Below are 56597 nucleotides of genomic sequence, written 5' to 3'. Positions count from 1 at the left end.
GCGGCAGCTTGGCATCCCACACATCGGCGACGGAGTAGGTGAGCAGTCCGTCCACCTGGCCGGTGGCGTTCCGGTACACCGCGTGGAACGGCTCGGTCCAGGAGTTCCAGGGCAGCAGCGCCTCCCCGGTGTACTGCTTCCAGAAGCCGTCGGTGCGGTTGATCGCGCCGGGTGTCAACCGCCGCGTCCGCTCGTGGAGTTCCGGACCGACCTTGCGGATCTCGGCGCCGTCGACCAGGTCGACGCGGGCGCCGTCGGGCAGTTGGGGGAGGCCGAGGCGGGCGCGGGGGATCTCCACCGTCCAGTCGGTGACCCAGGTGGCCGGGCCGTAGCCGAAGCGGCCGTATATCGGGTACTCGGCGGCGATCAGGATGGAGACCGCGTCACCGCGCTCCTTCGCCGCCGCCAAGCCGTTGGCCATCATCGCGCTGAGGAGTCCGCGCCGCCGGTGGGTCGCGGTCACCGAGACATTGGTGACCGCGTCGGCCGGTACCGTGCCGCCGCCGGGCACGGTCAGCTCGCGCGGCATCGTACGGAAGGTCGCCACGCACCGTCCGTCGTCGAACGCGCCCTGGGTGCGCGCCGGTTCGATCTCCAGGATCGCCGGCGCCTCGGTGGCGTCCCGCTCCGTGCACAACGGCGGGCGCATGAAGCCCTTGCGCAGCGCCAGCATCCAGTCGGCGTAGTCGGACTCCTCGATGTACCGGACCTCGATCGCACGGCTCATTCCCGCAGGCTAAGCCGCCCCGGCGGCAGGGCGCACCCGATTTGGCCCCGGCCGCCCCGCGAAAGGACCCCGTGCCCGCGCCTCAGAAGGTCGCGCGGATCTCGCCGACCTTCTCCGGGCCGCCCATCAGCGGAGCGTCTCCGATGCGGTCCACCACCGGTGCGTCCACGCCCATCATCCGCAGGGCGCGGGCCAGTACCGGTCCGAGGGCCCGCCCGGCGCCATCGTCGATCTTGAAGGCGAGGGCCCGGCCGTCCGCCAGCGCCACGGCCTGCACCGCCTCGGCGCCCATCTTGGACAGTGTCCCCGGAACCTCGCGCATCAGCCAGGTGTCGGGGCGCCGGGTGCCCGCCACGTACTGCGGGTGGGCGCGCATCGCGTCGGCGACCTGGCGCCGGGCGGTACCCGGCTCGGCCAGTACACAGGAGCGGAAGGCGCGGGCCAGGCCGGTCAGGCTCAGCGCCATCAGCGGCGCACCGCAGCCGTCGATACCGATGTGGTCGACGCCCTCGCCGCTCGCGTCCCGGACCACCTCCAGGACGAGCTGCTGCAGCGGGTGGGAGAGGTCGAGGTAGCTCTCCAGCGGCCAGCCGTTGCGCACACAGACGGCGAGCATCGCGGCGTGCTTGCCGGAGCAGTTCATCAGCAGCGGGTCCCGGGTGCCGCCGCCGCGCAGCCAGTGCTCCGCCTCGGTCGGGTCGAGCGGCAGGTCGGGCGGGGTCTGCAGGGCGCCCTCGTCCAGGTTGGCGCTGGCCAGGATCTTCCGTACGCCATCGAGGTGGAACGTTTCTCCGGAGTGGCTGGCAGCGGCCAGCGCCAGCAGTTCCCCGTCCAGGTCCAGCCCGGCCCGCAGCAGCGCCTCCGCCTGCATCGGCTTGTTCGCCGATCGAGGGAAGACCGGCGCGGCCACCTCACCCAGCGCGACGTCCACCGCACCGTCGGCGTCCAGCAGCACCAGTGAGCCCCGATGATGCCCCTCGACGAAGCCGGAGCGTATGACCTCGGCGAGAACGGGCAGCTCAGTGGTGTTACGGGACGTCATCGTCGGCCTTCCGGGGGTGGGACGGCCCGCTCCCGCCAGCGGGCCGGTGGCGAGTTCTCCCGAACGCGGTCTAGCCGTCGGAGAGCAGGTCGTCTACTCGTGCTTCGCCCTCACGGTACCTGCGGGCGATCTCGGCGCTGCAACCGTCCACCGTCACCTGGAGCTGTCGGCGGCGGCGGGACACCTGCTGCTCCCGCCCGACGAGCTTGGCCATCGCGGCGTCCAGCTCCTGGTCCGTGCGGGCGGCGAGGTCGGACAGCTCGACGTCGGCGAGCATCTCCTCGGCCAGCCGCCGGTACTCCTCGCTGTGCGGGGTGCCCAGCGTCACGTGCCGGGCGGAGCGCCCCCGCGACGGGCCGTCGGCGAGGATCTCCGGCAGCCGGTCCAGCAGCGGCCGCACCAGGAGCGTGCGGCCCGGCTTGGGGTCCTTCGGGTCCCTGGCCTCCCCCGGCGCCGTGCGCCGCCCCAGTTCGGCCCGCAGGATGTCGATCCTGCCCTGGAGCAGCCGCCGCAGGTACGACAGGTCGGCCTCCTCCTGCTGGGCGTCTCGGCGCAGCGTCCGTAGTTCGGGGAGGCGGTAGGTGGCCAGGGGGGGCATGGCGGCCTCCGAGGTGTTCTCGGCAGCCTCCCGCGAGCGGGGTGTGTCCGGCCGCGGAGTGCGGGAATTGACGGCGTCGGCCTGCAACATGCGGGCTTCCTCGTTACGGGTGGTACCGGCGGTACGGGCAGGACTGGTGTGGGTGTGGCGATCGGTGTCGTGCGTGACTGCTGTGAGTGCGACGTCGGAAGTCTGTCCGGTATTGGTGATGGATATGCGCATATGCCCCCTTCATCGGGTACGTCCCTCCATTGGGCGGTGCGCACCGGCATCGCCTCGGATCAGATCGTGCCACCGCGCACCGACAACTCGCAGCGCCTGTGCACCCGAACGGCCCCGGCGCCCTTGGCAGACGCGCCTACTGGCAGGCGTACGCCCCGGGGCGTTGAGATGACGAATTCACCCCTGAGAGTGGCACTGCGCCCGACGCGCCACAATGGGGCCATGCGTGCCGTAGTCCAGCGAGTGACCGAAGCAGCCGTCTCCGTCGACGGCGAGACCGTCGGCAAGATCACCGGCCCCGGACTGTGCGTCCTGGTCGGGGTCACCCATGACGACACCCCGCAGCAGGCCGCCCAACTCGCCCGCAAACTGTGGACGCTACGCGTACTGCCCGAGGAGCGGTCCTGCTCGGACATCGGGGCGCCGCTACTGGTCGTCAGCCAGTTCACGCTCTACGGCGACGCCCGCAAGGGGCGCCGACCCACCTGGAACGCGGCGGCACCCGGTCCTGTGGCCGAGCCGCTGGTCGACGAGGTGGTGGCCCGGCTGCGGGAGTTGGGGGCGCATGTGGAGACGGGGCGCTTCGGGGCCGCCATGCAGGTCTCGCTGGTCAACGACGGCCCGTTCACGGTGCTGTTGGAGATTTGACGTACGGCCGGTCATGGGCGGGGACGGGCTTTCCTTCCCCACCCGCCCACCCCTTGGCAACTACGGCTCGACGACGACCTCTTGGTTGGCCGGAACCGTGTCCGCGAGCAGGACCGCGTCCACGGGGACGTTGCGCTTGACCAACGCCAGGGCGATGGGGCCGAGTTCGTGGTGCCGCGCGGAGGACGTGACGAAGCCCAGCTGGCGGCCGTCCGGGCCGTCGTCGGCCAGCCGCACCGGTGCGCCGTGCCCGGGCAGCTTGACCTCGCTGCCGTCCAGGTGCAGGAAGACCAGACGGCGCGGCGGACGGCCGAGGTTGTGCACCCGGGCCACCGTCTCCTGGCCGCGGTAGCAGCCCTTGTTCAGGTGGACGGCGGACTCCAGCCACCCCACCTCGTGCGGGATCGTACGGTGGTCGGTCTCAAGGCCGAGCCGCGGGCGGTGCGCCTCGATCCGCAGCGCCTCTAGCGCCAGCACGCCGATCGCCGGACCGGCCTGCTCGGCGAACGACTCCAACTCGCCGCGCGGCACGAAGACATCACGCCCGTACGCGGTCTCCCGTACCGCCCAGCCGTCCGGCACCTCGACGATGGAACCGGCGGGCAGATGGACGACGGCGTAGTCGTCCGTCAGATCCGCGGTCTCCACCTGGTAGAAGAACTTCATGCTCTCCAGGTAGGCGAGCAACTCGCCCTGGGTGCCCGGCTCGACATGGATCCAGGTCGTCGTGCCGTCGTCCACCAGGTACAGCGCGTGCTCGACGTGGCCGTGCGCGGAGAGGATCAGCGCCTCGACGGCCTGCTGCGGCGGCAGTTCGCTGACGTGCTGGGTGACCAGCAGGTGCAGCCAGCTCAGCCGGTCGGCACCGCTGACGGTGACGACACCGCGGTGCGAGAGGTCAACGAAACCGGTCCCGGCGGCGAGTGCGCGCTGCTCGCGGAACAGGTCTCCGTAGTGGGCGGCGACGCCCTCGTCCGGCGCCTCCGCGGGGACCGCGCCGGGCAGCGAGAGCAGGGGACTCTTCGTCATGCGCACCAGCCTACGACCCGCTGGGAAGCGCCTCGGGGGCAGCGGCGGCGCGGGAGCAGTTCGCACAGCGCCCGAAGATCGCGAAGTGCTTCATATCGGTGTCGAAGCCGAACGACCGGTGCAGCTCGGCGATGAGCGGCGCCGCCACCGAGACGTCCGCCTCGATGACCTCGTCGCAGTCCCGGCAGACCAGGTGCATGTGGTGGTGCCGGTCGGCGAGGTGGTACGTGGGCGAGCCGTGCCCCAGGTGGGCATGGCTGACCAGGCCCAGCTCCTCCAGCAGCTCCAGCGTCCGGTAGACGGTGGAGATGTTGACGCCGCTGGCGGTGCGCCGGACCTCCGAGAGGATGTCGTCCGGGGTGGCGTGTTCCAGGTGGTCGACAGCCTCCAGGACGAGCTGGCGCTGCGGCGTCAGCCGGTAACCGCGCTCGCGCAGGTCCTTCTTCCAGTCGGTGCTCACCACGCCACCGATTCTAGGGAAGAAGGCGGCGAAGGATTACTTGAAGAACGCGATGCCGTCGTCCGGCAGGTCCTTCAGGTCCTTGGCCCACTCGCGCGGGTCCACGACCTTCTTCAGATGCGCCGACATGTACGGGCGCAGCGGCACGTCGGGGGTCGACTTCTCGCCCACCCACATCAGGTCGCCCTTTACGTAGCCGTACAGCCGCTTGCCGCCGGAGTACGGGCTGGCCGAGGCCAGTCGGGCCACCGCGTCGGTCACCAGGTCGATCTGCGGCTTCTGGTCGGCCAGCTCGCCGTACCAGATCTCGACGACGCCCTCGTCGCGCGACATCACGGCCTCGACCTTGCGGTCGGCGTCGACCCGCCAGAAACCGCTCTCGCTCTCAAGCGGACGGACCTTGTTTCCTTCGGCGTCCAGCACCCAGGTGTGCGAGGTGTACTCCAGGAAGGGGCGGCCGTCGTGGGAGAACGTGACCTCCTGCCCGAAGTTGCACTTCTCGGCACCGGGGAAGTCGCAGACGCCCGCGCCCTGCCAGTTGCCGAGGAGGAAGGCGAGCGGGACGAGGTCCGGGTGGAGGTCGGACGGAATCTCGATCATGGCGTGTGGCTCAGGCGATCTGTGAGAGGTCGGTCAGGTACGCGGGGTCAGCGCTGGCCCTGGAACAGCTTCTTCACGGACAGGCCCGTGAAGGCGATGACGGCCACAACGACCAGGGCGAGAAGGGCTTCGAAAAAGACCTCAAGCACGGTTGGTGCTCCTCGGGCAGGCTGCTGACACTTACGGACCAGGCCGAGTCTAGTCGGGGCGGCGGACCGCTGGCGCGGCGGGCGTAGGGTGAGCTGCGTGACCAAGCGGTTGGTGATCAAGGTGACGGCGGGCGCCGACGCGCCCGAGCGGTGCTCGCAGGCGTTCACGGTGGCGGCGGTGGCCGCGGCCAGTGGCGTGGCGGTCTCGCTCTGGCTGACCGGGGAGTCCTCGTGGTTCGCGCTGCCGGGCCGGGCGGCCGAGTTCGAGCTGCCGCACGCCGCGCCGCTGCCGGACCTGATCGACGGCATCCTGGCGGGCGGGCGGATCACCCTGTGCACCCAGTGCGCCGCCCGCCGTGACATCACCGAGGCGGACGTCATCGACGGCGTGCGCATCGCCGGGGCCCAGGTCTTCGTCCAGGAGGCGATGGCGGACGGCGTTCAGGCGCTCGTCTACTAGCCGCCGGCTCTCCCCGTCCCACCGGCTGTCCGATGGCCCATACGGACGTACCGTTGAGGTATGTACGCGCGGCGTAGGCACTGGTACTTCGCCATGATGGGCACGTGTATCGGCCTGTTCGTCCTGGCCTGGGCGGTCGTGCGGCTGTGGTCGGTCCCGGCGGCGGTCGCCATGTGCGTGGTGGCGATGGTCATCCCGCCGGTCGCGGCGATGGTGGCGAACCGGCGCGGTCCCGACGACGGGTGGTGGGACGTGCCCGACGACACCTGGCTCCAGGACGATCCGAAGGACGACACCTGGCGCGAGAGCGAGAAGGCCGCCAAGGAGCGCCTCGACCGGCTGGACCGCGGCGACTCCGGCCAGTAGACCGCCGCACGACGGCCCTCACCACGGCCCGCCCCCCGACGAGCGCGACGGAGGGCCGCACCCCGCCAGGCGTCCAACCCTGGGGTGCGGCCCTCCGGCCGTGGTACCGCCCTTGAGAAGCCGCCTCAGAGGGCGATGGCGACCTCCGCCAGACCGCCCCGCTGGGCGACCACGGTACGGTCCGCCTGCCCGCCCGGCACCAGCGCGCGCACGGTCCAGGTGCCCTCCGCGGCGTAGAAGCGGAACTGCCCGGTCGCCGACGTCGGCACCTCGGCGGTGAACTCGCCGGTGCTGTCCAGCAGCCGGACGTATCCGGTGACGGGCTGGCCGCCGCGGGTCACCGAGCCCTGGATCGTGGTCTCACCGGCCTTGACGGTCGACGCGTCCGGGCCGCCTGCCTTGGCTCCACACATGTATGAACTTCCTTACCTAGGGGGTCAGTTGGCGCCGAGCTCGATCGGCACGCCCACCAGCGAGCCGTACTCGGTCCAGGAGCCGTCGTAGTTCTTGACGTTCTGCTGGCCCAGCAGCTCGTGCAGTACGAACCAGGTGTGCGCGGAGCGCTCGCCGATCCGGCAGTACGCGATGGTGTCCTTGCCCAGGTCCACGCCCGCGCCCTCGTACAGCTCCTTCAGCTCCTCGTCGGACTTGAAGGTGCCGTCGTCGTTGGCCGACTTCGACCACGGGATGTTGCGCGCGGTGGGGATGTGGCCGGGGCGCTGCGACTGCTCCTGCGGGAGGTGCGCCGGGGCGAGCAGCTTGCCGCTGAACTCGTCGGGGGAACGCACGTCGACCAGGTTGAGCTGACCGATCGCCTTGACGGCGTCGTCGCGGAAGGCGCGGATCGAAAGATCCTGCTCCTTGGCCTTGTACTCGGTCTGCGGCCGGGACGGCACGTCCACGACCAGGTCGCGGGAGTCCAGCTCCCACTTCTTGCGGCCGCCGTCCAGCAGCCGGACGTCCTGGTGGCCGTAGAGCTTGAAGTACCAGTAGGCGTACGCCGCGAACCAGTTGTTGTTGCCGCCGTAGAGCACGACGGTGTCGTCGTTGGCGATGCCCCGCTCCGACAGGAGCTTCTCGAAGCCCGCCTGGTCCACGAAGTCGCGGCGCACCGGGTCCTGGAGGTCTTTCTTCCAGTCGATCCGGATGGCGTTCTTGATGTGGTTCTTCTCGTACGCCGAGGTGTCCTCGTCAACTTCGACGATGACGACCTTGGGGTCGTCGAGGTGGCTCTCGACCCACTCGGCGTCGACGAGGACGTCGCTGCGGCTCATGCTGTTCTCCTCCGGGGCAGTTGCGGCGGGGCGTTTGCGGTGCGGGTGGCCCCCGTACGCGGGCGCTGCACGGCGCGCGAGGGCGCGGCGGGGTGCGGTGCGGGAAGAAGGGCGGATACGCCGGGCGGGGAGGCCTCGGGGCGGTGGGCCCTTCAGCGGACGCGACAGAGCATGGCGGCGACGCGGCACAGGTCGACTGCCCGCCGCTTCGTGAGATCCGCCTGTCGCTTCATGGCCCCGATCGTAGGGAAGCGTGCGGCGGGTGTCACCGGTGTGTCGACATTCGAGACGAGATCGTCCGAATGGCGGAACAAAACCGGCCTGGATGGGCCTGCGCGGCCGGTCGGGGGCAGCCGGGCGGCCGTCGGAGGACTGAGGGGCGGACGCCCTGTCTCAGCAATCGGACCGTACGGTCCCGGGTCAGCCCAGCTTGACGTTGGACCCGGACAGCGACACCTGGAGTCCGTCGGGAGTCGCCTCGGCGCTGTCCAGCTTTATGCCACTGGGCAGCCCGGACAGCTGACCGCCGAAGTCGGTCTGCTGGCGCACCAGTTGCTCCGCGCTGACCGGCAGCGAAATCCCCATGATCGAAGGCATGCCGTCGGCGTGCAACTGCACGGCGTCGCCGTTCTTGATGACCACATGGCTCATCACGCTGACCTGCTGGGTGCCCACCAGCGGCAGGTCGACGCTGCCGGTGACCTTCAGCCGCCCCTTGCCGTTGGCGTCCTGGCCGCCGTACGAGACGGTGATGCCGTTCGACGCGCTCCTGGAAAGGTCGGCGTACGAGATGAGCGCGGTGCCGGTGGCGGTGTCCGCGACCGCGCTGGTGACCTGGCCGCTCATCAGGTCGCCGCCGAGGTGCACGCCGTGCCCGTCGGCGGTCAGCTTGGCGACCCGCAGCGAACCGGAGTCGGAGGTGGCCTGCAGTCCGGTGAAGGTCACCGCGACCTCGTCCAGCTTCTTGTCCATGACCTGGGTCAGGAACGGGAAGCCCTTGATGGACACGTCGGGCTTGTCCGCCAGCCCCTGCGACCGCTGTATCTTCTCCGCCGCCTTGGACTGCGCGTACGAGAGCGCAACGCGGTCGGCGGCCACGAACAGGCCGCCGAGCACCACGACGAGTATCAGCAACATGCGTATCCCGCGCCCGCGCATCTCTCCTCTTCCCCCACTCCCCGGCGTCTCCAGGCGTGGTTACTCGGCGTCGCGACCATACCTGGCGGACCTGTCCGCCTCCCCGGGCTGGGCACCAGGGGCCGGCGGCCGGTGTCACAGATCACTACGTCCGGCGGGTGCGGGCGGTTCCCCGGGGGCCTCCCCGGCCGACGGACGCGGTCCGTGCGCTACGAGCCCAGCGCGCGCCCGAGGGCGTAGACGACCGGCGCGGCGACCGTCAGCGGCAGCGCCACACCCGCGGTGAAGTGCACGAAGCGGGACGGGAAGTCATAGCTGGCCACCCGCAGGCCGATCAGCGCGCAGACCCCGGCGGCCACCGCGATCAGCACCGCGGACGTGGTGCCCATGCCGGTCAGCCGGTCGGTGGCGACCCCGCTGCCCGCCGCCGCCAGCACGGCGACCGCCACCGAGACAACCGAAGGCAGCGGCAGCGCCCGCGCCACCGCCGCCACCGCGACCGCCACCGCGCCCACCACCACGGGATGGCCGCCCACCTTGCCGTCGACCGCCAGGTACCCGGCGGCCAGCACGGTCAGCGCGGTCGAGGCGGCGGTCGCGGTCAGGCTCGCCAGCCGCTCGTCGGCGCTGCCCCGGTGCCGCATCTGCTGCACGAGGATCAGCAGGACCCACACCCCGAGGGTGCCGAGGATGACGGCCGGGGCCTGGTCGGCCGGGGCGGCCAGCAGCCCGACGTCAGCGGCCAGGCCGGCCAGGAAGGCCAGCGCGATGCCCTGGCGGGCGGGCCACATGCCGTTCAGCCGGAACCATCCGGCGGCCGTCACGGCCTGCAGCAGCACGGCCGCCACCGCCAGCGCCGGACTGCCCAGAGCCGCGCCCGCGGCGGTGAGCGCGGCGAGCACGGCGGTCAGCAGCGCGGGCTGGATGCCGGGCGGGATGATCGGCGATCCGGTCCGGACGGCAGGGGGAGCGGGAGCGGGTTCCGGCTCCGCCACGGGCAGGGGTTCCGGCTCCGGCTGGTACGCGTCGTAGCCGTACGGCGGCGGGGACGGCGGCGAGTAGGCCGTCGCCGTCTGCTCCGGCATCTGCTCGTGCGCGTAGTAGTTGTACGCGGGGTCGTACTGGCCGCCGTAGCCGCCGTGACCGTTGTCGTTCCACTGTGGTGTCGTCATCGCGTCGCTCATCCTCCCGCGAACGGCGGGAGCACCTCGACGGTGCCGCCCTGGGCAAGCCGGATCGTGGCGTGGTCACGGGTGCCCACCGGCGCCCCGTCGACGAGGAACGAGGACCTGGCCAGGACACGGGCGAACTCGGGCTGGTGCGCGTGCCGGTCGCCCGCGGCGCGCAGCGCCTCGGCGAGGGTCACCGCTTCGTACGGCTCCTCCGGGGTGCCGGCGGCGGCCTTCGCGGCCGCCCAGTAGCGGATCGTGCCGGTCGCGGGCGCGGTTTCCGCGCCCGCGTGGTTCGGGGCGCCCATGGCGGCTCCTCGGCGGTACGTCGTGGGTTTTGGGGTTCAGGGTAATTGGCGGGGCCGCTCGCGCCGGCGTTCCGGGGCTCTCCCCGTTTCCCGTCAGCTCTTACGTGCCGCCGCGCTCCGCCGTCTTCGCGGGGACATCCGCGGCGCGGCGGACAGCGGACCGCCTCCCGTGCGCGACGGCGGGCGCAGGCCGACGGCAGACGGGTGGGCGGTTGCTAGGTCTCAACCACCGGGCACCGGTCCGACACCCACTCCCCGATCCGCCGCAGAAGCCCCGCGGACGCGGAGTTCTCCGCGTGGCCGAAGCCCGGCTCGATCCAGAGTTCCGCGGCACCGGCGGCAGCCGCCGCCAGCGACCGGGGATGGTCCAACGGAAAGTACGCGTCACGGTCCCCGTGCACGATCAGCAACGGCGTGGGCGCGATGAGCCCCACCGCCTCGACCGGGGAGACCGGAACGGGATCCCACCCCTCCGGGTGGATCCGGGTCTTCAGGCCGTACCGGGACACCGTGCGGCCGACCGGACGCGTCACCACCCAGTGCAACCGCCGCATCGGCGCCGTCCCCCGGTAGTACCAGCGCGCGGGCGCGCTCACCGACACCACCGCGTCGACCGGGGCCTCCCGCACCGCCGCCTGCCGCAGCACCACGGACCCGCCCATGGAGAAGCCGACGGTGGCGACCCGCCGGTACCCGAGCCGACGCGCCCAGCCCACCGCCGCGTCCACGTCCAGCACCTCCCGGTCGCCGACCGTGGAGCGTCCGCCGGACCCGCCGTGCCCCCGGAAGGAGAACGTGACCACCCCGCCGAATCCGCGGAACGCCTGCGCCGCGCGCCGCACCGCGGGCCGGTCGAGCGAGCCGGTGAAGCCGTGCGCCAGCACCACCGCGAGGTCGTCGGAACCGTCCAGCGCGCCCTGGTGCCCGGCCTCGATCCGCACTCCGTCCCGTGTCAACAAGATGTGACGAGAGGGTCTCTTTCGGGTGTATTGCCGACTACGTGAAGTGATCGAGGAAACACCGAACCGTGCCAACTCGTTCTCACCCGTGGCGTCCATGTCGGCTATTCTCCTGAGGCAAGAGGATCCGGGCAGCGCCGCCCCCGGGTCCTTTCGTGCTTTCGGGCACTCCAAAAGCCGCAGGGCGCCACGTCCTCGCAGGGACCGAGGAGGGTTCGCGAATGAGCAAACCGGGCAGTACACGTACTTCAGACGGTGCGTATACGACGCCGTATACAGCCGACGGCCCGGCCGGGCCACGCCGGCTGGGTGGGCACAGCGCGTCCGGCGTGCCGTGCCCCTGCCTTGACCGGACGACGGAGGGGAGCCTCCGGTGAGTTCACTGCTCCTGCTGACCAACGCCCTGCAGCCGTCCACCGAGGTGCTGCCCGCGCTCGGCCTGCTGCTGCACAGCGTGCGCGTCGCCCCCGCGGAGGGTCCCGCGCTCGTCGACACGCCCGGCGCCGACGTGATCCTCATCGACGGCCGCCGCGATCTGCCGCAGATCCGCAGCCTGTGCCAGCTGCTGCGGTCGACCGGTCCCGGCTGCCCGCTGATCCTGGTCGTCACCGAGGGCGGTCTGGCCGCGGTCACCGCCGACTGGGGCGTGGACGACGTACTGCTGGACACCGCGGGTCCGGCCGAGGTCGAGGCACGGCTACGGCTGGCCACCGGCCGCCAGCAGATCACCGCGGACGACAGCCCGCTGGAGATCCGCACCGGCGACCTGTCGGTGGACGAGGCCACGTACAGCGCCAAGCTCAAGGGCCGGGTCCTGGACCTGACGTTCAAGGAGTTCGAGCTGCTGAAGTACCTCGCCCAGCATCCGGGCCGGGTCTTCACCCGCGCCCAGCTCCTCCAGGAGGTCTGGGGGTACGACTACTTCGGCGGCACCCGCACGGTCGACGTCCACGTACGGCGGCTGCGCGCCAAGCTCGGCCCCGAGCACGAGGCGCTGATCGGCACCGTCCGCAACGTTGGCTACCGCTTCGTCGTACCGGAGAAGGTCGAGCGCGCCACCGAGGAGGCCAAGGCCGCCCAGGCCAAGCAGACCGGACGGGCCACGCCGGAACGGAACAACGCGGCGCGGGAGGAGGCCGCTGCGGGCGCCGGGTCGACCGCCCGCACGACCGGTGAAGACGGCCGGTAAAGTCGGCGGTTCACCCGCGTAGACTACGCCCGTGCCCAAGGTGACGCGCGACGACGTGGCCAGGCTTGCGGGGACCTCGACCGCAGTCGTCAGCTACGTCATCAACAACGGACCGAGGCCGGTCGCACCGGCCACCCGCGAACGCGTGCTCGCGGCGATCAAACAGCTCGGCTATCGCCCGGACCGGGTGGCCCAGGCGATGGCCAGCCGCCGCACCGACCTGATAGGGCTGATCGTCCCTGACGCCCGCCAGCCGTTCTTCGCGGAGATGGCGCACGCCGTGGAACGGGCCGCCGCCGAGCGCGGAAAGATGGTGCTGGCCGGGAACTCCGACTACCTCGACGAGCGCGAGGTGCACTATCTGCGCGCCTTCCTCGGCATGCGGGTGGCGGGCGTGATCCTGATCAGCCAGGGCCCGAGCGAGAACGCGGCCGCCGAGATCGAGGCCTGGGACGCCCGGGTGGTACTGCTGCACGAGCGGCCCGCGGCGATCGACGACGTCGCCGTGGTGACCGACGACATCGGCGGCGCGCAGCTGGCCACCCGGCACCTGCTGGAACACGGCCACGAGTACGTGGCCTGCCTCGGCGGCATAGAGGGCACCCCCACGGTGGGCGACCCGGTCACCGACCACGTCGAGGGTTGGAGACGCGCGATGCAGGAGGCCGGGCGGTCCACGCAGGGCCGCCTCATCAACGCCCCCTACAACCGCTACGACGCCTACCGGATCGGCCTTGACCTGCTGTCCCGCCCGGACCGGCCGACCGCCGTGTTCTGCTCGACCGACGACCAGGCGATCGGCCTGCTGCGGGCGGCCCGGGAGCTGCGCATCGACGTTCCGCGCGAGCTGGCCGTCGCGGGCTTCGACGACGTGAAGGAAGCGGCACTGACCGATCCCGGGCTGACCACGGTGGCCTCGGACCGCGAGGCGATGGCCCGCTCGGCCGTGGACCTGGTGCTGGACGACGGGCTGCGGTTCGCCGGATCGCGCAGGGAGCGGCTCAAGCAGTTCCCGTCGCGCCTGGTGATCCGCCGCTCCTGCGGCTGCGCGACGTAGGCAACAGGTAGGCCGCGGCCTTTATTTCGGGCATAACTACTTCTGTCGGGCTTCTCAGCTGGCGCTCAGACGGCTCTCATGATCAGCGCCGAAAGTCATTGCCATGACGGACAGCACCCACTTCAGCAGCGGCTCGCAGCACAGCGCCGAAAGCCTCTCCGGCGGCGCGTACCCTCCCCCGCCGCCCTACCACCCGTCGCAGCCGCTGCCCGAGGCCGGCGGCCCCACGCCCCGGCGCTCACGCCGGTCCGTCGCACTGGTCGCCGCGGTCGCCCTGGCCTCCGGTCTGATCGGCGGCGGCGCCGCGGTGCTGATAGGCAACGCGACCCGCACCGACACCGTCTCGTCGTCCGTCGTGGGGTCCCCGACCTCCGCCAAGTCCCTCGGCAGCGTGAGCGCCGTGGCCTCCGCGGTCAGCCCGAGCATCGTGGAGATCACCGCCAACACCGGCTCCGGCCAGTCGATCGGCTCCGGGGTGGTCCTCGGCTCCGACGGCACGATCCTCACCAACAACCACGTCATCGCGGGCGCGGACACCGTGAAGGTGAACTTCACCAACGGCAAGAGCGCCTCCGCCAAGGTCATCGCGACCGACGCCTCCAAGGACCTCGCGGTGATCAGGGCACAGGGCGTCAGCGGGCTGCCGACCGCCACGCTCGGCAACTCCGACTCGCTCGCCGTCGGTGACCAGGTGGTCGCCATCGGCTCCCCCGAGGGCCTGTCCAACACCGTCACCAGCGGTGTGGTCTCCGCGCTCAACCGCGATGTGACCGTACCCGTCGAAGGCGGCGACTCCAGCGGCGGCGACTCCGGCAACGGCAACGGTTTCGGCGGCTGGGGCCGCGGTGGCGGGCAGCAGTGGCCGTTCGAGTTCGGCGGCGGCCAGTACAACGGCCAGGTCGGCGGGAACACCACCACCTACAAGGCGATACAGACCGACGCCCCGCTCAACCCCGGCAACTCCGGTGGCGCGCTGATCAATCTGAGCGGCCAGGTCGTCGCCATCAACTCCGCGATGTACTCGCCGAGTTCCGGCAGCGGCAGCTCGTCCAGCGACGCGGGCAGCATCGGCCTGGGCTTCGCCATCCCGATCAACACCGTCAAGTCGTTCCTCAACAGCAACCACATCAGCTACAACAGCTGAGGAGCCGTTCATGGCCCGCCTCACCGTCGGCGCCTACCGCGCCCGCCACGCCCTGGCCGCCGCCGTAACCTGGTGCTCGGGCGGTGACCGCGCGACCGTCCCGGTCCACCGTGCCGTGCACCCCGGGCTCAGCGCGGGCCCGGCCGATCTCGACCTGGCGATCGCGCTGGCAGGCTCGGTACCCGCCACCCGCGCCGCGGAGATCGCCGCCACCGCGCCACGGCGCGGACGTACGACCAAGCACGCCACCGCGCGCCGACGCACCGCCCCCGCATCCGTGCGAGGCTGAAGCGAAAGCCGCGCAGGCCGTGAGCTGGACCCCACACCCGTTACGAGCGACAGCGAGGTACGCAGACGATGAGCCCCGCCGAGAGCGGCGAACAGCCGTCCCGGATCCTGGTCGTGGACGACGAGCCCGCGGTACGCGAGGCAATCCGTCGCAGCCTCGCGTTCGAGGGGTACGACACGGAACTGGCCGCCGACGGCTTCGCCGCGCTCGAACAGGTCGAGGCGTACCGCCCGGACGCCATCATCCTCGACGTGCTCATGCCGCGCATGGACGGTCTCACCACCGCCCGCCGACTGCGCCACAACGGCGTCACCACGCCCATCCTGATGCTCACCGCGCGGGACACCGTCGGCGACCGGGTCACCGGGCTCGACGCCGGTGCGGACGACTACCTGGTCAAGCCCTTCGAGCTGGACGAGCTGCTGGCCCGGCTGCGCGCCCTGCTGCGCCGCACCTCGTACGCGGCCGCGGCGGCCGCCAGCGCCGCCGACACCCCCCAGGACGCCGCGCTGGTCTTCGCCGACCTGCGGATGGACCCGGCCACCCGCGAGGTCACCCGCGCGGGCCGCCCGGTGGAACTGACCCGCACCGAGTACACGCTGCTCGAACTGTTCATGAGCCACCCGCGCCAGGTGCTCACCCGCGAACAGATCCTCAAGGCGGTCTGGGGCTTCGACTTCGAACCCAGCTCCAACTCCCTCGATGTGTACGTGATGTACCTGCGCCGCAAGACCGAGGCGGGTGGCCAGCCGCGACTGGTGCACACGGTGCGCGGTGTCGGCTACGTCCTGCGCTCCGCCGAGGCCAGGCCATGAGCCGTCTGCGCCTGCTCAGACGCTGGCGCTTCAAGGCCCTCCCGCTGCGCTCCCGGTTGGCACTGCTGGTCGCGGCGGCGGTGGGGTTCGCGGTCGCCGCCGTGGCGGTCGCGGCGTGGTTCACCGCGCAGCGGCAGTTGCTTAACCAGTTCGACAAGTCGCTGGCGAGCACCAACCCCCGGCTCACCACTGAGCGGTCGTTGTGCACCCCCAACTCCAAACCCGGCCCAGGACCGGTGGTGGGTCCCGAGACGTACGTACAGGTCGTGCAACCGGCCGGGCCGGCCTGCGTGGTGGAGGGCAAGGCCGTCGAAGTGACGCGGTGGGACCTGGCCGTCGCCAACACGGTCGCCCTCGGCACGTGGGAGGCCGGGTCGCGGCCCGTCTTCCACGACGCCAAGACCACCGACGGCAAAGAGGTCGTACGGGTCTACACCCGGGTGATGCCGGTGTTCCAGCCGGGTATCGGCAGGCAACCCGCCGCCGTCTCCGTGTCACGTCCACTGAAGGACATCACCAAACCCCTCGACCATCTCGCCGTCATCCTCGTCGTCGTCGCCGGAATAGGAGTCATCGGCGCCACCAGCGCCGGTCTGGGCATCGCCCGCGCGGGCCTGCGCCCGGTGGACCGACTCACCGACGCCGTCGAACACATCGCCCGCACCGAGGACTTGGCGGTCCGCATCCCCGTCGAGGGGGAGGACGAGATCGCCCGGTTGTCCACGGCGTTCAACTCGATGACCGCGCAACTGGCCTCCTCCCGTGAGCGCCAGCAGCAGCTGATCGCCGACGCGGGCCATGAACTGCGCACCCCGCTGACCTCGCTGCGCACCAACATCGAGCTGCTCGCCCGCAGCGAGGAGACCGGTCGGCCGCTGCCGCCCGAGGACCGCAAGGCGCTGCTCATCTCGGTCAAGGCGCAGATGAGTGAACTCGCCCTGCTCATCGGCGACCTACAGGAGCTGTCCCGTCCGGACGCGGTGCCCGGCAGCGCCCCGTTCCAGACCGTGGGCCTGCACGAGGTGGCCGAGCATGCCCTCGAACGCGCCCGGCTGCGCGGCCCCGACCTCACCATCAAGGCGCACCTCACGCCCTGGTACGTACGCGCCGAGCCGTCGTCCCTGGAGCGGGCGGTGGTCAACCTGCTCGACAACGCGGTGAAGTTCAGCCCGTCCGCCGGCACCATCGAAGTGATCCTGGTCAACGGCCAGTTGAGCGTACGGGACCAGGGACCTGGCATCCCCCCGGAGGACCTCCCGCACGTCTTCGAGCGCTTCTGGCGCTCCCCGTCCGCCCGCGCCCTGCCCGGATCGGGCCTGGGCCTGTCCATCGTCGCCCGCACCGTCCAACAGGCGGGCGGCGAGGTTGCGCTCCAATCCGCGCCCGGCGGCGGCACGGTGGCGGTCGTCCGCCTACCGGGCACGTCGGTGGCGCCGCCTGAGTGACCTGAGACGGTCGGCGCAACCGGGTTGACCGAGGGGGAACCGAACCGCTGGGATGGACGTGGTGATGGGAGAATGGAACTGGCCTGAAAGGCCGGGGCCGAAAAGCATCGGGGGCTGATGTGAAGTTCGACATGGGGAACACCACCCTGTCCACGTTGATCAAGCAGACCCAGGGATCGAGTGAGGATCTGGGGTCGTTGATCAAGCAGTTGATCGCCGCGGCGCAGCCGTTGGAGGGGAAGTTCAACGGTGCGGGGAAGGCGGCGTTTGACGCGTTCAAGGCACAGTCGGACCGGATCACGGCGGATCTGAACAGTTCTCTGGGTTCGATCCTGGGCGGTCAGTCGGGCATGAACAAGTCGTTCACCACGGGTGACACGCAGATGTCGGATGACGCGCGGTCGGCGATGGGTTCGGCGAACTTCGACGCGGCCCGGTTCTCCGGCCGCTGAGACACAGGGGGATTGGGCTCATGGGTAACGCTGACCGTCGTAGCTACGACACGGGTGCGTCCGCCGAGGCGCAGACGAATCTGGCGGGTGTGATCTCGCAGTTGGAGACGGTGATCAACGCGCGGGACCAGCAGGTGAAGGCGGCGATGGCCGACTTCCAGGCCGACGGTGTCTCGGACGAGTACCACGGCAAGGAACAGCGGTGGAACCGCGCGGCCAACGAGGTGCGGCAGATCATCCACCTGGTGCGCTCCACGCTGGAGAAGAACGACGGCACGGCGCAGCAGACTCTGTCGCACGCGAAGTCGGCAGTGGACGGTATCGGCTGACGGCCTGAGGCCTTGCGGCGCGTTGTAGCGCCGGTTGCGAGTTCACGGGGATTTCACGGGGAGGGGCGGCAGCGGTATGTCGCATCCAGCGGGTAGGTGGAACATCGATCCTGCCGGTGTGAGCACGGTGGTGGGTAAGACCGGTGACATCGCCAAGGGCCTTCAGGGCCAGGTCACCGCATACGGCACCCATCTGCAAAGTGCGGCCAAGGACGCGGGCACGATCAGCAAGGGCGGCTCAGGCGACTACGGCGGCAAGGACGGCATGGGCCTGGTCGCACTCGCGCTGTCCAACTTCGCCGAAGCCACCAAGGGCCAGTTGGAGTTCATGGCCGAGCGCAGCGGCAAGTCGCTGACCGGCGCGGTGGATGCCACCAAGGACTACCTCAACGGTGATCTGGAGATGGCCGCCCAGGCGCAGAGCAACGCGCTGAAGGACACCACACCGCCTCCCGTCGCCCTGCCGCCCGCTGGGGGCAAGAAGTGAGCGGCGAGCTGATAAAGCCCGAGGAGATACCCCAGTTCACCGGCAACGTCGACCAACTCGAATCCGACGTCACCGACCTGCGCAACGACGCGGGGGCGATCGCCGGGACGGGTTCGGATGTCCACTCCACCTTCCAGGGGCTGTCCGCGTTCTACGAAGCCCCCGAGGCCGAGCAGCTGTTCGCCACCACCAAACCGGTCGCGGACGCGGGCAAGACCTTCGGTGACGACCTGAAGACGGTCGCCGGGGCGCTGTCCACATACGCCAGCGAGGTCAAGCCGATCGCGGCCAAGCTCAAGCAACTGCGCTCGGACGCCGAGGCGTTCGTCGCGGACGCCAAGAAGGACCACGACTGGCAGTACGACAGCCACAAGGTCGACCGCAACAACGATCTGCGCAAGCAGGTCGACACCGCCGTCGCCGCGTTCTGGGACGCCGAGATCCGCTGCGCCAACGCGATCGACGCGATCTTCGGCGGCACGCGGTACGTGCACAACGACGGCAGCAACAAGTCGAACATGTACGGCTACACCGCCGACCAGCTCGACGGCGCCAAGGGCCTGCCGTGGGGTGACGCGGTCGATCTGAAGTACCACTGGTACCGCATCGACCACTGGGCCAAGTCCTTCGTGTGGGACGGCCTGATCGTCGACGGCATCTGGGGCACCCTCAAGGGCCTGGGCGGACTGGTCGGCCTGGAAGGCTGGGACACCTTCGTCAACTCCTGGAAGGGACTGGGCGAGTTGGCTGTCGGCCTGGCCAGCTACTCCGTCCCGTTCGGCTACCTCGTCCCCGACTCCGCACTGCCCGGCTGGGTACAGGAGAGCCGCAAGACCACCCGCGCGTTCGGCAAGAGCCTGGTCGCCTGGGACGAATGGGGCAAGGACCCCGCCCGCGCCGCGGGCGGCGTCGTCTTCAACGCCCTGACCCTGCTGGCGGGCGGCGAAGGCGTGGCCGCCAAGGCCGGGACGGTCGGCAAGGTCGTCGGCGTGCTGGGCAAGGCGGGCAAGTTCATCGACCCCATGACCTACGTCGCCAAGGGCGCAGGCGTCGCGTTGAAGGGCATCGGCGACCTCCCCAAGGTAGCCGCCGCCATGGACGCGTTGAAGGGCCTGAAGGACCAGGCCGTCTTCAACGTCAAGGGCCTGATCAACGTAGACGCACTCAAGGCCCGCTTCGGCTCCCTGCCAGACGGCACCGTCCCGTTGCCCGACGGCGGCCACATCGACGCCAACCTCAACTACCACGCACCGGACGGGACCGTCCACGAGCCGGTACACGAGCCGTCCGCGACGGACCGCGCCACGGCATCGGCGCCTGACGTCCATGTCGAGGCCCCCGCAGAACGCCAACTGGTCACGGTGGGTGGCGGCAACCACGACCTGGCCCCCACTCTCGGCCACGACGGCGGAAACGTTCCGTCCGACATGAGCCACGGCGGCGGCAACCACGAGCCACCCAACGCGATGGCCCACACGGACCACCAGGTACACAACAGCACTGGTGGGGGCCGTGAGCCACAGAATGGTTTCACCCAAACAAGTCACGACGCGCACAACTCGGCCGGCGGAGGTCACGGCACAACCACCACTGACCACGGCCCCGGTCACTCTGGCAGCAACGTTTCATCGGGTACCGAAGGGCACCACGTGCCCTCAGGGCCGACCCACGGCCCTGATGTCCCAGGCGACCACTCAGTGCCGGGCGAGCATGACCACGGTGGTTCCGGTGGCCACCACGGCCACCGCCCGTACGACCAACTCACACAAGACGAGCAGCGCGAAGTCGTTCGGCAGCAAGTCCAAAAGGCCAACCACGATCCCGAGTGGTTCAAGAAGCATTACAACGTCGACGGCCATCGGCACAGGATTGAGAACACTGACGAGAACGGCTACCCGCTGGCGAAGCTGAAGAAGGTCACACCCGACGCACAGCATCCCAAGGGGTGGATCGCAGCAGACGATGCCCCGCCGCCGATCCCGCCGAAGTACAAGCACGTCAATCCCATAGTCGGAGACAGGGCGACGGTGTCGCCTGAACATCTCGGCCAGCTCGATGAACAAGCCGCCCGACGAGACCACGCAGTCGCAGCAGATCAGGCCGCGGAGCACCACTTGGACGCGGCCAAACAGGCACACGAGGCCGCCAAACACACGCAAGACGCCAACGCCATAGAGGCAGCGCACAACCACCTGGAGCAGGCAAAGGAATCTCACAGCCCCCTGCATTCCGCGATGAACAAGGCGAGCGAGGAATTCGGGGACAACTCAGCCGAATACCACGCAATACCGCACCACTATCCGGATGCCGTCCGGGTCGACAACCGGGCGACGGGAAACAACCGCTTCGACCAGATATGGCAGCGGCACGACGGACACTACGTGGTCGTCGAGGCCAAGGGTTCACCTAAGGCCGAACTCGGACATCGCCAAGGCCTCACCGGCCGCAGCGTCAAGCAAGGGACGCGGGAATACTTCGAGACCATCCTTAAGGAAATGCGCAAGCGGGCCGCTACCGATCCGCAGGAAGCAGCACTTGAGCGGCAGCTACGCAAGGCCCTCAAACAGGGCAAGGTCGATTACGTACTGGTCAAGGCGGTGCCCAACGGAAGCGAGTATGCTGGTTACTTGATGAAGCACTTCGACATCGGCTAGAGGAGCAATACAAGTGGCTGTTATCGTGCCACGCCACGAATTCCCCACCGCCAATGCGGCACGGGGCGTAGAGGTGCTCAGCGAGGGCACGAAGGAAGAAATCGCCGACCTGGAAGAGTCGCCCGACTTCGACAGTGCACTGGACGCCGCCCTCACCGAGGCCCAGACGCGCTGTGTCCTCGACCCCACGGCGAACGAACTTGAGACGTGGGAAGCCTATGTCGCGGCCATGCAGATCGGTTCCGCGATGTTCGCGTCAGCGACCGCAACAGAGGACACGGTGCAGTGCCGGGTCGCGCACAAAACGAGGACGATCCCAGCCACCGGCGTCCAGTACTACACGGATGCCGGAAACTGGATCACCTCATTCTGGCTTGCCATCATCTGCCGCGAACAAGCTCGCATGACCCAGCTGTGCAACGTCCCTATCGCCGTACTGCGCGAATCCGGTGCGGTGTTCGACGAGTACATCTACTCATGGGTGGACACGCTCCAGGCGTACTGGCTCGAACGGCCCGAACTGGGCGACAAGCTGGTCGCTGCCATGGAGGGAACCGACCCCGAGGTGCTGCAGGTCGCCGACCGTGAACTGATCCTGAAGATCCTGTATCCGCCGATCAACCTCTTCTACCGCTTCCTGCGCCAGGACCACGAGCAGTTCAACTCCGAGCTGGCCAAGGCCCTGCAGTGGCACAAGGAGTACTGGACCAAGGACGAGGAGCGGGCAACCAGCAGCGAGGGCCTGGTCGCGCTCGGCCCGCTGGCCATTGCATGCCTCGCCTACGACGCCGGTGTGCCCATCGAGGTCGAGTCCGAATACCTGCCCAAGCATCTGCTACGGCGCAGTTGGCTGGGCGAGTTCGAAACCTGAGATCTCAACGTGGCGGAAAAGTAACTGCGGTTGGCGTCGAATCCGTCACCCAAGAGATCAACGCAAAGCGCTGAATCGTAGCGCTTAGACCGGGAATCGAAAGTGAGGGGCTGGATGGGTACGGGGCTTTCGGGCAGAGCCAGGAGCCGCCCCGGCCAGCTCGACGCTCGTGGACATCGACGACCCGGACGTGGACATGATGGCGGGTGGTTGGTGTGGTCGGGGGCCGAGCGGCTCGTCGCCTCGATTGATCGGCACCGGGGAACTGTGCGTATCGCTGCGCCAGTTGATCTGACCGGCAACGATGACCACCGCGCTGTCTGGCAGAGGGACTTCCTGCTGGTGACCAGTTCGCACGTTGCCGTGCTTGCTTTCAGCATCGACGACTGAGGCCCTGGCCCCCCTAGCCCCGCTGTCGGATGACCGCCGTCTGTACGGCCTTGTCGTGTAGGCACTGGTAGTACGGGCGGTCCCAGAGGAGCCACAGCGCGTTGAGTAGGCCCAGGAACGGGATGAACGTCATCACCAGGTGGAGGAGCCAGCGGCCCAAGGCCTGGCCGAAGCCGAGGCGTTCGGTCGGGCTGGTCAGCGGGACGGCGCGAGTTCCCGCGCAGCGCTTGCCCAGTGTGCGGCCCCACAGGACGGTCTGCACCGGGTCGTACAGGACGACCCACGCGAGCATCACCACGAGGTGGCACACCAGCAGCGCGCCGCTCTCCGGCGCGCTCCCCGGGCGGCCCGTCACCCGGCCGATGAGCAGGAACACGATGCCCACGAGCACGGCGCCCAGGAAGACGAACAGGAAGTCGAGGGCGTGACCGCCCAGCCGCTGGCCGGGGTTGGCCAGCACCGGCGGGTTACGCGGATCCTGCTGCACGGCGGGCCACGCCTCCGGCGGTAGGTAGCCCATGGGCGGTGGCGGATACGCCCCGTACGGGGTTCCGCCCATGGGCGGGTACGGAGCCTGGCCCGGGTAGGGCGGAGTTGGGTAGCGGGGCGGTTCGGCGTTGTATGGGCTGCTCATCGCACACCATTCAAACAGGCCTGCCCGCTGCGGCGGTCACGCCGCCATGTCGAACGCGTCGCGCCTCAGGATCTCGAACCACAGCAACTTGCCGTGCCTGCTGCCGAGTTCCTCGCCCATCTCGTATCCGCCGTAGTTGTCCGCCCAACGCCGTACGAGCATCAGACCGCGGCCCTGCTCGCTGTCCGGTTCCGGCACCGGAAGCGTGCCGTTCGCGAACGGTGGCGGGATGGTGGGATTGGTGTCCCATACGCCGACGCGCAGCCGGTTCGCCATGCTGCGGACGCGGAGCAGGGACGGGCCGCTGGAGTGGCGGTAGGCGTTGGTGACCAGTTCGCTGGTCAGCAGCTCTGTCGGGTCCAGGAGTTCGCCCAGGCCGTGAGTGGTCAGTACGGTACGGAGTGTGATGCGTGCGATACGTACTGCGCGTGCGTCGTGCGGGAGTTGGAGCGTGTACGTCCAGAGGTCCATGGGGGCTCCCGTGGAGGATGGAGTGGATTGCGTCACACCATATGGCGGCGACTGTAAGGTCTGACAGTTGCTGGATGTAATCCCTTACAACACCATCCGTGTGGGTGACGGGAGGAGATGAAGCTACGTTGCAGCCGACCACCGTTCCGACGATGCGCCAGCAGCGCCTTGGCTCCGAGCTGCGGAAGCTCCGCGAGCGTGCGGGACTCTCGTCAACAGAAGCTGCTGGCCTCCTCGGAGGTCCCCAATCGCAGATGAGCAACATCGAGGCGGGCCGATACGCCGTCAGCGCCGACCGCGTGCGGACCTTGGCGCGCAACTACACCTGCTCTGACGAGGCTCTGATCGAAGCCCTCGCCGGGATGACCGGCGGGCGGACGCGGGGCTGGTGGGAGGACTACCGCGAACTGCTCCCCAGCGGTCTCCTCGACTTGGCGGAGATGGAACACCACGCCCGAAAGCTGCGTGTCGCCTCCGTGATCCACGTTCCGGGACTCCTACAAACAACGGATCACGCTCGCGCGAGCTTCAACGAGACCGTACCGACGCTGACGCCGTTCGAGGTGGAACACCGGGTCTCATACCGGATCAAGCGCCAGGCGATCCTGCACGGGAACACGCCCGTCCCGTACACGGCCATCGTCCACGAAGCCGCCTTGCGCATGAGCCTTGGCGGCCCCGAAGTCGCGCGCAAGCAGCTTGAACACCTCATCGCGGTAAGCGATTCCGACAACATCACCGTGCTCGCGATCCCGTTTGGCGAGCCATCCTTCGTGTCCTCCGGCCAACCGATCACCTACGCGTACGGACCGGTGCCGCAGCTCGACACCGTCGAGCTGGATACGGCGCATGGTTGTGAGTTCCTGGACGCCGAGGCGCAATTGGCGAAGTACCGGTCGGTACTGGACCGCATGGAGGAATCGGCTCTCAAGCCGGGCAAGACGCGGGACTTGATCAGAAGCATCGCAAAGGGATTGTGAAGGAGTCATACGTGTCCAGGCTCACCTGGCAGAAGTCCTCCTACAGCGAGGAAGGCGCCAACTGCGTCAACGTCGCCATATCCTCCGGCAGAACACCGCGGATCCACCTCCGCGAAAGCGACCGCCCGGAGGCCATCGTCACCACCACCTCCGCCCACCTCGCCAGCCTGCTGCAAAAGATCAAGGCAGGCGAGCTCGACCAGCCGTAGTTGCCGCGCCCCGGGAGGGCTACCCTCGTCACCCCACACACCCAGCGGAGCGGAAAGCGATGGCACGCGACTTCGACAGTCAGCTTCTTGAGTCCGTGGCCGTGCGGCGGAGGCGGTTGCGGGACGCGTTGCTGCACGGGGCGATGCGGACTCGGCGGAGCACCGACGAGAACCTGCGCAAGGCGTTCGCCGGGGTGGCGTTGGCGGCGGTGATGTGTGCGGGGTGTGTGGGGTGGTCGTTCGTCTCGCATCGGCTGGCGCACCAGACGCAGCCCGGGCTGGTGCCGGTCACCTCGTCCCCGAGCCCCGCCAGCGGCTCACCGCGATGATAGGTTCGGCGAAATGGTGAGTACGGGGGCCAAGCGTGCTACGCGGTTGAGTCGGGTCACCCTGGTGGGTGAGCGGCGACGCGTGGATCTCGTGCTGCCCTCAGAGGAGCCGATCGGACGGCTGCTCCCCGAAGTCCTGGTGCTGTTGGACGACGCGGTGAGTTCGCCGCCGGTCCCCCGCCACCTGGTCACCGCGCACGGAACCGTGCTGCCGCAGGACAGTTCGCTGGCCTCCGCCGGAGTGGCGGACGGTGCGGTGCTGCGGCTGGTGCGCACCCAGTACGCGCCCGCGGCGCCCGTCGTGCACGACGTCACCGACGAGGTGGCGGACGACCTGGACCTGCGGGCCTGGCGATGGCGGCCCGCCGCCCGGCGGTGGACCGCCGGGGCGCTGGTCCTCGTACTGGGCCTGGTCGCCGCGCTGTTGGCCTGGGGTGATGTGGGCGCGACCGCCGTCGCCCCATGGCTGCTGGCGATCGGCGCCGCCGCGCTGGCGGGCGGCGCGGTAACCGCCAAGGTGGGCAACCGGGGTCTGGGCACCGCCCTGATGGTGACCGGCGGCGCGCTGGGCGGCTGCGGCACCTGGGCGCTGTCCGACGCACACGGCTGGCCGGTCGCCGCGCACTGGGGCGGGCTGGCCGGCGTACTGGTGCTCACCCTCGCGCTGCTCGGGCTGTTCTCCCCGGTCGGCCGCGGCGGTCTGGTCGGCGCGGGCGCGCTGACGCTGACCGGTGCGGCGTGGGAGGCGGTCGCCGCGCTGACCGGCGCCGCGCACGGCGCGGTGGACCAGGCGCGGCTCGGCGGAGTGCTCACCGTGGCCTCGGTCGTCGCGCTGGGCGTACTGCCGCGCTGTGCGCTGGTGGCGGCCGGGCTGACCCGGCTGGACGACCGGCGGGCGGGCGGCGCGTCGGTGAGCCGGTACGAGGTGAACACCGCGCTGGCCGCCGCGCACCGCGGGCTGTCGGTGGCGACGGTGACCGTCGCCACCTCCTGCGCGGCGGCGGGCTGGCTGCTGCTGGCCGCGCCGAACGCCTGGACCGTGCCGATGACCGTGCTGCTGGCCGTGGCGCTGCTCTCCCGTTCCCGGGCGTTCCCGCTGATCGCCGAGGTCGTGGCGTTGCAGGCGGCCACCGGGGTGCTGCTGACCCGGTTGGTCGCGGTGTGGCTGGCGCACTCGGCGCACGCCTGGCCGGTGCTGGTGATGTGTGCCGCCGCGCTGCTGCCGCTGGTGGTGCTGGCGGTCGAGCCGCCGGAGCACGTACGGGTACGGCTGCGCCGGGCGATGGACCTGGCCGAGACGCTCAGCGTGGTGGCGCTGTTCCCGCTGGTGCTCGGCGTGTTCGGGGTGTACGGGCAACTGCTCGGCGCCTTCGGGTAGGACGTTCACGTGAGTAGAGGGGAGGGACCGCGAGTGCCCGAGGACGACTGGCAGCGTGCCGTGCTCAACGATGTCGCCACGCCGGCCTCCGAGCCCACCCCGCCACCGGCGGCCCCGGCCCCCGTAACCCCGCCGCCGGAGGTGGCCGACGTACCGCCGCCCGCCCCTGAACCGCCCGCGCCCGCACCGACGTTGCCGCCGGAGGCTGCGGCGCTGCTCACGGGTAAGCCCAAGAAGGGCGACTCGGCGGCCCGCCGGATCAAGCGCGCGCTGGGCGGAGTGTTCTCCTCGGCGGCCCGCGAGACCGCCGAAGTCACCGGTGTGGCACGGCAGTTGCAGCAGCCGATCACCACCGGTCGGCAGATCGTGGTCACCAGCGTGCACGGCGGGGCGGGCAAGAGCACCGTCACCGCGCTGCTCGGCTCCGCGTACGCGCACTACCGGCCCGACCCGGTGCTGGTGATGGAGGCCAATCCGACGCTGGGCACGCTGCCGGTGCGGCTGGCCGCGCCGTCGCTGCGCTGGACGATGGGCGATGTGGCCAGGGTGGTGGCCCCGTCGATGCGGTTCGACCAGGTCATCGGGTACCTGGTCGGGCTGCCCGAGGGCGGCTGGCTGCTGCCGGGCAGCAAGGGGCAGATCGGCGCGCAGGTGAGCCTGGCGGAGTACCAGACGGTGGCCGTGGCGCTGCGCCGCTACTTCGCGATCACGGTGGTGGACTGCGAGACGCTGCCGGGCGAGTTGGCCCGTAGCGCGCTGGCCGGTGCGCAGGCCCGGGTGCTGGTGGCACCGGCGACGGTGGAGGGCGTGGCGGCGGCGCGCACCGTGCTGGAGTGGATGGGCAGTGTGCCGCGTCCGATGCTGCCCGGCACCGTGGTGGCGCTCAACTCCACCTCGCCGCACACCGCGATCGACCTCGAAGCCGCCATGCGGTACCTGCGGGTCGGCGACACACCGGTGGTGCACGTGCCGTACGACCGGCATCTGGCCGCGGGCGGGGCGGTACGGCTCTCGCTGCTCGGGCAGGAGACGCGGGACGCCACCGCGCGGCTCGGCGCCGAGCTGCTGGACCGGGCCGTGCGCAGGTGACGTACCAGAACCCCATATTCCGGAGGCGGTCATGACGATCCGGCTGGTGCACCGTCCGGCGCGGACCACACGCCATCTGGTCGGCAGCGAGCCGCGCACCGTGGAGGCGCCGCCGAACCTGCCGGAGGGCAAGACCGGTGGCGCCGCGCACACCCTGATGCCGATCGCCGGGGTGATGAGCTCGGTCGTGATGATGACGGTGCTGCGCAGCGGGCAGTACGCGGCCGTCGGCGCCATGGTGCTGGTGGTGACCGTGCTGGGCAGCATGGGGCTGCTGCTGTCGCAGCGCGGCAAGGCGCAGCGCACCCGGCGCTCCCAGCGCGAGCGGTACCTGGAGTACCTGGAGCAGCTGCGCGAGGAGTTGGCGGCCGACGAGCGGGCGCACCGCGAGGCGTCGCGGATACTCAACCCGCCGCCGGAGGCGCTCTACGACGTGGTGCGCGACCCGGCGCGGCTGTGGGAGCGGCGCCGCCTTGACCGGGACTTCCTCCAGGTGCGCATCGGCACCGGCGAGTTGGCGGTGCGCGAGTTGACGCTGGCCAAGCCGGGCAGCAGCGTGCTGACCCCGCCGGACCCGTTCATGCTCAACGAGGCCAACGCGCTGCTGCACCGCTACCGCACCGGAAGCGATCTGCCGCTGCCGGTGCCGCTGGACCGGGCGGGCAACGTCAGTGTCGTCGGCCCGCGCGAGGACGTGCTGCGTGCGGTGCGCACCCTGCTGGCGCACGCGTCGGTGTTCCACGCGCCCGACGACGTGGCGATCGCGCTGGCCTGCCCGGCCGAACGGCTCGCCGACTGGGAGTGGTTGAAGTGGCTGCCACACGCGGTCGACGCGGAGCAGTTGGACGGCCCGGTACCGGCCCGCCGGATCGCCCCCGATCTCGGCCAGCTCGGCGTGCTGCTCCGCGACGACCTGCGGCAGCGCGCCGCGTACGCCGCCGAGGTGCGGCGCGGGCTGTCCGACAAGAGCGCGCTGGCGCAGACGCCCCGGCTGCTGGTGATCAGCGACGGCTACGGCGCGGTCGCGGACGAACTGCCGCGCACCGACGAGGCGGTGCCGCTGGAGGCGATGGGTGTCACCGTGCTGCACCTGGTCGCCGAGCGGGTGGCCGAGCCGGGTCAGGTGGCGGTGCGGATCACCACCGCCGACGGCCAGGCCACGGTGGAGGACCTGCGCGGTGAACGGCCCGTGATCTCCCAGGGGTTGGTGGACGAGGTCGGCATCGCCGGGGTGGAGGGGCTGGCCCGGATGCTGTCCCCACTGCGGCTCTCGGCCGACTCGGTCACCGAGGACGGGCCGGTCAGCGGTCCGCTTGACTTCCCCGCTCTGCTGGGCATCGACGATCCGGCCGCGCTGGACCTGGAGCGGCTGTGGGCGCCGCGCGGGGAGCGGGGCTTCCTGCGGGTGCCGATCGGGGTCGCGGACGACCGGCAGCCGGTGCTGCTGGACCTGAAGGAGTCCGCCGAACTCGGTATGGGGCCGCACGGGTTGTGCGTCGGCGCCACCGGCTCCGGCAAGAGCGAGCTACTGCGCACGCTGGTGCTGGCGCTGGCCGTGACCCATCCGCCGGACGCGCTGTCGATGATGCTGGTCGACTACAAGGGCGGCGCGACCTTCGCACCGTTCGCCGAACTGCCGCACGTGGCCGGGCTGATCACCAACCTGGAGAACGACGCCGGGCTGATCGAGCGCGCGCACGCCAGCCTGGCGGGCGAGATCCAGCGCCGTCAGCAGGTACTCAAGGACGCGGGGAACGTCGCCGACATCTCGCAGTACGCGGCGGAGCGCGCGGTGCGCCCCGAACTTCCGCCGCTGCCGCATCTGCTGGTGGTCATCGACGAGTTCGGTGAACTGCTCACGGCCAAGCCGGACTTCATCGAGCTGTTCTTGTCCATCGGCCGGATCGGCCGCAGCATCGGCGTCCATCTGCTGCTGTCCAGCCAGCGCATCGAGGGCGGCAAGCTCAAGGGCCTGGACACCTATCTGTCGTACCGGCTGGGGCTGCGCACCTTCTCGCCCGAGGAGTCCCGCACGGTGCTGGACACCCCGGACGCCTTCCATCTGCCGCCACTGCCCGGCTTCGGCTACCTGAAGGTCGACACCAGCGCGTACGAGCGGTTCAAGGCGGGGTACGTCTCCGGCCCGTACCGCGGCCCGACCCGGCAGGAGGAGGTAGCCGAGGGGCCCAGCGCGCTGCCCTACCCCGCGTACAACACCCTCGCCGCCCCCGAGCCGGGCGCCGCCGACGCCGAGCCGGTGGTGCCGCGGCGCACCGTGGGCGCCACCGAACTGTCGGTCATGGTCGAGCAGTTGCGCCGCGCCGCCGAGCCGGTGCGGCGGATCTGGCTGCCGCCGCTGCCGGAAGCGCTCACCCTGGACTCGGTGGCCGGTCCGGTGGACCTCACCGCCCGCGGGCTGCACCTGACGCGGCGACCGGGACCGATGCGGGTGCCGCTGGGCCTGCTGGACGATCCGACCCGGCAGTGGCAGGGGCCCTGGCACCTGGACCTGACCAGGGCGGGCGGGCACGCGGCGATCATCGGCGGGCCGCAGTCCGGCAAGACCACGCTGCTGCGCTCCCTCGTACTGTCACTGGCCCTGACGCACACCCCGCAGGAGGTCGGGGTCTACGGGCTCGACCTGGTCGGCGGCGGACTCCAGGCGCTGTCCGGGCTGGCGCACGTGGGCGGTGTCGCGGGACGCTCGGACCGGGAGCGGGTGCGGCGCACCGCGGAGGAGGTGCGCGGGATGCTGGCCGCCCGCGAGGAGATCTTCCGCGAGCACGGTGTGGACTCCGTCGAGCAGTTGCGCGCGGCGCGGGCCGCCGGTCAGCTCGGCGAACTGCCGTCCACCGACATCGTCTTGGTGGTCGACGGCTTCGGCGCGCTGCGTGACGACTTCGACGACATCGACGGCCTTGTCACCGACCTGCTGCAACGCGGCGGCGGCTATGGCATCCACGTGGTCGCGGCGATGCTGCGCTGGAACGACGTGCGGATCGCCGCCCAGTCCACCTTCGGCACCCGGATGGAACTGCGGCTGAACGACCCCAGCGATTCCAGCATCGACCGCAAGCTGGCCGAGGCACTCTCCCCCGACCAGCCCGGGCGGGTGCTGACCGACGGCAAGCTGGTCGCACAGGCAGCGCTGCCCCGCATCGACGCACTGGCCACGGCGGACGGGCTGGGCGCGGTGGTGGAGCGGACCGCCCGTGCCATCGGTGACGCCTGGCCCGGCGAGCCCGCCCAGCCGGTCAAGGTGCTGCCCACCCGGCTGCCGGCCGGCGCGCTTCCGTCGGTGGGCCGGGAGCCGCGCAGGGTGCCGATCGGCGTGGACCAGACGGCGCTCGCCCCGGTGCTGCTCGATCTGTTCGACCGCGACCAGCACCTGCTGGTGCTCGGTGACGACGAGTGCGGCAAGACCAATCTGCTGCGGTTGATCGCCCGCGGGCTGCTGGAGCGCTACTCCGACGAGGAGTTGGTGTTCGCCGTGATGGATCCGCGGCGCGGCCTGCGCGAGGTGGTGCCCGAGCCGTACCGGGGCGGCTACGCGCACAACACCCGGGTCTGCGGCGGGCTGGCGACCGGCATCGCGGGAGAACTCGACAAGCGGATCCCGGAGGAGCTGACGGACGGCGCCACGTTCACCGGCCCGCGGATCGTGGTGCTCATCGACGACTACGACGTGCTGACCACCGCGGGCCAGCAGCCGCTGGCGCCGTTCCTGCCCTACGTGCCGTCCGCGCCCGACATCGGTCTGCACTTCGTGGTCACCCGCCGGGTCTCCGGCGCGGCGCGCGGGCTGTACGACCCGTTCCTGCTCGCGCTGCGGGAGAGCGGCACCACCGGGCTGCTGCTGTCCGGTGACCGGTCGGAGGGCCAGCTGTTCTCCAACCTGTACGCCACGGCCCAGCCCGCCGGACGCGGCACCCTGGTGCGTCGCGGCGAGGCCCCGCGCCTGATCCAGACCGCGCTCGTCCCGGAGGACCCCGCCACGTGACCAAGGACGCCATCGCCCTGACCCCGCGGATGCCGGACATCCGCACGATCGCCGGTGCGCTGCTCGCGGCGGGGCCCGAGCTGCGGCTCCAGTCGCTGGCGGACGGCGCGGTCGTCCAGCTGTGCGACGACGCGGGCCGCCCGCTGCTGTCCGTGGAGGCGCCGGTGCTGGTGGAGGTGCCGGGCGAGACCCGGCGGCTGCTCGGGCCGCAGGCGGACGCCCGCACCCCGCTGTGGTGGACCGAGGCGCGGGCCTCCACCGCGGTGACCGGGGGTGAGCGGCTCGCCGCCGCGTTCGCCGGGCATCTGGCCCGCCACCTCGACGGCACCACCTGGCCGCCGGACGCCGCCGACGTGCCGGACGCCCCGCTGGACGGCACCGCCACGGTGGCGCCCGCACCGGCCGCCGCGCAGCCCGCCGTCGACGTGCTCACCGACCGGGTGGCCGTGGTGATCCAGGAGCGCCCGGTCATCGCCATGACCACCTGGCTCTCCGATGTGCTGCGCGCCTGTGTCGGCAGCAACCGGGCTTTGCAGATCGTCTCCCCGGCGGGCTCCCGGCTGAGTCTGCCCACCCGGCTGGCGCTGTCCGGCCCGCCGCACCGCTGGGTCATCCGCGATGACGCGGGCGGCTACCACGACGGCCTGTCCGGTGCCCAACTGCACTGGCGGGACGGCGCGTTCCGGCCGGTCGAGGGAGCCGGGCCGACCGAGGCGTTCCTCGGTGCCGACGCCACCGACGAGCGGCAACTGCTGCTGTCGTTCCGCACCTGCCACCCCGCCGAGGAGCAACTGGTGCTCGGCGGCGCGCTGGAGAGCGCCTGGCGGGCGTTGACCGGTTCGCTCCCGGTGGGCTGGGGCACCGCCGAGCCGGTGGGTTCGCCCTGGTCCCGGCAGGAGATCACCGCGCTGGCCCGGGGTCGCGCGCCGGACGGCACCTGGCTGGTCGTGGTCGGCGGCCAGGACCGCCCGGCGCACGCCACGATGCGGGTGGCGCGCACGCGGGACGGGGTGGAGGAGGACATCAGCCTGGTGGTCGGCGGCACCGACGGCGACCTTCCGCCGGCCGACCGACTGCGGGCCCTGGCGGATGAGTTGACCTCGCGGTACGGGTTGCGGAACCTGCTGGTGCAGCGCCGGTCGGCGCGCGGTGACCTCACCGTGCCCGCCCGGCTGGAGGCGCTTCCGGTTCCGCTCGCGTTCGCGGTGGGGCCCGCGGAGGTCGACGAGATCGGCCTGGACCGGGCCCGCCGTCCACCGCTCGGCCCGGCGCCGCACACCCTGGGGGCGGCGGCGGCCCCGGGCTTCTACTACGAGCTGGGTGACGGGACTTCGGCCGCCGGTTGGGCACACCTGGAGCAGCTGATGCGGCATCTGCGGAACCCCGTGGGCGGCCCGCCTAAACTCTGAACCATGACGGACCCAGCGAAGCCTGCCGCAACGCGTCGGATCGAGACCCTGGACGAGGTGCCGCCGGACACCGCCCGCGAGGTGCTGGAACTCATCGAGCGTGCGGCGGCCCAGGACGGCCAGTCCGCGGTCTCCGAGCAGGGACGGCTGAACCTGCGCGGCGGACGGCGCCCGGGGATCCGGCATCTGCTGCTGTACGTCGGCGAACGGCTCACCGGGTACGCGCAGTTGGAGGAGAGCGACCCGGTCGAGGCGCCCGCCGCCGAGCTGGTCATCGACTCCGGTGCGCGCGGGCGCGGCCACGGGCGGGCGCTCGGGCACGCGCTGCTGGACCTGTCCGGCAAGCGGCTGCGGGTGTGGGCGCACGGCGGCCACGCCGCCGCCCGGCACCTCGCCGCGCAGCTCGGGTTGGCGCTGTTCCGGGAGCTGCGGCAGATGCGGCGTCCGCTGCCGGGTGGGGCGGCGCTGCCGGAGCCGGTGCTTCCGGAGGGCGTCAGGCTGCGGACGTTCCGGCCCGGGGAGGACGACGCGCAGTGGCTGGCGGTGAACGCGGCGGCGTTCGCGCACCACCCTGAGCAGGGTTCGCTCACCCAGCGTGACCTGGACGACCGCAAGGCCGAGACGTGGTTCGACCCCTCCGGGTTCCTCCTCGCGGTGCGTGGTGAGCGGATCGTGGGCTTCCACTGGACCAAGGTGCATGCCGACGAGAAGCTCGGCGAGGTCTACGTTCTGGGCGTCGCCCCCGAGGAGCAGGGCACGGGCCTCGGCAAGGCGCTGACCGCGGCGGGGTTGCGGCACCTCGCGTACGAGCGGAAGATGCCGACCGCGATGCTGTATGTCGACGCCGACAACGTTCCGGCCGTCACGGTGTACGAACGGCTTGGGTTCACCACCCACGAGGTGGACCTGATGTACCGGACGGAGACCTGATCCCGCACGGGTGCGCCCTCGTGGCGGGGCGGTTTTCGTCAGCGGACCCGCACGTCCGCGTGGCGGAAAATCTTTGGGATGCGCCCCGCTAAACAGGACGCCATGTTGCCGTTACCGGTGATTCAAACTGCCTTGCGAGCATCGGTGAATGCAGCCCGCTGTGCCGACCCCACGCGCGCATCGCGACGGACGCCCCCACAAGATGCGACTTCTTGGCCCCGACACGTCCGACCTGCCGGTTTCGCTCCCGAAGCGGGAGAATGGGGAACACCTACCGGAAGTGGAGGAGGCCGGCATTTTGATGCCCGCGCGAAACCCGTCCCCTACGGCCGACACACCTTCCCTGGGCTCCATCGGAGCCCGTCGCAGCCTGGGCGTACCCGACCTGGACGGCGACCCGGACGACGTTCCGGACCTCGGCCAGACAGGCGCTCCCGCCACCACCGCCGCGCCCCGTGCGGCGGAGGCAGAGCTTCCGCCAAGCCGCTTCCTGGACCGGGAGCGCAGTTGGCTGGCGTTCAACGAACGCGTTCTGGAGCTCGCGGAAGACCCCGCGACGCCGCTGCTGGAGCGCGCCAACTTCCTGGCGATCTTCGCCGGGAACCTCGACGAGTTCTTCATGGTGCGCGTCGCCGGTCTCAAGCGGCGCATCGCCACCGGTGTGGCCACCCGGTCCGCCTCCGGTCTGCAGCCGCGCGAGGTGCTGGAGCAGATCTGGAGCCGGTCACGCGAGCTCATGGCCCGGCACGCGGCCTGCTTCCAGACCGACATCGCGCCCGAACTGGCCGGGCACGGCATCCACGTCATCCGCTGGCACGAGCTGACCGAGAAGGAGCAGGCGCGGCTGTTCACCCTGTTCCGCCAGCAGATCTTCCCGGTGCTGACCCCGCTGGCGGTGGACCCGGCGCACCCGTTCCCGTACATCTCGGGCCTGTCGCTGAACCTGGCCGTGGTGGTGCGCAACCCCGTCAGCGGGCACCAGCACTTCGCGCGGGTGAAGGTGCCGCCGCTGCTGTCGCGCTTCCTGGAGGCCGGGCCGCAGCGGTACGTCCCGCTGGAGGACGTGATCGCGGCCCACCTGGAGGAGCTGTTCCCCGGCATGGAGGTGCTGGCGCACCACATGTTCCGGGTGACCCGCAACGAGGACCTGGAGGTCGAGGAGGACGACGCGGAGAACCTGCTCCAGGCGCTGGAGAAGGAACTGATGCGGCGTCGCTTCGGCCCACCGGTGCGCCTCGAGGTCGAGGAGTCCATCGACCCCTACGTACTCGACCTGCTGGTACGGGAGTTGAAGGTCTCCGACGCCGAGGTCTACCCGCTGCCCGGTCCGCTGGACCTGACCGGCCTGTTCGGCATCGCGGCGCTCGACCGGCCCGAGTTGAAGTACCCGAAGTTCGTGGCCGGCACCCACCGCGACCTGTCGGAGGTCGAGACGTCCTCGCCGCCGGACGTCTTCGCCGCGCTGCGCGAGCGCGACGTGCTGCTGCACCACCCGTACGACTCGTTCTCCACCTCCGTGCAGTCGTTCCTGGAGCAGGCCGCCGCCGACCCGGACGTTCTGGCGATCAAGCAGACGCTGTACCGCACCTCGGAGACCTCCCCGATCGTTGACGCGCTGATAGACGCCGCGGAGTCGGGCAAGCAGGTGCTGGTACTGGTGGAGATCAAGGCGCGCTTCGACGAGCAGGCCAACATCAAGTGGGCGCGCAAGCTGGAGGAGGCGGGCTGCCATGTGGTCTACGGCCTGGTGGGGCTGAAGACGCACTGCAAGCTGTCGCTGGTGGTCCGCCAGGAAGGCGACGTACTGCGCCGCTACAGCCATGTCGGCACCGGCAACTACCACCCCAAGACGGCCCGGTTGTACGAGGACCTCGGGCTGCTGACCGCCGACCCGCAGGTCGGCGCGGACCTGTCCGACCTGTTCAACCGGCTGTCCGGCTACTCGCGCCGCAACTCCTTCCGCCGGCTGCTGGTCGCCCCGCGCTCGCTGCGCGACGGGCTGATCTCGCGGATCGAGAAGGAGATCGAGCACCACCGCGCGGGACGCCCCGCGTTCGTCCGGATCAAGGTCAACTCCATGGTGGACGAGGCCGTGATCGACGCGCTGTACCGCGCTTCGCGGGCGGGCGTACCGGTCGACATATGGGTGCGCGGCATCTGCGCGCTGCGCCCGGGCGTGCCGGGCCTGTCGGAGAACATCCGGGTGCGCAGCATCCTGGGGCGCTTCCTTGAGCACTCCAGAGTGTTCGTCTTCGGCAACGGCGGCGAGCCCGAAGTGTGGCTGGGCAGCGCCGACATGATGCACCGCAACCTGGACCGCAGGATCGAGGCGCTGGTCAAGGTCTCCGACCCGGCGCACCGCGCCGCCCTCAACCGTCTTGTGGAGACGGGGGTTTCGGACGACACCGCGTCCTGGCACCTCGGCCCGGACGGCAACTGGACCCGGCACAGCACGGACGCCGAAGACCGTCCGCTACGACACGTACAGGAAATGCTCATCGATGCGCGGAGGCGCCGGCGTGGCCCAGCGACACCCTGACAGCGCTCCGGCCGTCATCGCCCCGGTGGCCGGCCGCACGGCTGGTGAGGTGCTGGCCGGTTACCTCGGCGAGCACGCGGCCGAGTTCCTGCGCGGACTGCGGCTGCGCACCGACGACGAGGCGGCGGGGGCACGCGCGCTGCGCCACGCGTCGCGCCGGATCAGCGCGGTGCTGCTGACCTACGAGCCGCTGGTCGACCCCGGCTGGGCGGAGTCGCTGCGGTCCGAACTGCGCTGGCTGTGCGGCACGTTGGCGCGCGAGCAGCGGTACGGCGCCGATCTGGCCCGGCTGCGCACGGCGTTGCACCGGCTGGTCTCCGGTGTGCCGGGCCCCGACAACGATGCCGGGTCGGTGACCGGTGAGGGTGCGCCGGACAGTCCCGGCGAGCCGGTGGCGGCCGGGGACGGGCCGGGGCGGCGCGGCACCGGTCGGTCGGGCGCCCGGCGCGGACCCGTACTCTCCGCGCCCGCGGCGCCGCAGGGGCCCGCCGGGCCGCCGGGGCGTGGGCCGCTGGCGATCGGGGCGGCACGCGCCGGGGCCTTGCTGGAGCGGCAGTTGACGCTGTCCAGGACCCGGGCGCACTCGGCCACCCTGCAGGCCTTCGGCTCCGCACGGTTCCACGCGGTGGCCGACGCCGTCGCGCTGCTCGCCTCGGATCCGCCGCTCACCTCGGCCGCCTCGGCGCCCGCCGACCAGTTGCTGCCGCCGCTCGCCGAGCACGCCTACCGGCGGCTGGCCGAGGCGGTCGAGGCGCTGCCGCTGGCGCTCGCCGGCTACCCGTACAACACCCACGCGCTGCGGGCGACGCTGGTCGACGCGCCCGTCGACGAGCAGCAGGACCTGCCCTGGCACCAGGCGCGCGGGCTGCTGCGGGTGTGCCGGTACGCGCTGGAGCCGCTGCCCGAGCCGCCGTCCGGGATCCCGGAACCGGGCCGGCTGTACGGTGCCGGGCGGGCGCTGGACCGGCACCGGGACGCCGCCGCTGCCGCCGCTGCCGCCGCGTCGGCCGCCCGTACGCCGCGGATCACCCCGACCACCGGGTACGCGCTCGGCGTGCTGCACGCCGACCAGCGGGCCGAGGTGGAGGCGGCGCGGTACGCGTTCAGCCGGATATGGCTGGGGATCTCCCCGATCGCGTAGCGGCCCGCAGCGTTTCGTCAGGTCAGTCAGCAGCCACGAGCGGCCGTGCAGGCCGCGCTCATCTGTGAAGGAAGGCCATGGGACAGCCCGTCACCCAGACGCCGATCCGTGCCGCGGGGGCGGTGCTGTGGCGTCGTACGCCCGCCAGCGGCCTCGGGCACCGCGAACCCCTCGGCCGGGTGGAGATCGCGCTGATCCACCGGCCGCGCTACGACGACTGGTCGCATCCGAAGGGCAAGCTCAAGAGCGGTGAGGCCGTCGCGCAGGCCGCGCTGCGGGAGGTGAAGGAGGAGACCGGCATGGACTGCCTGCTCGGTCCCCAGCTGCCCGCCTCGTACTACCTGGTGAACGGGCGGCCCAAGGAGGTCCGCTACTGGGCCGCCGAGGCGATCGGCGGCACCTTCCTGCCCAACCGTGAGGTGGATCTCCTGCTGTGGCTGCCGCCGGCCGCCGCCCGCAACCGGCTGACCCACGAGCGGGACAGGCCGTTGGTCGACGCGCTCGTTCGCACGTTGGGCAACATCACGTAACCGGGGCGTACCGGACTGGTGGCCGTATGCCACTCCGATGGGCGAGGTTCACCCTGCGTTCACCAACCCCCGTCGGCCGCTTCATCTGATCTGCTTACTTTCGGCCGTACCGGTGAACCTCCGTCACCGGGCTCCAGGGAAGGAACACTCGAAGGTGAAGCTCACTCGCAAGACCGGACTGCGCTCCTTGGCCGTCGGCGCGATCGCGGTCTCCAGCGCGTTGGTCCTGACGGCCTGCGGATCGGACAACAACAGCGGCTCCAGCAGCCCGTCGGGCGGCTCGTCGAACGCCGCCGCCTCCATCAAGTGCGGTAGCAAGGCGAACCTGCTCGCCTCTGGTTCGACCGCCCAGAAGAACGCGATGGACGTCTGGGTCAAGAACTACATGCAGGCGTGCTCCGGTACGCAGATCAACTACAAGCCCACCGGCTCGGGCGCGGGCGTCACCGAGTTCCTCCAGGGCAGCACCGCCTTCGCGGGTTCCGACTCGGCGCTGAAGGCGGACGAGGTCACCAAGTCGAAGGCGGTCTGCAAGGGCGGCCAGGGCATCGACCTTCCCATGGTCGGCGGCCCGATCGCGGTCGGCTACAACCTGCCGGGCGTGGACAACCTGGTACTGGACGCCCCCACGCTGGCGAAGATCTTCAACTCGCAGATCGTCAAGTGGGACGACCCGGCGATCAAGAAGCTCAACCCGAACGCCAAGCTGCCGTCCACCTCGATCCAGGCGTTCCACCGCTCCGACGAGTCCGGCACCACGGACAACTTCACCAAGTACCTCAAGGGCGCCGCGGCCAGCGACTGGCCGTACAGCGGCGGCAAGGCCTGGCAGGCCAAGAACGGCCAGTCCGCACCGCAGTCCTCCGGTGTGGCCGCGCAGGTCAAGCAGACCGCGGGCGCGATCGGCTACTTCGAGCTGTCCTACGCCACCGCCAGCAACATCCCGACGGTGAAGATCGACACCGGCGCGTCCGCCCCGGTCGCGGCCACCTCCGACGCCGCCTCCAAGATGATCGCGGACGCCAAGGTCGTCGGCACCGGCAACGACCTGGCGCTGAAGCTCAACTACGCGACCAAGGCCGACGGCGCCTACCCGATCACCCTGGTCACCTACGAGATCGCCTGCGACAAGGGCAACAAGCCCGACACCCTGGACGCCACCAAGGCGTTCCTGAACTACATCGCCAGCGACGACGGCCAGAAGGGCCTGAGCAGCCAGGGCTACGCCCCGCTGCCCGCCGAGATCGCCACCAAGGTCCGCTCCGAGATCTCGTCCCTGTCCTGACCGCCTGACCGCCCGGCCGGTCCCGTGCCCACCCACGGGACCGGCCCCATCCGGTGCACCGCCGCCAGGGGCCGACCGCCCCGCCAGACCGGAGCCAATCCCCATGGACATAGTGAACACATCCGGGGAACACCCCCCGCCCTCCCGGCAGCCCGCCGTGACCCGGCCCGGTGACCGGGTCTTCCTCGGCCTGTCGCGCGGATCAGGCATCCTGCTGCTGGTGATCATGGCCGCGATCGCGGTCTTCCTCACCGTGCGGGCGATCCACGCGATCTCGCTGGACCACTCCAACTTCTTCACCACGTTCGAGTGGAACGCCAGCCTCACCCCGCCGTCCTTCGGCATCGCCGTGCTCGCCTACGGCACGGTGGTCAGCTCGCTGATCGCGATGATCATCGCGGTGCCGGTCTCGGTCGGCATCGCGCTGTTCATCACGCACTACGCGCCGCGCAGGCTGGCCTCGCCGCTGGCGTACCTGGTCGACCTGCTCGCCGCCGTCCCCAGCATCGTCTACGGCCTGTGGGGCGGCCTGTACCTGGTACCGCACCTGCAGGGCCTGAACCTGTGGCTGAACGAGTACCTGAGCTGGACCGGGATCTTCCACAAGTCCGACCCGAGCAGCGCGGCCCGTTCGCTGTTCACCGTCGGCATCCTGCTGGCGATCATGATCGTCCCGATCATCACCAACGTCAGCCGTGAGGTCTTCCGGCAGGTGCCCAGGGCGCACGAGGAGGCGGCGCTGGCGCTGGGCGCGACCCGCTGGGAGGTGGTGCGGATGTCCGTGCTGCCGTTCGCCCGCTCCGGCATCATCTCCGCCTCGATGCTGGGCCTCGGCCGCGCGCTCGGCGAGACCATGGCGGTGGCCACCGTGCTGTCCGCGTCGCCGGTGCTCAGCCTGCGGCTGCTCGACCCGGTCGGCGGAACGTTCGCGCAGAACATCGCCGCGAAGTTCGCCGAGGCGGACAACTTCGGGCGGGACGCACTGATCGCCTCCGGTCTGGTGCTGTTCGTCATCACCCTGCTCGTCAACGGCGCGGCCCGGCTGATCATCGCCCGCCGCAAGGAGTACTCGGGGGCCAACGCATGAGCGACGTCGCCTACCAGGACGCGCCCGCCACCGCGCCGTCGCAGTCGCCGCTGGCGCACCGCCGGATACCGCGCTGGGCTCCGGCCGGATTCGCGGTCGCCGCCGTCGCCCTCGGCTGCGGCATCGGCGCGGGCGCCGGTCTCGCGAGCCGTCTGCAGTGGGGCCTGATCTCGCTGCTGCTGTTCATCGGTCTGACGTACGCGATCACCGCGGGCGTCGAGGGCCGCCGTCAGGCGAAGGACCGGGTGGCTACCAGCCTGGTCTGGGCCTGCTTCGTCGTCGCCGTGGTGCCGCTGTACTCGCTGTTGCAGACCACCATCAGCAAGGGCGTGAAGGTGCTGGACGGGAACTTCCTGTCCCACTCGATGGGCGGCGTGATCACCACCCAGCCGGGCGGCGGTGTCTACCACGCGATCATCGGCACCCTGGAGCAGGTCGGCCTGGCCTCGCTGATCGCGGTGCCGGTCGGCCTGCTGACCGCGATCTACCTCGTGGAGTACGGGCGCGGCAAGCTGGCGAAGGTCGTCACGTTCTTCGTGGACGTGATGACCGGTGTGCCGTCGATCGTGGCGGGTCTGTTCATCCTCGCCTTCTGGATCATCATCCTGGGCTTCGGCTACTCCGGCTTCGCCGGGGCGCTGGCGCTGGCGATCCTGATGATGCCGGTGGTGGTGCGCTCCACGGAGGAGATGCTCAAGCTCGTGCCCAACGAGCTGCGGGAGGCGTCGCTGGCGCTGGGCGTGCCGAAGTGGCGCACGATCCTCAAGGTCGTGCTGCCCACGTCGATCGGCGGCATCCTGACCGGTGTCATGCTGGCCGTCGCACGTATCGCCGGTGAGACCGCGCCGGTGCTGCTGTTGGTCTTCGGCAACCAGTTGATCAACAACAACCCGTTCAGCGGTGCCCAGTCCTCGCTGCCGTACTACGTGTACGAGCAGTACACCAACGGCAACGACGCGTCGTTCGACCGGGCGTGGGCGGCTGCGCTGGTGCTGATCGCCTTCGTCATGATCCTGAACCTGGTCGCCAGGGGCATCGCCCGCTGGAAGGCCCCCAAGACCGGCCGCTGAGCCTTACCGCAGAAGAGAAGTGATCCACATGGCCAAGCGCATCGACGTCAGCGGCCTTTCCGCCTACTACGGCACCCACCGCGCCATCGAGGACATCTCGATGACCGTGGAGCCGCGCTCCGTGACCGCCTTCATCGGGCCGTCCGGCTGCGGCAAGTCCACCTTCCTGCGCACCCTGAACCGGATGCACGAGGTCACCCCCGGTGGCCGCGTCGAGGGCAAGGTGATGCTGGACGACGAGAACCTGTACGGCGCCGGGGTGGACCCGGTGGCGGTGCGGCGCACCGTCGGCATGGTGTTCCAGCGGCCCAACCCGTTCCCCACCATGTCGATCTACGACAACGTGGCGGCGGGACTGCGGCTGAACGGGACGGCGCGCAAGAAGTCGGAGCTCGACGGGATCGTCGAGAAGTCGCTCAAGGGCGCCAACCTGTGGAACGAGGTCAAGGACCGGCTGAACAAGCCGGGCGCGGGGCTGTCCGGCGGTCAGCAGCAGCGGCTGTGCATCGCCCGGGCGATCGCCGTGGAGCCGCAGGTGCTGCTGATGGACGAGCCGTGCTCGGCGCTCGACCCGATCTCGACGCTGGCCATCGAGGATCTGATCGGGGAGCTGAAGGAGCGGTTCACGATCGTGATCGTGACGCACAACATGCAGCAGGCGGCCCGGGTCTCGGACCGCACCGCGTTCTTCAACCTGGCGGGCGTGGGCCAGCCGGGGCGGCTGATCGAGATCGACGAGACGCAGCGGATCTTCTCCAACCCGTCCGTCCAGGCCACCGAGGACTACATCTCCGGCCGCTTCGGCTGAGCCGCGCGGTCGCCTGACGCTCGGGCTTCGGATCTGCCTGCGGTGCTGCATGGCGGTGCCACCGCAGGCCAAGGGCCCGCCCCCGGAGGGGGCGGGCCCTGTTTTCCGTCTGGAGGGCCGGGGCGATCCCCGGCGAGGGCTCACTCAGGCGAAGAGGAGCTTGACCACCAGGTACGCCAGTGCGGCGACGCCCGCGGCGGCCGGCATGGTGATGAACCAGCCCAGGACGATGTTCTTGGCGACGCCCCAGCGCACCGCCTTGACCCGCTTCGTCGCGCCGACGCCCATGATCGAGGACGTGATGACGTGGGTGGTCGAGATCGGCGCCTTGAAGATGTACGACGTGATGTAGAGGATCACCGCCGATGTCGTCTCCGAGGCGAAGCCCTGCGGCGGGTCCAGTTCGATGATCTTGCGGCCGAGGGTCCGCATGATCCGCCAGCCGCCCGCGTACGTGCCCAGCGACAGCATCAGCGCGGTGACGATCTTGACCCAGATCGGGATGCCGCTGCCGGACTGGACGCCGGAGATGGTGAGCGCCATCACCACGACACCCATGGTCTTCTGCGCGTCCTGCAGGCCGTGGCCGAGTGCCATGCCCGCCGCCGAGACGGTCTGCGCGACCCGGAAGCCGCGCTTGGCCTTGTGCGGATTGGCGCGGCGGAAGAGCCACAGGATCAGCAGCATCACCAGGTAGCCGACGATCAGGCCGACGATCGGCGAGAGCACCATCGGGATGATGATCTTGTCGATCACGCCCGACCAGTGCACGGTGCTGGCCCCGGCCAGCGCGGCGCCGACCAGTCCACCGAACAGGGCGTGGCTGGAGGACGACGGCAGCCCGTAGTACCAGGTCGTGAGGTTCCAGACGATGGCTCCGGCCAGCGCGGCGAACAGGATCGCCATGCCGTGCCTGCCGCTCGGCGCCTCGATCAGCCCCTTGCTGACCGTCTGCGCGACCCCGCTGCCCAGGAAGGCACCCGCCAGGTTCATCACCGCGGCCATCGCCAGCGCCGCCTTGGGCGTCAGGGCCCGGGTGGAGATGGAGGTCGCGATCGCGTTCGCGGAGTCGTGGAAGCCGTTGGTGTACGTGAAGAAGAGCGCGACGCCGATGACGACGACCAGTGCGAAGGTGTCCACCGCGGTCAGGACTCCTTGACCGCGATGGTCTCCACCGTGTTCGCGACGTGCTCGAACGCGTCGGCGGCCTCTTCCAGCACGTCGACGATCTGCTTGAGCTTGAGTACGTCCATGGCCTCGTACTTGCCGTTGAACAGGTGCGCGAGCAGCTTGCGGTGGATCTGGTCCGCCTGGTTCTCCAGCCGGTTGACCTCGATCCAGTACTCGGTGAGGTTCTGCATCGTGCGCAGGTTCGGCATCGCCTCCGCGGTCAGCTCCGCGGCCCGCGCCAGCACCTCGATCTGCTGCTCGACGCCCTTGGGAAGCTCCTCGATCTGGTAGAGGACCACCAGGTCGACGGCCTCTTCCATGTAGTCCATGATGTCGTCCAGCGAACCGGCGAGGCTGTAGATGTCCTCGCGGTCGAACGGCGTGATGAACGACGAGTTCAGCTGGTGGAAGATGGCGTGCGTCGCGTCGTCGCCCGCGTGTTCCGCGGCGCGCATCCGGTCGGCGATCTCGGCGCGTGCGGAGGAGTCCGCCCCGAGCAGTTCCATCAGAAGCTTCGATCCTGTGACGATGTTGTCCGCTGACGCGGCGAACATGTCGTAGAAGCTCGTCTCCCTGGGGGTCAGACGAAGGCGCACTGGGGGTCCTCGGGGTGCTCTGGGGTCGGTCTCGTCGATGCTAGGTGCATCATCCGGCCACTGCGAAGCGGCGTCATCCAGTGTCGCCCATAGGACAGAGTGCTCCATACAGGTGGGTCCCAACCGGGACCGATTCGGTATCATATACCCGCAGGGGGTATAACGGGCACGCCAGGACCGGAGGACGAGGGCATGACGGTTGACGACACGGCGCGGCCCCCGGCGGACCCCGCCGCCGCGCACTCCTCGGCCAGCCCTCCGGGGCCGCACGGCTACTCCAAGCAGAAGGACCAGCACCTCAAGCGGCTGCGCAGGATCGAGGGCCAGATCCGCGGCCTCCAGCGCATGGTCGAGGAGGACGTCTACTGCGTCGACATCCTCACCCAGGTCTCGGCGGGCACCAAGGCGCTCCAGTCGTTCGCGCTGCAGCTGCTGGAGGAGCACCTACGGCACTGTGTGGCCGACGCGGCGATCAAGGGCGGCCCGGAAGCGGACGCCAAGGTGGCCGAGGCCACCGCCGCGATCGCCCGACTGCTCAGGACCTAGCAGACACCCAACAGACGAAGGATCTAACGGACATTGCGGACTTACCGCACTCCGAAGGTCCACGCGAAGCGGCCTCACCGCACCCGCTGGCCGTGCAACGGCACCCGCGCCGCACCACCACCGGTCCGGCGCACCTCAAGCACCTCGTCTATCCGCGCGGTGCTCAACCGTTCCTCGCTGACCGCCGATGCCGCGATCATCAACTCGCCGCACAGCTCGATCTCGGCGAGGGCCACGCGGTCCTGATGGTCCGTCGTCTGGGACCCGCACGACGACACCACGTGCGCCACCTCCTCGTCCAAGAACGCCGGGGTTCCGGATGTCCAGCCTAGGGAGCGGCGCGCAGGCGGCGCATGGCACGTAAGGACCATTTCGCCCCGCTCTCGAACGCCGGGTTCCGAGCCTCGACACGACCAGGTAGCGTTGTTGCGTGCTCAACCAGCATGAGGACCGGCACACCGAATCCCCCGCCCTGCTCCATCGGACGACGACGGTCGAACGAGGTGCGTTCGCCATGGGCCGCTGCAGTTGCGGCTGGACGGGTCCCGCACGACGGGCCCGGGACAGCGCACGGCGTGACGCGGCACGCCACATCGACACGCCCTGAGCACAGTTGGCGCCCGGCACTCCCTGACGCCGATTGACAGTACGGCGGAACCGTTGACCCGCCGGTCGCAGTCCCCATCCGTAAAACCCCTAGCCAAAGGATGCTGCGGATGGTCGACCGGCGATCACTGCTGCGCGGTAGCGCTGGCCTCGGCCTGGCCGCCGTCGCACTGCCCTCCTGCGCCACCACCGGAGCGGCCCACGCCGCCCCGGTCAACGCCCGCAACGCCAGCGCCAAGGGCGCCTCCGCGCCCGACTGGTCGGCGCTCGCCCGCGGGCTGCACGGCAAGTTGATACGGCCCGCAGACGCGGACTACGACATCGGCCGCAGGCTGTACAACACGCGCTTCGACGGGCAGCGCCCGGCCGCCCTGGCCTACATAGCCAACACCGCCGACATAGCGGAGTGCCTGGCCTTCGCGCGCCGCACCGGCGTCCCGGTCTCCATACGCAACGGCGGCCATTCCTATGCCGGTTGGTCCTCCGGCAACGGGCGACTGGTGATCGACGTCTCCAAGCTGTCGGCCATCTCCGTCTCCGGCGGCGCCGCGACCATCGGCGCGGGCGCCAAACTGATCGACGTCTACAACACCCTCGGCGGGCACGGCGTGACCATACCCGCCGGCTCCTGCCCGACGGTCGGCGTCTCCGGCCTCACCCTCGGCGGCGGCCACGGGGTCACCGCCCGCGCGTACGGGCTGACCTGCGACAACCTCACCGGCGCCACCCTGGTCACCGCCGACGGCAAGACCATCACCGCGGACGCCCGCACCAACGCGGACCTGTTCTGGGCACTGCGCGGCGCGGGCAACGGCAACTTCGGCGTCGTGACCGAACTGCGCTTCCGCACCCACCCCGCGCCCGCCTGCGTCACCGCCTACATGACCTGGCCCTGGTCGAAGGCGACCGCGGCGATCAGCGCCTGGCAGGAGTGGGGTCCGGACCAGCCGGACGAGATCTGGTCGTCGCTGCACCTGGACTGCGCGGCCGGCGGCTCGCCCACCCTGTCGGTCGCCGCCTTCTCCCTCGGCTCGTACTCCGACCTGCAGAACGCGGTGGACCGGCTGGCCCAGCGGATCGGCGGCCCGGCCAGGAGCGTTTCACTGCGCCGCCACACCTACCTCGACGCGATGAACTCCTACGCGGGCTGCACCGACCGCACTCCGAGCCAGTGCCATCTGCCGGGCCGCACTCCGGGGCGCACGCCCAGCGGTCAACTGGACCGGGAGACCTACACCGCGCGCTCCGACTTCTACGACCGTTCGCTGTCCGCGGCGGGCGCGGCCGCGCTGGTGGCCCAGTTGGAGCGGCTGCGGTCGGCCTCCGGCGGCGGTGCGGGCAGCGCCGCGCTGACCGCGCTGGGCGGTGCGGTGAACCGGGTGGCGCCGGGGGCGACCGCGTTCGTCCACCGCCGCTCGCGGTTCCTCGCGCAGTACATCGCCTCCGGCCCGCTGAGCGGGACCGGCTGGCTGGACGGCGCGCACCGGGCGATGCGCCCTTACGCCTCCGGCGCGGCCTACCAGAACTACATCGACCCGACGCTGACCGACTGGCGGCGCGCCTACTACGGCTCGGCCGCCGACCAGCTGGCCGCGGTCAAGCGCAAGTACGACCCGAACCGCCTCTTCGACTTCCCGCAGGCGATCTAGCGGTTCGCGGGGCCTCGCCGCCGACGCGTCAGGCGGCGAGGTCCTTGTCGCACGCCGTCGGCTCCGGGTACGGCTCCCCGCGTACCGGCGCCTTGCGCACCGGCTTGGCGGACCGGACCAGGGCACCCGCCCAGGTCCGGGCGAGCGCCGTCATGGCCGGCCCGAGCAGCAGCATCGCCAGCGGGGCGAGCAGCAGCGCGGTCGCCGTGCCCAGGGCGAAGCCGCCGATCACATCGGTCGGATAGTGCACCCCCACGAACACCCGGGTGAACCCCTCGGCCATCGCCAGGGCGATACCGGTCAGCCCGGCCCTGCGGTGGACCATGAACAGGCCGACGCCGACCGCCATGGTGAACGCCGAGCGGTCGCTGACGAACGAGAAGCCCGACGTGCCGTGCAGCAGCACATCGAGGTTCTGGTGGTCGGCGAACGGCCGGGGCCGCTGCACCAGGGAGCGCACCGGGACGTTCAGCAGTACCGCGATGAGGGCAGCGAGCCCGGCCCACACCACGCCAGCAACGGCCGACGGGGCGTCATCCCCCTGTCGCCGGGCGCCCCGCCACCAGCTGACCAGCAGCAGCACCGCCATCGCCGCGACCAGACCGTACTGGCCGGTGAACTCAACCGTGCGGTCCAGCCAGCCGGGGGCGTACCGGGCCAGGTCGTTGATGTTGTAGAGCAGACCGACGTCGGGGTTCTGACCGTCGAACGCCAGCTCGTTCATGGTGAGCCGCCCCTCCGCCTAGTAACCGATCGCCGGTCGCGCACCAACCCCCGTTGTCGGCACAGTTCGTTCGTCGTTCCATTGAACGGGCAACACGGCAGGAAGCGTTCCGCCCTTACCGGAAGATCACCAGGAAGTTATACAAGGGAGACCCCGGCGAGCCCACCAGCGGCCACGGCTTGACCGCCGGTGACCACCGCCCCGTCAGTGCGACGCCGACGGCGATGGCAGGGCCTGCGCCCCGGCCTGCGTCACCCGTGTCGCGCCGATGTAGTCCGGTACGTCGATCGGGTCGAACCGGATGCTCGCCCCTGTGTGCGGAGCATCGATCATATAGCCGCCGCCGACGTAGATCCCCACGTGATGGATGCTGCGCGGGTCCGTCAGATCGGTGGCGAAGAACACCAGATCGCCCGGCAGGAGTTCATCACGACCGGGATGTGGACCGGCGTTCCACTGGTCGTTGGCCACCCGCGGCAGCTCGATCCCCACCGAGTGGTAGGCAGCCTGCGTCAACCCCGAGCAGTCGAACCGCCCGCTGTCCGCGGCCGTCCCGGTACCGCCCCACAGGTACGGCGTGCCCAGCTTCGACTGGGCGAACTCGATCGCACCGGCCGCCTGCTGCGTGGGCGGGACCCGGCCGACCGGCGCCGAGAAGCTCTGCGCCAGGGTGCGGATCGACTTCACGTAGTCCCGGGTCTCGGCGTACGCCGGGATGCCCTGGGCCGCGATGACCGCATAGGCGCCCGCGTTGTAGGCGGCCAGCATGTTGTCGGTGTTGTCACCCGGCACGCCCTTGACGTCCTGGGCGAGTTGGCAGTCGTACGCGGCGGCCGACGGGATCGCGTCGGCCGGATCCCACACGTCGGGCTTGCCGTCGCCCTTGGCGTCGATGCCGTGGGTGGCCCAGGTGTCGGGCATGAACTGGGCGATACCCTCGGCCCCGACACCGCTGCGCGCGTTGGGGTTCCAGCCGCTTTCGGTGTACAACTGGGCGGCCAGCAAAGGCGGACTGATGGCGGGACACATCGTGCCGTACCGCTCCACCAGCGGCTGGTACGCCGCGGGCACCGCGCCCGGCGCGAGACCGACCGCGCCGCCACCGCCGAGCAGCGACGCGGCGGCCGAATAGGTACCGATGACCAGCAGCGCGAGGAACGAAAAGCACACCCCGACGGCGATGGTGACGATGAGCCAGGTCTTGCGCACTGTCCCGCCCAAGACGGCGTCCCTCCCTCGCCCCACATGCCGGTTCGTTGCTCTGAGCTACTTACCGTGATACACACAGTAATGACTACCGTAGGCTTCACAGTAGGCCCGGGGCCCCGTCGGACACCGGCCTGGGCCCCAGTGTGACCGTCAAGTCGCGAATCACACGGGGAATCCGCCGAGAAAGTCGCTCAGTCGACATCCACTGGCGACATTGTCGGCCAATATAGAGTCTGGATCCTTGCGCCTCCGCAAGGGTCCCAACTGATCATGCGGGGCGGTGAGTTATCCATGTTCCTGGCAGCCGGCAAAGGCGACATCAACACCATCATCGGCGGGATCGCACCAAACTGGGGTCCCTTCGGCAACCTCGGGAACGAGGCACGGGTGATGGTCGAGGTCGTGATGGCGGTGGCCATCCTGCTCTGCCTGGCGATCGCCATCTGGGGCGCGGCCAAACAACGCATCGGCGCCACGGCGCTACGCGATACGTTCAGCGCCGAGCAGGGTAAGGGTCTGATCATCGCCGGGCTGACCGGCGTGTTCATCATCGGCTCGCTCGGCACCCTGTTCACGATCGTGTACGGGATGGCGGTCTAGCCGCACCCGCGCCCCCAACGCCTACGTACGCCCCCGAAGGGCCCGTCCCCGGCCCCCAATCCCCCATCTAGGCTGCGTGCTGATGCCCACTCATCCGAGCCACCACGACCCTGACGACGCCACCACCACCCGGACCCGGCTGCCGGAGGGCGAGTCCGCCGCCCTGGCGGCGGGCCGCCGACCCGTCCGCACCTCACGGACAATGGTGACCGTCGTCGGCGTGGTCGTGCTCCTCATCGCGGCACTGGCGTTCGCCACGAGGGGGTCGTCGGGCGGCGGCACGGGCAACGGGAGCGACGGCGCCAAGGGCGGTGGCCAGGCCGCCCCCACCGCGCCCACCGGAGTACGGCCGGTGAGCGGCAACACGTCGGGCATCGCCACCGGCTTCCCGAAGACCCAACAGGGCGCCCAGTCCGCCGCCGCGAACTACGCGGTGGCGCTGGGAGGTGACGGGATGTTCAAGACGAACACCCGGCACGCCGTCGTCGACGCGGTGTACACCGCCGACGCCGCCGCCAAGCTGAAGCCGACTCAGGACCAGGCATACTCCAAGGACTTCCTCAGCAAGCTGGGGCTCGACGCCAACGGCAACCCGCCGTCCGGGATGACCTTCATCTCCCGCACCATTCCCGTGGGCACCAAGGTCGAGCAGTACGGCACGGACACCGCCACCGTCTCCGTCTGGTACACCGGCCTGATCGGCATGGCCGGAAACAGCTCCACCGACCCGGTCCACACCGACTGGATGACCTGGACCTTCAACCTGGTGTGGACGGGCTCCGACTGGAAGGTGGCCAGCGACTCGCAGAAGAACGGCCCGGCTCCCGTCCCCGGCGACGACACCGCGGCCACCGCGGCCGACATCGCCAAGGCGGTCTCGCAGTACGGAGGGTTCACCTATGCCAGGTAGGCCGCGTTACCGCATCGCCGGGCGGGTCGGAGCGTTGGCGGCCGTCCAGGCCGGGCTGGTACTGCTCGCGACGCGCGCGTGGGCTGCGCCGACGCCGAAGCCGTCCGGGTCCCCCTCGGTCTCGCCGAGCCCCAGCACCGGCTGCGTCAACGCCGGTCCCGTGAGCGCCTACTGCCAGGGCGGCACGGGGAACACCGGACCCAGCGCCCCCAGCCTCACCTCCACCCTCGACCCCCTCTCCTCGCTGGCCAAGGGCTGTGCCGACGCCGCCTCGTGGATCGTGGAGAAGCTCAGCCACCAGATCACCTCCACCTCCCAGGTGGACTTCACCAACCCCACCTTCCTGCGCCAGTACGCCGTCGTCTTCGCCGCCTCCACGATCCTCACGCTCGTGCTGTGGCTGCTCGCCGTCGCCAAGCGCGCGGTGCGCGGCGTACCGCTCACCGAGGCGCTGAGCGAGGCCGTCGGCTTCCTGTGGCTCACCGTGCTCGCCTCCGCCTTCACCCCGCTGGTCCTCTACACCGTCGTCTCCGCCGTGGACGCCGTCACACAGGTCATCGGCTCGGGTACCGGCGCCCACAGCGACGTGTTCTTCGGCGCGTTCTCGGACGCGCTCAAGAAGGGCAACAGCATCGGCGGCGGCCCAATCATGCTGATCGTCGTCTCCCTCGTCTCGGTGGTCGCCGCGGGCGTGCTGTGGATGGAACTCGTCATTCGCGCCGCCCTCCTCTATGTCGGCGCGCTGCTGGGCACCGCCGTCTACGCGGGCCTGGTCGACAAGAACATGTGGCACCACGTACGCCGCTGGGCCGGAGTCATGATCGCGGTGATCCTGGTGAAGCCGGTCATCGTGGTCGTCCTCGGCCTCGCCGGAGCGCTGTCCGGGTCCGGCGGCCCGACGTCGTTCTCCGCCGTGGTCTCCGGCCTCGCCATCATCTTCCTGGCCATCTTCGCCAGCGCGATGATCTACCGCTTCGTACCGGGCTTCGGCGACGACGTGGTCAAGCTGCGCGGCGACCACAAGGCCGCCGGCAACCCGGCCGCCGCCCTCATCTCCTCGCCCGCCGCCCTGGTCAAGCAGGGCATCAAGACCCACAGCACCCGCGGCGTCCCCCAGGAGCAGACCGCGTCCGGCGGCACCCAGCCAGCCGGCGCCGTCTCCGGCGGCATCGCCGCCCACAGCACCCGCGGCGGCAACACCCCGGCCACCCCTCCGGCCCCGGCGCCCGGCCGCGCCCCCTCGCCTCCCGCACCACGCACGTCAGACGTTAAGAACGGAGGGGACCGGTCGTGACGACCCAGCCGATCGCGCAGCGCCGCACCTACCTCATCGGCAAAGCGCGCCCGAACGCCATCGTCGGCAAGAACCGCGACACCGGCGAGATCACTCTGCTGGTCATCGGGGCGTTCATCGGCATGGTGTGGGGACTGGCCGTCACCATCCTGCCGCTGCGCATCGCCGGGCTGATCGGCTTCCCGCTCATGGCCTTCGCCGCGGTCTTCATGCCGTACCGGGGCCGCACCTTCTACCGCTGGTTCGAGATCAACCGCAGCTACCGCCGCACCCTGCGGCGCGGCGCCACCTACCGCTCGGCCGCCTCCGAGGCGGGCACCCGGCTGGACGGCCGGGAGGTGGAGGTCGGCCCGCCGCCCGGCATCGGCCAGGTCCACTGGCTCGCCGCGCCGTTCGGGCCGGACGAGATCGCGGTACTGCTCCACCTCGACCGGCGCACCGTCACCGCCGCCATCGAGATCGAGGGCCCCGGCGTCGGACTGCGCGACAGCGAGGACCAGGAGGCGCTGGTCGAGCGCTTCGGCACACTGCTCAAGCACGTCGCCAACGGCGACGGCTTCGTGACCCGGCTGCAGATGCTGGCCCGTACGCTGCCCGCCGACCCCGACGCGCACGCCAAGGACGTCGCCCAGCGCGGGGACGACAACTCCCCGGCCTGGCTGCGCGGTTCGTACGACCAGTTGCAGTCGATGGTCTCCACCTCGTCCGAGCAGCACCGCGCCTACCTGGTCGCCTGCATGCACTACACCCGGGACCTTGCCGCCGAGGCGCAGGCCATGGCCAAGGCCACCGGACACACCCGGGACGAGGGCCTGGCCATCGTCATGGCCCGCGAACTCAACGACATCTGCGCCCGCCTCACCGAGGCCGACATCCGGGTTCGCCAACCACTCGGCCAGGCCAGGCTCGCCTCGCTGCTGCACTCGATGTACGACCCGGACCACCCCATCGACCACATCCAGGCGATGACCCGCCGCAACGCCTGGCCCGCCGAACTCGACGCCACGCAGCCCACCTACCTTCAGGCCAAGACCCGCGAGTCGACCACGAGGGCGCCCTGGTGCCACGCCACCGCCTGGGTCAAGGAGTGGCCGCTGACCCCGGTCGGCGTCAACTTCCTCGCCCCGCTGCTGGTCCACACCCCGGACGTGATCCGTACCGTCGCCGTCACCATGGACCTGGAGCCCACCGACGTGGCGATCGAGCGGATGCTCACCGAGAAGACCAACGACGACGCGGAGGCCAGCCGCGCCGCCAAGATGAACCGGGTCGTCGACCCTCGCGACGTCGCACACCACACCCGGGTCGACCAACGCGGCGAGGACCTCGCCGCGGGCGCCGCCGGAGTGAACCTGGTCGGCTACATCACCGTCTCCGCCCGCTCTCCCGAGGAGTTGGCCCGCGACAAGCGCACCATCCGCGCCTCCGCCGGAAAGAGCTATCTCAAACTGGAGTGGTGCGACCGCGAGCACCACCGGGCCTTCGTCAACACCCTGCCGTTCGCGACCGGCATCCGCCGCTGAGGGGATGGCCACCATGCACAGCACCAGCCGTCCCACCGGCAGTCGGTAAGGAGAGCGCGTCATGGCCATGCTGGATCCGATCTCCGTCATCACCGACGCCTTCACCAGCTTCCTCTTCGGCAGGGTGGAGACCACCCGACTGCCGGTGCGTACCTCCACCGGCCAGGCCCAGGCCGTCTACCTGCCGACCGCCGCGCCCGGCCTCGGCGACTCCGGCGTGATCATCGGCCGCGAGGTGTACTCCGGCAAGGGTTACATCTACGACCCGTTCCAGCTCTACGGCCAGCAACTCCCCGCCCCGCACTGGCTGGTACTGGGCGAGTCGGGCAACGGCAAGTCGGCGCTGGAGAAGACCTACGTACTGCGTCAACTGCGGTTCCGCGACCGGCAGGTGGTCGTACTGGACGCGCAGGGCGAGGACGGGGTCGGCGAATGGAACCTCATCGCACAGCAGTTGGGGATAACACCCATCCGCCTCGACCCCATGTCCGCGCTCGACGGCGGCATCAAGCTCAACCCCCTGGACCCGTCGATCACCACGACCGGCCAGCTGGCGCTGCTGCGTACGATCATCGAGGTCGCGATGGGTCGCGGCCTGGACGAACGCTCCGGCTTCGCGCTGAAGGTCGCGCACGCCCACGCCGTGGAGTCGGTCACCGAACGCCAGCCCATCCTCACCGACATCGTGGAACGGCTGCGCCACCCCGCCGAGGTGTCGGCGGAGTCGATGAACGTCGACATAGACGACGTACGGGCCTGGGGCCTGGACGTGGCACTGGTGCTGGACCGGCTGGTCGACGGTGACCTGCGCGGCATGTTCGACGGTCCGACGACCGCGGGAATCGACCTTGACGCCCCGCTGATCGTCTTCGACCTGTCGCACATCGACCGCAACTCGATCGCCATGCCCATCCTGATGGCGATCGTCGGCGTCTGGCTGGAACACACCTGGATCAGGCCCGACCGGGTCAAGCGCATCTTCCTGGTGGAGGAGGCCTGGCACATCATCAACAGCCCGTTCGTCGCCCAGCTCTTCCAGCGGCTGCTGAAGTTCGGCCGCCGCCTCGGCCTGTCGTTCGTCGCCGTCGTCCACCACCTGTCCGACGTGGTGGACGGAGCGGCGGCCAGGGAGGCCGCGGCGATCCTCAAGATGGCGTCCACCCGCACCATCTACGCCCAGAAGGCCGACGAGGCCCGCGCCACCGGACGCGTACTGGGCCTGCCACGCTGGGCGGTGGAGATCATCCCCACGCTGACACCCGGCATCGCGGTGTGGGACGTCAACGGCAACGTACAGGTCGTCAAGCACCTCATCACCGAGGCCGAACGCCCCCTCGTCTACACCGACCGGGCGATGACGGAGGCATCCGCGGAACGCACCAAGGCCGAGGTCGACCTGGAGAAGCAACTCGCCGACGACGCGGTGGCCTGACCGGCGACCCTGGCACCAACCGCGGCACGGTGGCGTGACGAGTGACGGCACGAACGGGTGAGGGCATGACGCAGCAGCGCCGCGAGGGCGGCATTCCGGACGGCCTGCTGGTGGCCATCATCGGCTTCCTGCTGGCTGTGACCGTCCTGGTGTGGACCGGCACCGGACTGAGCGGGCTGATCGCCCACGGCCGCTGGCCGAACGACCTGCACTTCACCCGTACACCGGTGGCGATGCGCGAACTCATCAGCGAGCCGAAGGACATGTCCGCCGCCTGGCCCCAGGTCCCGACCGCCGACCTGCCCCGCCCCGGCCTCTTCTGGGGCGTGTTCATCGGCGAACTGCTGGTCCTGCTGGTGCTGACCGGCTTCGTCATCGGCACGCTGACCCGCTACCGCGCGGTACGGGCGGCGGCCAGGCAGACGAGGGCCGCACCGCCCGCCGCCCACCCCACCCCGCTGCCCCGGCAGAATCGCACGGAGACGGCACCACCCGAGCCCGCGGTCGAAGCCGTGCCGCACGACGGGGAGTTGCCGGTGCGCACGGCCGAAGTACCGTTGGCGGTACCGGCCGAACCCCCGGCCCCTGCCGTCCCTGTGGTGCCAACGGCGCCAGCAGCGCCCGTGGCGCATCACGCGGACCGGTTGCCGGGCGGCCAACTCGTCGGCAGCCATGTGCTGTTCGCCAGTCCGCGCGGCAGCGACAAGGGCAAGCGCGTCATCGAGCCCACCGTCCTGGACGCCGAGGGACCGGTGATCGTCACCTGTGCCGACGACCAGACCTGGCAGCAGACTGTCAGCGCCCGCGCGAAGCTCGGCCCGGTCCATCTCTTCGACCCCGAGCACCTGGTCGACGCCCCGGGCCGGTTGCGCTGGGCCCCGCACCACGGCTGCCAGGACCCGGCCATCGCCGCGTCCCGGGCCCGCGCGCTGCTGGCCCCGCTGCGCACCCACGACGTGACCGCCAACGACGCCGCCGTAACCCTGCTGCGCTGCTGGCTGCACGCGGCCGCCGTCGACGGCCAGCCGTTCCGGCAGCTGCACCGCTGGGCGTCCGGCTCCGGTGCGGCCGACCCGGTGCGCATCCTGCGCACCGCGCGGGACGCGGCGAGCGGCTGGAGCGGTGATCTGGAGGCTACCCTGCACGCCCATCCGGAGCGCCGGGACACCGCGCAGGGCCTCATCCAGCAGGCACTGTCCGGCCTCAACTCCATTCACATCAGGGACGCTTGCAACCCGGGACGAGCTGATGGGCTCGATCTGGAATCGTTTGTGAACGAGCGGGGAACGCTGTATGTAGTGGGTGAGCCGCGCGAGGACCCGCGAGCCCACCCGGGTGCGATGCCCCTGCTCACCGCACTCGTATCAAGCGTGGTCGAGCACGGCCGGCGCATGGCCGCAGGGTCATCCCCCGGTCGGCTCGACCCACCAATGACCTGCGTCCTCGATGACATCGCGACGCTCGCCCCGATCCCCGAACTCCCGGCCCTGATGGCCGAAGGGCCTGCGGCGGGGATCCCGGTGCTCGCGGTCCTCCGCTCCGAGGAGCAGGCCAGGCACCGCTGGCCCCGCCAGGAGGCCGAATCGATCTGGCGATCGGCCAACTCCCGGCTCAGCGAGGGGCGTTAGTCAAACGGTCAGTACGGACGCGCGAGCTCCATCTCGTACCCGGTGATGGACGGGTCCGGTGGATGCGGCGCGGATACGCCGGTCTTGCTGAACCCGAGCCGGGTGTAGAAGGCGAACGCCCGCGGATTCGCACCGGTCACCCACAACCGCACCCGCTCAACCTCACGCTGCCGCCATGACCACTCAACGGCCGCCCGCAGCAGGCGCTCCGCGGTACCGCTCCCCCGCACATCAGGCCGTACGTACATCCCGACGACATGGGTCTGCGGGGTCGGATACTCGGTGCCGGTCTCCATCAACACGGTCGCCGAACCGACCCAGAGGCCGCTGCCGTCCTCGGCCACGAATCCGGTGCTCTGCTGGGCACGGCGCTGCCACTCCTCGTCGGTCAGCGCCACCTCGCACTGGTAGGTCGAGGCGAACGCGAGACGCGCCACCGGGTCGCTCAGCGCCGCGAGGCGAAGTTCCTTGATCCGCCGCCACTCTTCGGGGGCCGCTGTCCGGATGCCGTATACCATCCGGGGATCATCGCACCGGGCGCCGTGGCGGGG

At 70.5% G+C, this 56597-nt stretch carries 57 protein-coding genes (1 of these 57 running past the window's edge); 37 read left to right on the top strand and 20 right to left on the bottom strand.

The window, feature by feature from the left end; all coding sequences use genetic code 11:
* The 3 genes from O5O46_RS28360 to O5O46_RS28350 form a co-directional block, all read right to left on the bottom strand.
* On the bottom strand, window positions 1-727 hold the 5' portion of the coding sequence (locus tag O5O46_RS28360; protein ID WP_269858455.1) for a GNAT family N-acetyltransferase. 521 nt of this gene lie to the left of the window's left edge; 727 of the gene's 1248 nt are visible here — the first part of the coding sequence; it begins with the start codon at window positions 725-727; its stop codon lies off the left edge, out of view.
* An 82-nt stretch (window positions 728-809) separates the two neighbouring features.
* Window positions 810-1769 (bottom strand): asparaginase, encoded by a 960-nt coding sequence (locus O5O46_RS28355; protein ID WP_269858454.1) that lies wholly within the window; start codon window positions 1767-1769, stop codon window positions 810-812.
* Between the two features lie 70 nt (window positions 1770-1839).
* A complete protein-coding gene (locus O5O46_RS28350) occupies window positions 1840-2457 on the bottom strand; it encodes an RsiG family protein (RefSeq protein WP_443072645.1) in 618 nt (205 codons plus the stop codon).
* Between the two features lie 354 nt (window positions 2458-2811).
* Between O5O46_RS28350 and dtd the strand changes: the two genes are divergently transcribed.
* Window positions 2812-3237 (top strand): D-aminoacyl-tRNA deacylase, encoded by a 426-nt coding sequence (gene dtd, locus O5O46_RS28345; protein WP_269858453.1) that lies wholly within the window; start codon window positions 2812-2814, stop codon window positions 3235-3237.
* Window positions 3238-3297: 60 nt separating this feature from the next.
* On the opposite strand, the gene ygfZ is transcribed toward dtd, so the two are convergent.
* Genes ygfZ through O5O46_RS28330 form a run of 3 tightly spaced genes read right to left on the bottom strand, consistent with a single transcriptional unit; the run spans window position 3298 to window position 5326 of the window.
* Complete coding sequence (gene ygfZ, locus O5O46_RS28340; RefSeq protein ID WP_269858452.1) at window positions 3298-4266, bottom strand: CAF17-like 4Fe-4S cluster assembly/insertion protein YgfZ; 969 nt, start codon at window positions 4264-4266, stop codon at window positions 3298-3300.
* Window positions 4267-4276: 10 nt separating this feature from the next.
* Window positions 4277-4729: a Fur family transcriptional regulator gene (locus O5O46_RS28335; RefSeq protein ID WP_269858451.1), complete on the bottom strand. Its 453-nt coding sequence runs from the start codon at window positions 4727-4729 to the stop codon at window positions 4277-4279.
* A gap of 33 nt (window positions 4730-4762) precedes the next feature.
* Window positions 4763-5326: an FABP family protein gene (locus O5O46_RS28330; RefSeq protein ID WP_269858450.1), complete on the bottom strand. Its 564-nt coding sequence runs from the start codon at window positions 5324-5326 to the stop codon at window positions 4763-4765.
* Between the two features lie 246 nt (window positions 5327-5572).
* On the opposite strand from O5O46_RS28330, the gene O5O46_RS28325 reads away from it, so the two are divergent.
* Both O5O46_RS28325 and O5O46_RS28320 read left to right on the top strand, forming a co-directional pair.
* Entirely contained in the window at window positions 5573-5935 is a 363-nt protein-coding gene (locus O5O46_RS28325; protein WP_269858449.1) for a DsrE family protein, read from the top strand.
* A 60-nt stretch (window positions 5936-5995) separates the two neighbouring features.
* Window positions 5996-6301 (top strand): DUF3099 domain-containing protein, encoded by a 306-nt coding sequence (locus O5O46_RS28320; protein ID WP_269858448.1) that lies wholly within the window; start codon window positions 5996-5998, stop codon window positions 6299-6301.
* A gap of 125 nt (window positions 6302-6426) precedes the next feature.
* Here the strand turns inward: O5O46_RS28320 and O5O46_RS28315 are convergent, their stop codons facing one another.
* The 6 genes from O5O46_RS28315 to O5O46_RS28290 form a co-directional block, all read right to left on the bottom strand.
* Window positions 6427-6714: a DUF1416 domain-containing protein gene (locus tag O5O46_RS28315; RefSeq protein WP_269858447.1), complete on the bottom strand. Its 288-nt coding sequence runs from the start codon at window positions 6712-6714 to the stop codon at window positions 6427-6429.
* Window positions 6715-6738: 24 nt separating this feature from the next.
* Window positions 6739-7575 (bottom strand): sulfurtransferase, encoded by an 837-nt coding sequence (locus O5O46_RS28310; RefSeq protein WP_269858446.1) that lies wholly within the window; start codon window positions 7573-7575, stop codon window positions 6739-6741.
* Between the two features lie 420 nt (window positions 7576-7995).
* Window positions 7996-8712 carry an LmeA family phospholipid-binding protein gene (locus O5O46_RS28305; RefSeq protein ID WP_269858445.1) on the bottom strand — a complete coding sequence of 239 codons (717 nt, stop codon included), beginning with the start codon at window positions 8710-8712 and terminating at the stop codon, window positions 7996-7998.
* A 209-nt stretch (window positions 8713-8921) separates the two neighbouring features.
* Window positions 8922-9884, bottom strand: coding sequence for a hypothetical protein (locus O5O46_RS28300; protein ID WP_269858444.1), 963 nt, complete (start codon window positions 9882-9884; stop codon window positions 8922-8924).
* 8 nt (window positions 9885-9892) lie between these two features.
* Window positions 9893-10189 carry a MoaD/ThiS family protein gene (locus O5O46_RS28295; protein WP_269858443.1) on the bottom strand — a complete coding sequence of 99 codons (297 nt, stop codon included), beginning with the start codon at window positions 10187-10189 and terminating at the stop codon, window positions 9893-9895.
* A 215-nt stretch (window positions 10190-10404) separates the two neighbouring features.
* Window positions 10405-11247, bottom strand: a complete 843-nt coding sequence (locus O5O46_RS28290) for an alpha/beta hydrolase family protein (RefSeq protein WP_443072644.1) — start codon at window positions 11245-11247, stop codon at window positions 10405-10407.
* Between the two features lie 274 nt (window positions 11248-11521).
* Here O5O46_RS28290 and O5O46_RS28285 point away from each other — a divergent pair, with 274 nt between their 5' ends.
* The 11 genes from O5O46_RS28285 (at window position 11522) to O5O46_RS28235 (ending at window position 21880) form a co-directional block, all read left to right on the top strand.
* Window positions 11522-12337, top strand: coding sequence for a response regulator transcription factor (locus O5O46_RS28285; protein ID WP_269858442.1), 816 nt, complete (start codon window positions 11522-11524; stop codon window positions 12335-12337).
* A 31-nt stretch (window positions 12338-12368) separates the two neighbouring features.
* Complete coding sequence (locus O5O46_RS28280; RefSeq protein ID WP_269858441.1) at window positions 12369-13394, top strand: LacI family DNA-binding transcriptional regulator; 1026 nt, start codon at window positions 12369-12371, stop codon at window positions 13392-13394.
* A gap of 103 nt (window positions 13395-13497) precedes the next feature.
* On the top strand, window positions 13498-14538 hold the full coding sequence (locus O5O46_RS28275) for a S1C family serine protease (protein WP_269858440.1): 1041 nt from the start codon (window positions 13498-13500) through the stop codon (window positions 14536-14538).
* Between the two features lie 10 nt (window positions 14539-14548).
* Window positions 14549-14827 (top strand): hypothetical protein, encoded by a 279-nt coding sequence (locus tag O5O46_RS28270; protein WP_269858439.1) that lies wholly within the window; start codon window positions 14549-14551, stop codon window positions 14825-14827.
* A gap of 68 nt (window positions 14828-14895) precedes the next feature.
* On the top strand, window positions 14896-15642 hold the full coding sequence (locus tag O5O46_RS28265; protein ID WP_269858438.1) for a response regulator transcription factor: 747 nt from the start codon (window positions 14896-14898) through the stop codon (window positions 15640-15642).
* On the top strand, window positions 15639-17087 hold the full coding sequence (locus tag O5O46_RS28260; RefSeq protein ID WP_269858437.1) for a sensor histidine kinase: 1449 nt from the start codon (window positions 15639-15641) through the stop codon (window positions 17085-17087). The genes O5O46_RS28265 and O5O46_RS28260 overlap by 4 nt, the downstream gene beginning before the upstream one ends.
* Window positions 17088-17206: 119 nt before the next feature.
* Entirely contained in the window at window positions 17207-17539 is a 333-nt protein-coding gene (locus tag O5O46_RS28255) for a hypothetical protein (protein WP_269858436.1), read from the top strand.
* A 20-nt stretch (window positions 17540-17559) separates the two neighbouring features.
* Window positions 17560-17868: a pore-forming ESAT-6 family protein gene (locus tag O5O46_RS28250; RefSeq protein WP_269858435.1), complete on the top strand. Its 309-nt coding sequence runs from the start codon at window positions 17560-17562 to the stop codon at window positions 17866-17868.
* A gap of 76 nt (window positions 17869-17944) precedes the next feature.
* Window positions 17945-18355: a DUF6507 family protein gene (locus O5O46_RS28245; protein WP_269858434.1), complete on the top strand. Its 411-nt coding sequence runs from the start codon at window positions 17945-17947 to the stop codon at window positions 18353-18355.
* Window positions 18352-21009, top strand: coding sequence for a hypothetical protein (locus tag O5O46_RS28240; RefSeq protein WP_269858433.1), 2658 nt, complete (start codon window positions 18352-18354; stop codon window positions 21007-21009). The genes O5O46_RS28245 and O5O46_RS28240 overlap by 4 nt, the downstream gene beginning before the upstream one ends.
* Before the next feature lie 13 nt (window positions 21010-21022).
* Entirely contained in the window at window positions 21023-21880 is an 858-nt protein-coding gene (locus O5O46_RS28235) for an immunity 49 family protein (protein WP_269858432.1), read from the top strand.
* 403 nt (window positions 21881-22283) lie between these two features.
* Here O5O46_RS28235 and O5O46_RS28230 read toward each other — a convergent pair whose 3' ends face one another.
* A complete protein-coding gene (locus O5O46_RS28230) occupies window positions 22284-22904 on the bottom strand; it encodes an RDD family protein (protein WP_269858431.1) in 621 nt (206 codons plus the stop codon).
* Window positions 22905-22940: 36 nt separating this feature from the next.
* Window positions 22941-23375 carry an ATP-binding protein gene (locus O5O46_RS28225; protein ID WP_269858430.1) on the bottom strand — a complete coding sequence of 145 codons (435 nt, stop codon included), beginning with the start codon at window positions 23373-23375 and terminating at the stop codon, window positions 22941-22943.
* 152 nt (window positions 23376-23527) lie between these two features.
* Here O5O46_RS28225 and O5O46_RS28220 point away from each other — a divergent pair, with 152 nt between their 5' ends.
* The 15 genes from O5O46_RS28220 to pstB all read left to right on the top strand — a co-directional run bounded on the left by O5O46_RS28220 (window position 23528) and on the right by pstB (window position 42159).
* Window positions 23528-24355 carry a helix-turn-helix domain-containing protein gene (locus O5O46_RS28220; RefSeq protein ID WP_269858512.1) on the top strand — a complete coding sequence of 276 codons (828 nt, stop codon included), beginning with the start codon at window positions 23528-23530 and terminating at the stop codon, window positions 24353-24355.
* 11 nt (window positions 24356-24366) lie between these two features.
* On the top strand, window positions 24367-24564 hold the full coding sequence (locus O5O46_RS28215; RefSeq protein WP_269858429.1) for a DUF397 domain-containing protein: 198 nt from the start codon (window positions 24367-24369) through the stop codon (window positions 24562-24564).
* A gap of 59 nt (window positions 24565-24623) precedes the next feature.
* The gene (locus O5O46_RS28210; RefSeq protein WP_269858428.1) at window positions 24624-24893 is read left to right on the top strand and encodes a hypothetical protein; all 270 of its coding nucleotides are present in this window, start codon (window positions 24624-24626) and stop codon (window positions 24891-24893) included.
* 13 nt (window positions 24894-24906) lie between these two features.
* On the top strand, window positions 24907-26271 hold the full coding sequence (locus O5O46_RS28205) for an EsaB/YukD family protein (RefSeq protein WP_269858427.1): 1365 nt from the start codon (window positions 24907-24909) through the stop codon (window positions 26269-26271).
* Between the two features lie 33 nt (window positions 26272-26304).
* Complete coding sequence (locus O5O46_RS28200) at window positions 26305-27360, top strand: hypothetical protein (RefSeq protein ID WP_269858426.1); 1056 nt, start codon at window positions 26305-26307, stop codon at window positions 27358-27360.
* A gap of 31 nt (window positions 27361-27391) precedes the next feature.
* On the top strand, window positions 27392-31360 hold the full coding sequence (gene eccCa, locus O5O46_RS28195) for a type VII secretion protein EccCa (protein ID WP_269858425.1): 3969 nt from the start codon (window positions 27392-27394) through the stop codon (window positions 31358-31360).
* Window positions 31357-32769, top strand: coding sequence for a DUF6177 family protein (locus tag O5O46_RS28190; protein ID WP_269858424.1), 1413 nt, complete (start codon window positions 31357-31359; stop codon window positions 32767-32769). Before eccCa ends, O5O46_RS28190 begins: the two co-directional genes overlap by 4 nt.
* 3 nt (window positions 32770-32772) lie before the next feature.
* A complete protein-coding gene (gene mshD / locus O5O46_RS28185; RefSeq protein ID WP_269858423.1) occupies window positions 32773-33699 on the top strand; it encodes a mycothiol synthase in 927 nt (308 codons plus the stop codon).
* 301 nt (window positions 33700-34000) lie between these two features.
* Window positions 34001-36238, top strand: coding sequence for an RNA degradosome polyphosphate kinase (locus O5O46_RS28180; protein WP_269858422.1), 2238 nt, complete (start codon window positions 34001-34003; stop codon window positions 36236-36238).
* Window positions 36219-37379 (top strand): CHAD domain-containing protein, encoded by a 1161-nt coding sequence (locus O5O46_RS28175; RefSeq protein WP_269858421.1) that lies wholly within the window; start codon window positions 36219-36221, stop codon window positions 37377-37379. Before O5O46_RS28180 ends, O5O46_RS28175 begins: the two co-directional genes overlap by 20 nt.
* Window positions 37380-37456: 77 nt before the next feature.
* The gene (locus tag O5O46_RS28170; protein ID WP_269858420.1) at window positions 37457-37909 is read left to right on the top strand and encodes an NUDIX hydrolase; all 453 of its coding nucleotides are present in this window, start codon (window positions 37457-37459) and stop codon (window positions 37907-37909) included.
* A 154-nt stretch (window positions 37910-38063) separates the two neighbouring features.
* A complete protein-coding gene (gene pstS, locus O5O46_RS28165) occupies window positions 38064-39194 on the top strand; it encodes a phosphate ABC transporter substrate-binding protein PstS (RefSeq protein WP_269858419.1) in 1131 nt (376 codons plus the stop codon).
* Window positions 39195-39297: 103 nt separating this feature from the next.
* Window positions 39298-40281 carry a phosphate ABC transporter permease subunit PstC gene (pstC, locus tag O5O46_RS28160; RefSeq protein ID WP_269858418.1) on the top strand — a complete coding sequence of 328 codons (984 nt, stop codon included), beginning with the start codon at window positions 39298-39300 and terminating at the stop codon, window positions 40279-40281.
* Complete coding sequence (pstA, locus tag O5O46_RS28155; RefSeq protein ID WP_269858417.1) at window positions 40278-41351, top strand: phosphate ABC transporter permease PstA; 1074 nt, start codon at window positions 40278-40280, stop codon at window positions 41349-41351. Before pstC ends, pstA begins: the two co-directional genes overlap by 4 nt.
* Before the next feature lie 28 nt (window positions 41352-41379).
* Complete coding sequence (pstB, locus tag O5O46_RS28150; RefSeq protein WP_269858416.1) at window positions 41380-42159, top strand: phosphate ABC transporter ATP-binding protein PstB; 780 nt, start codon at window positions 41380-41382, stop codon at window positions 42157-42159.
* Window positions 42160-42303: 144 nt separating this feature from the next.
* Here the strand turns inward: pstB and O5O46_RS28145 are convergent, their stop codons facing one another.
* Window positions 42304-43299, bottom strand: coding sequence for an inorganic phosphate transporter (locus O5O46_RS28145; RefSeq protein WP_269858415.1), 996 nt, complete (start codon window positions 43297-43299; stop codon window positions 42304-42306).
* A gap of 5 nt (window positions 43300-43304) precedes the next feature.
* Complete coding sequence (locus O5O46_RS28140; protein WP_269858414.1) at window positions 43305-43925, bottom strand: DUF47 domain-containing protein; 621 nt, start codon at window positions 43923-43925, stop codon at window positions 43305-43307.
* Window positions 43926-44117: 192 nt separating this feature from the next.
* Here O5O46_RS28140 and O5O46_RS28135 point away from each other — a divergent pair, with 192 nt between their 5' ends.
* Window positions 44118-44471 (top strand): metal-sensitive transcriptional regulator, encoded by a 354-nt coding sequence (locus O5O46_RS28135; protein ID WP_269858413.1) that lies wholly within the window; start codon window positions 44118-44120, stop codon window positions 44469-44471.
* A 74-nt stretch (window positions 44472-44545) separates the two neighbouring features.
* Here the strand turns inward: O5O46_RS28135 and O5O46_RS28130 are convergent, their stop codons facing one another.
* On the bottom strand, window positions 44546-44761 hold the full coding sequence (locus O5O46_RS28130; RefSeq protein ID WP_443072647.1) for a hypothetical protein: 216 nt from the start codon (window positions 44759-44761) through the stop codon (window positions 44546-44548).
* 426 nt (window positions 44762-45187) lie between these two features.
* Between O5O46_RS28130 and O5O46_RS28125 the strand changes: the two genes are divergently transcribed.
* Window positions 45188-46726 (top strand): FAD-dependent oxidoreductase, encoded by a 1539-nt coding sequence (locus O5O46_RS28125; RefSeq protein ID WP_269858412.1) that lies wholly within the window; start codon window positions 45188-45190, stop codon window positions 46724-46726.
* Between the two features lie 28 nt (window positions 46727-46754).
* Here the strand turns inward: O5O46_RS28125 and O5O46_RS28120 are convergent, their stop codons facing one another.
* Together O5O46_RS28120 and O5O46_RS28115 are read right to left on the bottom strand one after the other, a co-directional pair.
* The gene (locus O5O46_RS28120; RefSeq protein WP_269858411.1) at window positions 46755-47450 is read right to left on the bottom strand and encodes a phosphatase PAP2 family protein; all 696 of its coding nucleotides are present in this window, start codon (window positions 47448-47450) and stop codon (window positions 46755-46757) included.
* A 204-nt stretch (window positions 47451-47654) separates the two neighbouring features.
* The gene (locus O5O46_RS28115; RefSeq protein ID WP_443072643.1) at window positions 47655-48671 is read right to left on the bottom strand and encodes an NlpC/P60 family protein; all 1017 of its coding nucleotides are present in this window, start codon (window positions 48669-48671) and stop codon (window positions 47655-47657) included.
* Window positions 48672-48950: 279 nt separating this feature from the next.
* Between O5O46_RS28115 and O5O46_RS28110 the strand changes: the two genes are divergently transcribed.
* The 6 genes from O5O46_RS28110 (at window position 48951) to O5O46_RS28085 (ending at window position 56046) form a co-directional block, all read left to right on the top strand.
* Window positions 48951-49259: a hypothetical protein gene (locus O5O46_RS28110; protein ID WP_255932164.1), complete on the top strand. Its 309-nt coding sequence runs from the start codon at window positions 48951-48953 to the stop codon at window positions 49257-49259.
* A gap of 82 nt (window positions 49260-49341) precedes the next feature.
* Complete coding sequence (locus O5O46_RS28105; RefSeq protein WP_269858410.1) at window positions 49342-50169, top strand: hypothetical protein; 828 nt, start codon at window positions 49342-49344, stop codon at window positions 50167-50169.
* Window positions 50159-51463, top strand: coding sequence for a hypothetical protein (locus tag O5O46_RS28100; RefSeq protein ID WP_269858409.1), 1305 nt, complete (start codon window positions 50159-50161; stop codon window positions 51461-51463). The genes O5O46_RS28105 and O5O46_RS28100 overlap by 11 nt, the downstream gene beginning before the upstream one ends.
* Complete coding sequence (locus O5O46_RS28095) at window positions 51460-52986, top strand: SCO6880 family protein (RefSeq protein ID WP_269858408.1); 1527 nt, start codon at window positions 51460-51462, stop codon at window positions 52984-52986. The genes O5O46_RS28100 and O5O46_RS28095 overlap by 4 nt, the downstream gene beginning before the upstream one ends.
* 67 nt (window positions 52987-53053) lie before the next feature.
* Entirely contained in the window at window positions 53054-54418 is a 1365-nt protein-coding gene (locus O5O46_RS28090) for an ATP-binding protein (RefSeq protein ID WP_269858509.1), read from the top strand.
* A 65-nt stretch (window positions 54419-54483) separates the two neighbouring features.
* Window positions 54484-56046 (top strand): type IV secretory system conjugative DNA transfer family protein, encoded by a 1563-nt coding sequence (locus O5O46_RS28085; protein WP_269858407.1) that lies wholly within the window; start codon window positions 54484-54486, stop codon window positions 56044-56046.
* Between the two features lie 8 nt (window positions 56047-56054).
* Here O5O46_RS28085 and O5O46_RS28080 read toward each other — a convergent pair whose 3' ends face one another.
* On the bottom strand, window positions 56055-56564 hold the full coding sequence (locus O5O46_RS28080) for a GNAT family N-acetyltransferase (RefSeq protein ID WP_269858406.1): 510 nt from the start codon (window positions 56562-56564) through the stop codon (window positions 56055-56057).
* Window positions 56565-56597: the final 33 nt, after the last annotated feature.

Source organism: Streptomyces sp. RPT161, assembly GCF_027533845.1.
Taxonomy (GTDB): domain Bacteria; phylum Actinomycetota; class Actinomycetes; order Streptomycetales; family Streptomycetaceae; genus Streptantibioticus_A; species Streptantibioticus_A silvisoli_A.
Note: the sequence above shows the minus strand (reverse complement) of the source record. Positions and strands in the feature narration are given on the sequence as shown.

Bases quoted from the DNA above. Each gene is read 5' to 3' on its own strand.
- O5O46_RS28355 (WP_269858454.1), bottom strand. From the start codon at position 1,769: ATGACGTCCCGTAACACCACTGAGCTGCCCGTTCTCGCCGAGGTCATA.
- O5O46_RS28350 (WP_443072645.1), bottom strand. From the start codon at position 2,457: ATGTTGCAGGCCGACGCCGTCAATTCCCGCACTCCGCGGCCGGACACA.
- dtd (WP_269858453.1), top strand. From the start codon at position 2,812: ATGCGTGCCGTAGTCCAGCGAGTGACCGAAGCAGCCGTCTCCGTCGAC.
- ygfZ (WP_269858452.1), bottom strand. From the start codon at position 4,266: ATGACGAAGAGTCCCCTGCTCTCGCTGCCCGGCGCGGTCCCCGCGGAG.
- O5O46_RS28330 (WP_269858450.1), bottom strand. From the start codon at position 5,326: ATGATCGAGATTCCGTCCGACCTCCACCCGGACCTCGTCCCGCTCGCC.
- O5O46_RS28320 (WP_269858448.1), top strand. From the start codon at position 5,996: ATGTACGCGCGGCGTAGGCACTGGTACTTCGCCATGATGGGCACGTGT.
- O5O46_RS28315 (WP_269858447.1), bottom strand. From the start codon at position 6,714: ATGTGTGGAGCCAAGGCAGGCGGCCCGGACGCGTCGACCGTCAAGGCC.
- O5O46_RS28310 (WP_269858446.1), bottom strand. From the start codon at position 7,575: ATGAGCCGCAGCGACGTCCTCGTCGACGCCGAGTGGGTCGAGAGCCAC.
- O5O46_RS28305 (WP_269858445.1), bottom strand. From the start codon at position 8,712: ATGTTGCTGATACTCGTCGTGGTGCTCGGCGGCCTGTTCGTGGCCGCC.
- O5O46_RS28300 (WP_269858444.1), bottom strand. From the start codon at position 9,884: ATGACGACACCACAGTGGAACGACAACGGTCACGGCGGCTACGGCGGC.
- O5O46_RS28295 (WP_269858443.1), bottom strand. From the start codon at position 10,189: ATGGGCGCCCCGAACCACGCGGGCGCGGAAACCGCGCCCGCGACCGGC.
- O5O46_RS28290 (WP_443072644.1), bottom strand. From the start codon at position 11,247: ATGGACGCCACGGGTGAGAACGAGTTGGCACGGTTCGGTGTTTCCTCG.
- O5O46_RS28275 (WP_269858440.1), top strand. From the start codon at position 13,498: ATGACGGACAGCACCCACTTCAGCAGCGGCTCGCAGCACAGCGCCGAA.
- O5O46_RS28270 (WP_269858439.1), top strand. From the start codon at position 14,549: ATGGCCCGCCTCACCGTCGGCGCCTACCGCGCCCGCCACGCCCTGGCC.
- O5O46_RS28265 (WP_269858438.1), top strand. From the start codon at position 14,896: ATGAGCCCCGCCGAGAGCGGCGAACAGCCGTCCCGGATCCTGGTCGTG.
- O5O46_RS28260 (WP_269858437.1), top strand. From the start codon at position 15,639: ATGAGCCGTCTGCGCCTGCTCAGACGCTGGCGCTTCAAGGCCCTCCCG.
- O5O46_RS28250 (WP_269858435.1), top strand. From the start codon at position 17,560: ATGGGTAACGCTGACCGTCGTAGCTACGACACGGGTGCGTCCGCCGAG.
- O5O46_RS28245 (WP_269858434.1), top strand. From the start codon at position 17,945: ATGTCGCATCCAGCGGGTAGGTGGAACATCGATCCTGCCGGTGTGAGC.
- O5O46_RS28230 (WP_269858431.1), bottom strand. From the start codon at position 22,904: ATGAGCAGCCCATACAACGCCGAACCGCCCCGCTACCCAACTCCGCCC.
- O5O46_RS28225 (WP_269858430.1), bottom strand. From the start codon at position 23,375: ATGGACCTCTGGACGTACACGCTCCAACTCCCGCACGACGCACGCGCA.
- O5O46_RS28220 (WP_269858512.1), top strand. From the start codon at position 23,528: ATGCGCCAGCAGCGCCTTGGCTCCGAGCTGCGGAAGCTCCGCGAGCGT.
- O5O46_RS28210 (WP_269858428.1), top strand. From the start codon at position 24,624: ATGGCACGCGACTTCGACAGTCAGCTTCTTGAGTCCGTGGCCGTGCGG.
- O5O46_RS28205 (WP_269858427.1), top strand. From the start codon at position 24,907: ATGGTGAGTACGGGGGCCAAGCGTGCTACGCGGTTGAGTCGGGTCACC.
- eccCa (WP_269858425.1), top strand. From the start codon at position 27,392: ATGACGATCCGGCTGGTGCACCGTCCGGCGCGGACCACACGCCATCTG.
- mshD (WP_269858423.1), top strand. From the start codon at position 32,773: ATGACGGACCCAGCGAAGCCTGCCGCAACGCGTCGGATCGAGACCCTG.
- O5O46_RS28180 (WP_269858422.1), top strand. From the start codon at position 34,001: ATGCCCGCGCGAAACCCGTCCCCTACGGCCGACACACCTTCCCTGGGC.
- O5O46_RS28170 (WP_269858420.1), top strand. From the start codon at position 37,457: ATGGGACAGCCCGTCACCCAGACGCCGATCCGTGCCGCGGGGGCGGTG.
- pstC (WP_269858418.1), top strand. From the start codon at position 39,298: ATGGACATAGTGAACACATCCGGGGAACACCCCCCGCCCTCCCGGCAG.
- pstA (WP_269858417.1), top strand. From the start codon at position 40,278: ATGAGCGACGTCGCCTACCAGGACGCGCCCGCCACCGCGCCGTCGCAG.
- pstB (WP_269858416.1), top strand. From the start codon at position 41,380: ATGGCCAAGCGCATCGACGTCAGCGGCCTTTCCGCCTACTACGGCACC.
- O5O46_RS28135 (WP_269858413.1), top strand. From the start codon at position 44,118: ATGACGGTTGACGACACGGCGCGGCCCCCGGCGGACCCCGCCGCCGCG.
- O5O46_RS28125 (WP_269858412.1), top strand. From the start codon at position 45,188: ATGGTCGACCGGCGATCACTGCTGCGCGGTAGCGCTGGCCTCGGCCTG.
- O5O46_RS28120 (WP_269858411.1), bottom strand. From the start codon at position 47,450: ATGAACGAGCTGGCGTTCGACGGTCAGAACCCCGACGTCGGTCTGCTC.
- O5O46_RS28110 (WP_255932164.1), top strand. From the start codon at position 48,951: ATGTTCCTGGCAGCCGGCAAAGGCGACATCAACACCATCATCGGCGGG.
- O5O46_RS28105 (WP_269858410.1), top strand. From the start codon at position 49,342: ATGCCCACTCATCCGAGCCACCACGACCCTGACGACGCCACCACCACC.
- O5O46_RS28100 (WP_269858409.1), top strand. From the start codon at position 50,159: ATGCCAGGTAGGCCGCGTTACCGCATCGCCGGGCGGGTCGGAGCGTTG.
- O5O46_RS28090 (WP_269858509.1), top strand. From the start codon at position 53,054: ATGCTGGATCCGATCTCCGTCATCACCGACGCCTTCACCAGCTTCCTC.
- O5O46_RS28085 (WP_269858407.1), top strand. From the start codon at position 54,484: ATGACGCAGCAGCGCCGCGAGGGCGGCATTCCGGACGGCCTGCTGGTG.
- O5O46_RS28080 (WP_269858406.1), bottom strand. From the start codon at position 56,564: ATGGTATACGGCATCCGGACAGCGGCCCCCGAAGAGTGGCGGCGGATC.